The sequence below is a fragment of the Trichocoleus sp. DQ-A1 genome (assembly GCF_039961955.1).
In the GTDB taxonomy this organism is placed as follows: Bacteria; Cyanobacteriota; Cyanobacteriia; order Cyanobacteriales; family FACHB-T130; genus FACHB-T130.
Genome location: NZ_JAMPKE010000033.1, coordinates 1 through 57,671 on the forward strand (window position 1 = coordinate 1; position 57,671 = coordinate 57,671).

A 57,671-nucleotide genomic window follows, 5' to 3' on the forward strand; every position below is an offset into this window, starting at 1 on the left:
CAATCTCTACTCGACTTGAGACTAACATGCTCAGGCTCAATTAATTAGTTTTTTTTGATGTAGCTCTATCAGCCCCTATGCCACTACCTATAGCGTACCTGCGTAAGTCCTGATTTAATAGCACTTAGGCATTCTCGGACGGTTGTAGAAGGGGTTCCACGGTGTCCCGTATCATTTAATAGCACTTAGGCATTCTCGGACGGTTGTAGAAGGGGTTCCACAGTGTCCCACAACTTTCGAGGCGTCAACTTCTCGCCACACAGATAGCGATTGATACGAGCGAGCCTAATACCCTCAAGATGATCGACCAATTTCGTGACCGTGTTGTTGACAGGACTGCTCAGTAGATATTGGCAGTAGTCGAGTTTGGTGAAGCTGATCTCCTCAGTTTAAATTGCTGCTGCGTAAGCCCTGTTTAAGCTTTTTGAGCAGTCTTCTTTAATAAGATTTTTGAGCAGTCTTCTTTAATAAGAAGCTCAGGCCTAAGACACAAAGACCTGCCATCGCACTGGGTTCCGGAACAGGATTGGGAGATGGAGCTTGACGAAGCGTCACAGTTAGCAGTTCTGGAGGAATATCTGTACGGAGAGAGCCAATAGTATCTTCTCTTCCGTAACCAATGCGTAATGCATAGTCGTTGGGGTCACTAGAGAGTTGATTGACTAAAGAAAAATTATCAAACCAGAGAACAAAGAAATAAGAGGTAGGAATGGGGACTGGATCCGGTAAATTTAAATCAAAACCTCTGAAAAAGAAGCTCAAACTAGAAAACTCTCCTGGCCCAATTCCACCGCCAAACCCCGCAGAAGTAGTCGCTCTAGTATTCACATTTGCCGTATCAGAATATGGAACTGGCGAACCGTCTATTTTAAGGTCTGATATCGCGTTTGGGAAGAAACCAGCGGTTGGAGAAGAATCCTGATCTGTCACCGAGGTATCTAAAGTAAAAGAAATTTCTTTTCTAAAACTTCTTAAAGAAAAGTCCAACAAAGCAGCTTCAGAGGGAGCTGAATTTATACCCATTGTGAGCAACGCTGCTCCCCCGACAATTCCTGTAACTTTTCTCATTAAACTCATAAAGTGTTCCTCTCATGCAGAATTAAGTTGAAGCCGAGAATGTAGACAGACCCAGCAGTTAGAATTCCTTGCCTACTAAGTTGCAATTAAAGGTGCCCTAGCCAGGTATTGAATACAACTCAGCCGTAAAAGGAAGCCTACTATTCTCCTCTGTGAATTTCTAGTAATTCCACGTAGACTTTACTGAAAAAATAAAAAGTATCCATATATAAACAGCTTATATATGTAAAGACTTATTAAATGTAATTTTATTAGAGTGACCTACCAACGGCTTGTCTAGCCATGAAAGTTAGTAAAAATGGGAGACTTGATGAAAAAAATAAATCATAAATGGACAATTTTTCTAAAGCTTGCCTAAGTATAAATACGTAAATTCATTTAATTCATAATTAAAACTTATAACTTGTCCGGAAATCAGTGGAGAGTTGAGCTTTATTCCAGCTTCATAAAGATTCAGTAGTTACGCAGTTGAGAAAAAAGGGGAGGTGAGGTAGAACTACTTAGGAATGAAGCCAGCGAAAGTCAACCAACCCGATTACATTAACTTCCTGATTGCAACGCAGGATTGTGCGAGATGCTGTTCGTCACTACTTGGCGGCTCCTCGTTTCATTCTTAAGCCAACTGTGTAACTCCTGAGGGAGCTAGAAGCGATACAGTTCGGTTGTTATTTCCACTCGCCTTGCAGTACGAAAGCTGCCCAGTAATAGGGTGCTTTCCATTCCGTTTTTTGCCACATGTCTATCTGTGCTGCTCTCAATGCCGCCGCTGGCTGTAGATTTTTTTCCAGCATTCCTTTGTAAAATTTGGTCATCAATTCGGATGTTGCGCGATCGCTAACACTCCACAAACTCACTACCACTCGCGGCGTACCCGCATACATAAAGCCGCGTGTCAAGCCTACTAATCCTTCGCCTTTGACTTCTTCACCTAATCCCGTTTCGCAAGCACTCAGTACCACCAGTTCAGCTGGCAAGTTGAGATTGAAAACATCGTGCAGTCGCAAGAAACCATTCTGCGATTCCCCTTTTTCATCTAGCAGAGACAGCACCACCCCTGATAATTCTGGATGCACGCTGTTGAGGATGCCATGAGTGGCAAAATGCACGATCCGGTACTGGCTGAGTTCTGGGTTGGTTGCAAAGGCGCGATTGGCAGCAAAATCGAAGGCTTGCTTGCGTTCTGCGGCTGGTACCAGGGATAGAATCTCCTCCGCTTCTTGCCGGGTAAAGGGTAGACGCTTAAAAGTGACATCCGATTCTCTAGCGGATCTTGCTAAAGCACTGAGTGCAAGGTTTTCTCCGATACTCTGCGGCTTCTCTGTCTGCCCTTTTGCTTGATTGACTCGCTCATCGTCACTGCCGAAGACGGGATCGGCTAGCACCGCCACAGCTTTAGCAGCCGGTTTGCGCCCAGCTTGTTCTTGTCTTAAAACGGCTAGCGTGGAGGCTGAGGGCAGATTGACGATTTCGTAATTGACTAACAGTGGAGTGGGTGAGGTGGAAGGATTGGCATTGTTTTCTGTGCTTGGCTGCGTTGGTACTGGTAGCGCGGCAAAGGGGACATACTGCAATGCACCCTCGCTGACAATGAGTAATCGTTTCTTATCTAGTTTCCCAGCCACTTGCCCCAAGAGCATCTGGCTGAGTTTGGTTACGACTTCGGTGTTAGCAGGAGCGAGTTCAACCGCAATGCCTCTTTGGTTATCGATAGGCTTTCGGGTTTCCAAGCGATAGCCAGGGGTATTCAAAAGATCATAGAAACCCCGTGCCGCTAACTCAATTTCGGCGCGTTTGGGGAGTTGGTAGCTGGTGATGCCTGTCTTGGTGACAGCCCAAAGATAGCTGCGTTCTTCGCCTAGCGAGTATTCCAAAAGCAGCGTATCGTCATCCAGAACCTGCTGCTGAATCTCTGCCAAGGTGAGGGGTTTTGGCTGAGTGAGGGCGGCATAGCGGGGACTTTTAGCGCGGATGTCAGCTTGGGCTTGTCGATACTCTTCTAAGAGATTTTCGCGTTCTCGTTCAATTTTCTCTAGCTGTCCTTTAGTGGGGTTGCTACTGTGTAACTCAACTCGGCGTTTTTCAACAGCATCAAGTTTTTGCTGCAAGGTGCGCTCTTGTTCCAGCTGTTTTGGCTCGACTCCTTGCCGAATATTAGCGTTAGCCTCTGTTAGGAGTTCCAAAAGACTCCGGGCACGAGCGCGTTCCGAGGCGTGCAGTGCCAGAGCATCGTACCCAATATAAGGCTCTTTTTTGTGCAACTGCATCAGCACGTCGATGTAGAACTGGTAGTAATTCTGCACGGAGGCAAAGTAGGAAGTACGCAGTTCTGGGCTGGTGACTCTGGTGCGTATGTCCTCAACAATTTTGATGGCGGCTTCGATTTGGGTACGGGCTGCGTTGAGATTGCCCTTGTCGCGTTGTGTAATCGCAACCTCATAGAGTGTATATGCTTCCTCCGTGCGATCGCCAAACATCCGCCGCAGTGCTAGAACCCGATCGTAGGTTGATAGCGCTTTTTCGTACTGCTTCAATGCATTGTAAACCTTACCCAGATCGCGCAGGTGGGTGGCTTCTCCTTGGTGATCCTCTACCTTCCGATCCGCAGCCACTGCCTTTTCCAGGGCTTCCAGTGCTTTTTGGTAATCCGCCGATTTCAGATAAGCAACACCGCTCATCCCAAATGCATAGGCTTCCCAAGAGGGGTTATTCTGTTCGCGTGACAGTGCAAGGATTTGGTTAGCTGCATCAAGCGCCTTAGGATAATCCTTTAATGATAGGTAAACTGAAGCAATACCTACAAGTGTGGTAACTTGCTGCGGGAAATCATTATTTTGTTTTGCCAGAGCCAGCGATTGATTGTGAAATTCCAACGCTTTTTCATAATTTTTTGCTCCTTGGTAGACACCACCAATGTTGGTAAGAGTTAGAGCTTGGTTAGTGAGATTGCCAATGCTTTTAAATATCTCTAGAGCTTGGTTGTGTGTATCAATACTCAGCTGATAATCGCCCAATGAACTGTAGACTTTAGCGATACTGTTGAGGGTGGCGGCTTGTTGAGGGCGATCGTTCACCCGACGCTGGATTTCGAGGGCTTGGTTGTAAAAGTCCAGTGCCTGCTGCGGCTCATCCATTGACTCATAGATACCAGCGATGTCACGGAGGGCAACAGCTTCCTTAGTGGGACTGGAAATGGCACGGCACAGCATGAGCGCTTGATTTAAGGCATCGAGGGCTTTCTGCATTTCCCCCAATTGTTTGTAGGTATTGCTGATGTAGGAGAGAAGGGTCGCTTCCCCGTATCGATATCCCGCCTTTTGGTAAAGCGATCGCGCTTGGTTAAAAAAGTCCAGCGCTTTAGCAAGATCGCCAAATCCTCCTAAGGAATAGGTGAGGCCGATATTCCTGAGAATCTCAGCTTGTTGAGTAAAGTTGAAGGCTAAATCAGTTCCAGATAGATTTCCCTGTGCTGCTTGCCAGAGTTTCAGCGCTTGGTTATGGAAATCCAGCGCCTTCTGATAGTGACCCCATTTGAAGTAGACCCAGCCAATATCCCCAAGGATATCCGCTTGCCCAGCAAAATCCTTCCTTTCTCGCTGGAGTTCGAGTGCTTGCTTATAAATGGCAAGCGCCTGTTGCAATTCGCCCAATTGGATGTAAATTATGCCGATAGTGCCGAGCGTTCGGGCTTGTGCGGCGATATCCTTCTCGGCACGTTGAATCTCCAGTGCTTGATTGTAGAAGTTGAGGCTTGATTGAGTCTCGCCTGACTGAAAGTAGACATTAGCGATGAAGCTCAGTGTATCAGCTTCACGAGAGGGTTTTTTCTCAGCTCGAAGCAGCGACAGCGCTTGTCTGTAATATTCCAGTGCTTCTTGCTTTTTGCCTAACTCGAAGTAAACACCACCGAGGGAATTGAGTAGGGAAGCTTCCTCAACGTTGGTGAATGCAAGTGCTTGCTTGTAAGTGTCGAGCAGTTTTTGTTTGTCGTTTGAGTTGGAGCCAGCATTATCCATTGAGGCACGAGCGATCGCGTCCTGAAGGCGGTTTTTCAACTCGCGCCTGACAGCTAACCCCCGCTCGAAATAGTCCAGCGCCTTCTGAGGCTCGTCTTGGTCACCATCGTAGATGGTACCGATGAGAGAAAGAGTCAGTGCTTCCCAACTGCGAGCCTCATACGGCGGAGCTTCGTTAACCGCCAATTGCTGCCAAATAGAGAGTGCTTCTTCGTATTTGGCAAGCGCTTGTTGCTGAGATTCTACCGTTCCTTGTTTCTCTAGTTGTTGTCCTTGCTTTATCAGTTGCAGTCCCTGTTCGTAAGTTTGTTGCTCATCAGTAGTCGTTGCATTTGGCGAGGAAGTCGCTGGCTGTTGGGCAATTGAAACGCTTGTTGCTTGTGCCTCCACTGATGACAACAATAGAACAGCTACAAATAAAGCCAAACTACGATAGACAGAAGCTGAAAACGATATACGAAGTAAAAATGAGAGCGATCGCCACCCAATCAACTGCCGTTTGCTGCGCTTAGCCATGCCTACACCCTCACGCTCAAAATCGCCACTACTCTAACCGATGGTGCGCTGTCAAAATCTACACGTAGAGACGCGATAAATCGTATCTTTACAAGTCCGCTCTCATCAGGCTTTGTTTGTCTAGTGTCATTTAGTCTGAGTGCGATAAGAGCGATCGCGAAAGCTCACTCATTCTCTGTTAGCTTGAAGTCATGCTGCTAACTGTTAATATGTTGCGGCACTACCAACGTTGTAGTCGCCGGTCTTTTCTCGATTTATATGGAGATCCTACCCAGCAGGATTTTCAAAGTGATTTTCGCGCCAAATTGCAACAGGATCGGTATGCTCTCCAGCAAACCGTTCTGGCGGGACAGACTTATCACAAACCCAATTACGCTTGGGGAGATTGGCACGCTGGTGCGAATGCCACCATTGCCTTGATGCAAGAAGGCGTTGAGCTAATTTACCGAGGCGTGCTTCTGAAAGAGGAAGGAGTAGGGATAAAGGATGAATCCTTCTTGCACCTTCCGAAGACAGTGACCCTCGTGAGTTGTCCTGATTTCTTGGTTAAACAACCCGGACAATCAAACTTTGGCGATTGGATTTACGTTCCCAGTGACATTCATTTAGGTCGGCGTCCTAAGCTGGAATATCAAACGGTTGCAGCTTTTCACGCCCATCTGCTGGCATCTGTTCAGGGCGTTATGCCGGATACGGTTTGGCTGCAATTACGGGAAAAAAAGGCTTATGCAGTCAATTTGAGTAAATGGGTGCCGATGATGCAGGCACTTGTAGAGGAGTGTATCGAAATGCTCCTGTCTCGGCAAGAGCCAGAGGTGTTCATTACCCGTCAGCGGTGCAATCTTTGCCCTTGGTTAAATCACTGCTATGCGATCGCTCAAGAACAGCAACATCTCTCTTTGATTCCGGGTGTAACACCAAGTCGCTATCAGCATTTGCAGACGCTTGAACTGACGAGTCGGGAGTCTTTGGCGAGTGTCAGTCCGGCTTTTTTGGAGCCAGCTTTGGGAGAGGAGGTAGCGCAACAGCTAGTACAGCAAGCGCAATCGGTGGTACAGAATCGGGCGATGCTTCTGGAGAAACCCTTTGCGATCGCTAAAACCACTAAAACAGCAGAATGGGTGATGGACAATCCATCTTCTCTCCTTTCACCTATCGAACTTTACTTTGATATTGAAGCAGAACCGTCGCTAGAACTGGATTATCTGCTGGGAGTTTTAGTGGTAGACCGTCAAGCTAATACAGAAACGTTTTATCCTTTCTTAGCAGAACAACCCAGCGACGAAGAATTGGTTTGGCAGCAATTTTTAGATTTGGTTTGGACTTATCCTCAGGCTCCCATTTTCCATTTCTGCGACTACGAAATCCTGACGATGAAGCGGCTGGCTAAATGCTACAACACCCCGCTGGAGAGGCTACGTCCGGTGCTATCGCGCTTTGTGGATATCCACGAGTGGGTAACAGGGATGGTGACACTGCCCGTCGAAAGTTATGCTTTAAAAGCGATCGCGCATTGGTTGGGTTTTGAGTGGCGCGATGCGGGGGCGAATGGACAAGTGTGTATCTATTGGTACGACCAATGGTTAAAAACACGCGATCGCACTTTCCTCGACGCCATTCTGCGCTACAACGAGGACGATTGCCGCGCTACCCGTCACCTGAAAGACTGGCTGGTAGACTTTATGCAGGATGCGTCTCATTTGGATGCACGGGAGTAACCGTTCCAGCACCAAATTTTTCCAATTCGACTCTCTTATAACCTTCTCTTAAAAAAATCTTATTTTTATGATGATACGGTGCTGGTGTAAATGGCTTAATTTAACACTGGCAATCATGAGCAAGATCGATAAATTTTTTACATCTTTCTGTTTTATTGGTGGATTAACCGCTGCAATTCTGACAGCACATCCCGCTCAGGCATTCAAAATAACCGGCGTTGATTACTTAGGACAATCCACTTTTTCGACTGGTTTTTCATTTCAGGGAACTGAATTGGGAGGGCTATCAGGAATTACTTACGATGCCAGTAAAAACGTTTATTACAGCATTTCTGATGACCGAAGTGAAAAGGCACCATCTCGGTTTTATACCCTCAAAATTGATATCTCTCAGGGTTCTTTAAAGCAGGGTGGGGTGACGCCTGTAGATGTAACGACCTTGTTGAATATAAACAATCAACCTTTTGCTCCTTTAAGTCTTGACTCCGAAGGGATTGCCTTAAGTAGCAAGGGAAGTCTATTTATCTCTTCTGAAGGAGATGCGAACCAATTAATTAATCCTTTCGTCAATGAATTTTCTTTGGCAGGTCAGCAACTTCAAACCCTGCCAATTCCTCAGAAGTTTTTACCAACAGCGGCTAAAGATAGCGGAATTCGCAATAATTTAGCCTTTGAAAGCTTGACGCTTACCCCTGACCAAAAGTATTTGTTTACAGCTACAGAAAATGCCTTGGTTCAGGATGGTGCTGTCGCTGACATCAAGGTGGCAAGTCCTTCGCGAATCTTAAAATATAACCTCGTAACTGGGAAGCCGGAACAGGAATTTTTATACGTTACCGAGCCAGTTGCCGCAGCACCCAATCCTGTTAATAGTTTCAAGACCAATGGTTTAGTAGATTTGTTAGCAGTGAATGAAGATACGTTTCTTAGCTTAGAACGGTCTTTTTCTACTGGAGTGGGGAACACAATCAAGCTGTTTGAGGTGTCTTTAGAAAAGGCAACCGATATTAGCAGTATTAACAGCCTCAGTGCAATCAACCTCAACACTATCAAACCAGCTCAGAAAAAACTGCTGCTTGATTTTGAGAAGTTAGGTGTGACGCTCGATAATATTGAAGGTTTGACTTTTGGCCCTGATTTGGCGGATGGGCGAAAGTCGCTGATTGTAGTTAGCGATAACAACTTTAGCCCGATTCAGTTTACCCAGGTACTCGCCTTTGGCATTGCCACCAAATCAGCGGCGCATCGTTCTGTCCCGGAACCTTCGGCACTCGCAGGCTTGGTATTTGCAGCACTTGTGAGCATTAAAGTCAAGCGCCACATTCATAGTTAATCCGGACAATATCGCGCTAAGATGCAAAGACGCCAAATGAAGCAACGTTTTAGCGTCTTTGCGCCTTGGCACGAGACCAAAAAAGCCGTGTCTACCCCACCATTCGAAAGGGAATGAAAAAAAGGGGTTGACAAATCCAACGAGACTCGACATAATCGTTAATGGCTCGGAAAACAAGGGACTGTAGTTCAATTGGTTAGAGCACCGCCCTGTCACGGCGGAAGTTGCGGGTTCGAGCCCCGTCAGTCCCGTAAAAAGTAGTAGAAAAGTTAGTAGGGGTTAGGTGTTGAAACCTGCCCCTACAATTATTAGCAGCTACAACTAGCAGCTACAACAAATATAGAAACCTTTTGAGAGAATCTGCTGTGACCGTTAGAGTTCGGATTGCACCAAGTCCTACTGGGAACTTACATATTGGGACGGCGAGAACCGCTGTATTTAACTGGCTGTTTGCTCGCCATCATGGCGGCGAGTTCATCCTGCGAATAGAAGACACCGATGAAGCGCGATCGCGCCCCGAATATACTCAAAACATCCTTGATGGTCTGAAATGGATGGGAATGACCTGGGATGAGGGGCCATTTTTTCAATCCAAGCGCCTCGACCTGTACCGCAAAGCCATTCAAACTCTCGTAGATAAGGGCTATGCTTATCGCTGCTACACCAGCGAAGCCGAACTAGACGAATTGCGGACAGCGCAAGCGGCAAGAAAAGAGGCTCCCCGTTATGACAACCGCCATCGGAACTTGACGCCAGAACAACAAGCGGCTTTTGAAGCCGAAGGGCGTCGTCCGGTGCTTCGCTTCAAAATTGATGATGACCGGGAGATCTCCTGGAACGATCTGGTACGCGGCAAAGTTAGCTGGAAAGCCAGCGACCTCGGCGGCGATATGGTGATTGCTCGTGCCTCAGACGATTCAGTGGGTCAGCCGCTGTACAATTTGGCAGTGGTGGTGGATGACATTGATATGCGGATCACCCATGTCATCCGGGGAGAAGACCATATTGCTAATACAGCTAAGCAAATTTTGCTCTATGAAGCGCTGGGAAGCGCGATCCCGGAATTTGCCCATACGCCATTGATTTTGAACAAGGAAGGCAAAAAGCTCTCGAAGCGGGATGGCGTCACTTCCATTTCCGACTTCCAGCAAATGGGCTACACGCCTGAAGCCTTGGCGAATTACATGACATTGTTGGGATGGACGCCCCCAGATTCCACCAAGGAAATCTTTACTCTGCCAGAAGCAGCTCAACAGTTCGGCTTTGAGAGAGTCAATAAGGCAGGGGCAAAATTTGACTGGGATAAGCTGAATTGGCTTAACAGTCAGTATCTGCACAAGATGCCGATAGATGAGCTATTAAATCAGCTGATTCCCTACTGGCAGGCGGCTGGATACGAATTTGACCCGATAAGCGATCGCCCTTGGTTAGAGCAGTTAACCAGCCTGCTGAGTGCCAGCCTGACGCGCTTGCAGGATGCAGTCGAGATGAGCCGGATATTCTTTAGCCAGACCGTAGCCTACAGCGAAGAGGGACTGACTCAGTTGCAGCAGGACGGCACCGAAACCGCTTTGCAGGCGATTTTGGACGCCCTGGAAAATCATCAAACCTTGACAGCAGAGGGTGCCCAAGACATCATCAAACAGCTGACCAAGGAGAAGAATCTGAAGAAAGGATTAGTGATGCGAAGTTTCCGCGCAGCTCTAACCGGCGATTTGCATGGTCCTGATTTGATTCAATCTTGGTTGATCCTGAATCAGCGGGGTCTGGACAAGCTACGTTTACAGCAAGCCCTAGAAAAGTAAACTGAAAATCTTCTTTCTTTTTCTTTTGCAAGCCTTCTCAAGCTCAGCCTGAGAAGGCTTTTGGCTTCTTCTTTGGAACTTCTTATGGGATACTATCGTCACTGCTACAACTAGAGCCGTTACATAATCGGTAACAAGGTGCCGTTTTTGGAAGTGAGGATGTACAAACCCGTACCCAATTTAGGGGAAAAATCGGTAGGAAAGTCCCTCTGGGCAGGCATCACAACCATAGCCCTGATGGCGGTAGGAGTGTTGAGCCTTTCGAGGGTGCAAGCCCAATCCGTACAATCCCCGCCCATATTCGAGAATGTCACCCTCGGTCCCCGGTTTTCGCCCGATCCGTTGACGATTCGGGGTATCAGTGGCGGCGAAATAGCAGCCCAAAAAATTGCAGGTCGCAGCGAAACCGCTACCGGGCCATGTGTTGGGTTTACGGACGATAAGCCCGATCACACTGTAGTTTTAACTTCGTTTTTCAACTTTCTATCCATCCAAGTGCAAAGCCCAGAAGACACTACCCTCGTGATCAAGGGACCTGGTGGCAGCTGGTGCAATGATGAGTATGAAGGCAAAAACCCTGGCATTGCTGGTCAGTGGCAACCAGGAACTTACGGAATTTGGGTGGGATCTTACGATAAAAGCAAATTCAACCCCTACATTATCAAAATTACTGAAGTCAACTTACTCAATCCTGGCCCCTTCCGGCGTTAATTAGCGCATTTTTTACTTGCGTCCAATGCACTTTTCGCGGATGAAGGGCGACTCTAGTTGCGGTTCTTACTGTGTTGGAATACACACTTGGAACCTCACCCCCAACCCCCTCTTTGCAGGCGGCGCGGGGGAAATACAGTTGAATCCTTCCCGGAAAAGCGGGGTGCGATCGCTACCAGCCCCTACCAGTCCTTACCAGTCGCTACCGCCACCGCCACCGCCACTGCTCCCGCCGCCAAAATCACTGCTACTGTAGCTACTATCAGTGCTGGAGCTACTACCGCTGTCAGAACTCCAGCTATTGCTGCTATTGTCGCAACTGCTACTGTTGCTAGTGTTGTCGCTACTACTGTCATAGTTGCCGGTGCTATAGCTACTGGTATTGGTATCTGAACTAAAGTTGCTATAGCTGTCGTTACTTACGGTATAGAGATTGCTAGAACTCCTGACGCTAATGTTAGGCGTGGTGGGACGTGGGGGAGTCAAAGAGGGAATGATTTCCTCTGTTTCCCGACAATCAAAACAGCAGTGACATTTATGGGTAATCTGGCGAATACCTTCGCTGTAGATTGTCGGAGATTGCAGAATCCGATCGGTGCGTTCGACAGTCAGTTCTTGGCAGATGGGACAGTTACTAAATTTGTTGATTGTGGCAACGTAGGCGCGAATATGGATTCCCATTCCGGTTAGATGAGGATGACATTTGGGACATTGCCAGCCTTCAAATTCGACGCTACCGAGATTTTGTGCCACTTGTTCTGCTGGGGTGAGATGGGGCAGCACTAAAACGGGGTCTAGTTTTTGCATGGGTTGCTGGCAATGAGCGCAGTGTAATTGCTTTTCGCCTCCCCAAAGTTTGTAGCTACGCGATCGCCCTTCTGGTTCAATTAGGACGGGACGATTTAACCAATTCACGAAACTCCGAATCATCAAAACGAGAACACCGCCACAGATGGCGGCAACTACCACGACTCCGCCAATCGCAAATACTTCCCAAGGAATCCCCATGTTGGAATTTTGTTGATTTGCGGCAGCATTGGTTGGCAGTTCACCCGCTCTCAACTCTACAATCAGTGCTTGCGTTCCCGCCAGGGTGCCACCGTTAAAGTCGCCCTGCTTAAATCGCGGCGTGATTTCTTGTTGGATAATTTTGCTAACACGCGCATCGGAGAGAATCGACTCGATACTGTAACCCGTTTCGATTTCTACGCGACGTTCCCGCTGAGAAATCAGCAGCAGCACCCCGTTGTCCCGCCCTTGCTTGCCAATGCCCCAATAATTAAATAGCGCCGTAGCGAACGCCTTGGGAGTAGCAGAAGGTGCAGTCTCTGGTACCGTTACTACCGCGATTTCACTGCTATTTTTTGCCTCTAAATCTGAGATGATCTGGTTGAGTTGTGCTTCCGTCGCCGGACTGAGCATATCCGCCATGTCTGTCACCCAGCCACCATTGACTTGCCGGGGATTGGGAACTTCCTGAACGGTTAAAGCCTTGCTGACGACTGGGAAGGCAGCAACAGTGAAACTCGCAAAACCAGCAAGAGCAATTTGTTTGAGCATAAGCGATCGCAACTCAACAACTGTAATGGGTGCCATCACCTCTAGAATGTCTCAGGTGGATCGGCAATTCGGTTCACTCTTTTGCTCAGTTTTTGGCTCACTGTTCGGGGCGATGATGGGAAGGGTGTTGGTAGCATCCCCTGTGTTAGCATTGCCAACGCGATGGAGGCAGAGCCGAAAAGCTAAATTACAAGTAAATTACAAGCGCTGTAGAGTTAAAATTCAGGATAACGGTTGTGGCTTTTAAAATTGGATTACTGGGACTGGGGACAGTCGGCACGGGTACGGCACAAATTTTGCTAGATCCGCAAAGGCGTCATCCGCTGCTGCAAGAAATAGAAGTTTATCGGGTGGGAGTGCGATCGCTAGATAAGCCCCGACTCGTAGAAATGTCAGAAAGCTTGCTGACGACCGATTTGGAATCGATTGTCACCGACCCTCATGTAGACATTGTGGTGGAGGTGATGGGAGGCTTAGAACCCGCGCGATCGCTTATCCTCAAAGCGATCGCCAATGGTAAGCACGTTGTCACGGCAAACAAGGCGGTGATTTCTCGCTACGGCGATGAAATTTTTACGGCGGCGAATCAAGCAGGCGTCTATGTGATGCTAGAGGCAGCCGTTGGGGGCGGCATCCCGGTGATTCAACCCCTGAAGCAGGCGCTAAGTGTCAACCGGATTCATTCGGTGACTGGCATTGTCAATGGCACCACGAACTACATCCTCAGTCGGATGCAAACCGAGGGGGGTGAATTTAACGAGATTCTGGCAGATGCCCAGCAGTTGGGCTATGCAGAAGCCGATCCAACGGCTGATGTAGACGGTTTAGATGCTGCTGACAAGATGGCGATTTTGGCTTCCTTAGCGTTTGGGGGACGCATCAAGCTGCCAGAAATATACTGTGAGGGGATTTCTAAGGTCAGCGCCGCCGATATTGCCTATGCGGAAAAACTCGGCTTTACGATCAAATTATTAGCGATCGCTAAACAAGATGTACCGGCACCGGAGAAAGAAACTCTAGACAGAGAAACGGGAAATTTGGCGTCTCTACAAGTCAGAGTTCATCCAACTCTCGTACCCAAAACTCACCCGCTTGCCAGTATCAGCGGCGTCTATAACGCAATTCTCGTAGAAGGCGAACCGATTGGGCAGGTGATGTTTTACGGACGTGGGGCGGGTTCCGGTCCCACTGCCAGCGCCGTTGTCTCGGATATTTTAAATATTGCTGCCATTTTGAAAAGTGGTGGAGATGCTGCCAAACTGCATCCACTATTAAGCTGTTCCCATCAAGATTACTGCGCGATCGCCCCGATGGAGGAGCTAGTTACGCGGTTTTACGCTCGTTTCTTGACACGGGATCGTCCGGGCGTTATTGGTAAGTTGGGCACCAGTTTCGGCAATTACCAGGTGAGTCTTGAATCTGTGGTGCAAACTGGTATCCACGGCGAACTTGCCGAAATTGTCGTCGTGACTCACGATGTCCGGGAAGGCAACTTTCGACAAGCCCTGGATGAAATTCGCACGTTAGATACGATAGACAGTATTCCCAGCATTTTGCGAGTTTTATGAGGAGACAAGTGGCGAAAGATGTAGAGAGGCGAATGAATACAGCTTCCCTAAAATACAGCGATCGCTCCTGTTTTATCCGCTTTGGTTTAAGCGCAGCGGTGCGTCAGCGCGGGGGTTGGGGGAATCTCAAATATGGCATCAAAAAAGCGAATGGATATTGCGATCGCATCTTAGAAATGTTAGGAAAAAAGCAAAAATTCAGTTTTTTCTTCCTCCTTCCGGTTTCTTTTTGCCTTTTTTCAGCGGTATTTTCAAAATCCTCTGTAGCTGAAGACATTCTCGCTGTACCTACCCTTTTATCGCCTCCTGCAACTGAGGGGAAGGGTGACAAACAAATGTGCCCACCGCCAGTTTTAGAACGCTTGATTCGCCACAAAGTTGCCGCTGGTGAAACTTTAGAAAGTATTGCCAGCCAATACAATCTCATTCCTACTACTTTGATCGGCATCAATCCGTCTTTGCGACAAGGCAAAGCACCCGTAGGGGCAGAAATTTTGATTCCGCCTTACAATGGCATTCGCGTCGAAGTTCCGGCTAGGAAAACTTGGCAAGATGTAGCCAAAACCTACCGAATTCGTGCCGATGTACTCTATGAGGCGAACGGTTGCCAGAAAAATCCTAGAGTTGTATTCATCCCTGGGGTAAATTGGTCGCCTGCAAGTCTGGCTGGACGTAACAACCGAAAACTAGCCCAATATCCCTTACCCGCAACGACAGCGATCGCACTGGGTTATGGTTGGCAGCTAAATCCTCGAAGCAATCAAGTTGCTTTTCACAGCGGTATTGATTTGTTGGCAGAAGTCGGGACACCCGTGCTAGCAGTGGATAAGGGAACTGTAGCCTTTATTGGCGATCGCGGAGACTCTGGCAATTTAGTCGTCATTAATCATCCGGGAGGACGCCAAACCCGTTATGCTCACCTTGCAACCATTGATGCTAGTCGTGGTAAACAAGTTAACCAGGGGGATGTCCTGGGAACGGTTGGTACCACAGGACTCCCTGACGTAGACAAACCCCATCTGCATTTTGAGTTGCGCTACAACTCGAATTTAGGCTGGGTGGCACAAGATCCACAACCCTATCTTCAGCAAGTAACTGTTAATAGATAATCGGGAATCTGTGCTTGCAGCTAGTTTGACTCATCCCATTTCTGTTTTGATGCACTACATACAGCTCACCCTTTTTTGAGGGTAGGGGATATTTAATGTAGAGCATCATCCAGAAAGATTTGTCTTAATTCGTCAGTAGGATTTTTTTATGCACAGAAGGCTAGGGAAAAGACTTAGTAATTGCAAAAACTTGTAGTTCCTCTGCGTAACTTTGCCCTTTCCCAGATTGCCCTTTGCGTTAAAAAATCATTACTCTTCTACTTGAAATATTCGTAAGCCCCAATGTCATGCTTTAGCCCTAGCGGGCGGCTCGATCCTGCATAATCATTCGTGACTTGAGTAAGCGTAGTACCTCTTTCAATGGCTAGGGAACCAGGCTGAAGCTTGTAGTCAGTTGCCACTGTAGTTCCCGGATTTACCAGCAACGGGTTGGCAGTGATATCGCCGGTACCCACAGCAATACCAGCACTGCCACCATACCAAGAGTTATTCTGAAATGCCAATCCCGTTTTGGCTGGAATTTCTGTCATCGCGACACTGCCAGTTTGGGAGAAAATGTTGTTGGCAATCAGATTGTTTGTATGACCTGGATCGCTATGGATCAGGAGCATGGCTCGCGTCGCTTTGTAAAAGGTATTGTTGGCGATAACAAAGTTCTTCAACCCTCCGCCTCTGCCGTAATTTGAAAAATAGGCAAAGCCTGTAAGTCCCCCAATGACGATATTGTTGCGGATTTTAATGTTATTCACTGGGTTGGAAAAATCGTAGTATTCATTGGATGCCTGAATCCCACTCGCTGGTTTACCGTCTCGGTAAAAGTTTGTGTTGTTGGTGGTGTAAATGTGGTTGCGCTCTACCGTGATGTCAGTAGCGTTGTCCAGGTATAGATTCACGCTGTAGTTGTCATACACCTTATTACCAGAAGCTACACCGCCCTTAGTCAAAATAAAGTCGATCCCCTCACCGTAGTTCTGATACACGTGGTTGTTGCTGATGGTGACATTGCTTGCTCTGCCACTAGCGATCCCCTGATCCCAACCATCAGCAAGGGTACGGCTTTTATTCGCAAGGCAATTCATATAAACGGTGTTGCCGTCGATTCGGATGTTTGAGGCTGTGGTCATATCTTTGTCGTAACCAACAAAGATACCGTTCTTGTAGGAGTTGTAAACGGTGTTGTTGAGGATCTGGAGGTTGTTGCCGCCCCAGGACACAATGCCTGTAAATTTGGAGTTCTTTACTTCAAAGCCCTTGAAGATGTTGTATGCGCCAGCTAGATTCACGATGTTGGTGTTGCTTGGCGTTTTAGTGCCATCTAAAATTGCTTTCTCGCCTGGATAGGATTGGTAGCTAATCGGACTGCTGGCGGTGCCGATGCTGCCAATGTATTGTTCTTTCGTAAAGCTGTAGGTGCCTCCCCGTACATATACCGTGTCGCCAGCCTTTGCCTTATAAGCTGCGTGACTGATAGTGGCAAATGGGCTGTTTTGGCTTCCAGAATTACTATCACTACCATTCGTCGCAACGTAGTAGGTGGTAATAGCGAGTGCTGGTTTTGTTACTAGTCCGACGCTAACCGTCGAGGCACTAAAAATCAACAGCAGGCTCAATCCAGAAGAGTGTACTTTAGACATTTTTTACTTCGTTGGTAAACGACAAGAACGCTAGAGATGACCCTGCTGTGCAGTTTTAGGAAGCTTCATCAAAACTTCATAAAACTGGTCTGCTAAATCCTAGCCGTCGTTAATACCGATTGAGATCCGCGATATTACTGACATCTTTCGGAGAAAAGGCTGAAATGCAGTAAAAACTTGCTTTATTTGTAGGCTTGTCTTGTGGTCGCTAGTTGCGTTTGCAAAAAAGTTACAAAGAATTTATCAGTAGTACGGAAACTGTACTTTATATAAAAAATATATATAACCGATCGCAAGCTAGCTAGAACAAGGTCTAACCCCGAGGATTATGGTGCTTGTAGCGTTTTTATTGTCCGTAATTAAAGGATTATTGCCAATAACCTTAACTTATGCCTGGATTTTAGGGCGAGTACCTTACGCTGACAATGAGCGCATCCTATGCACTCACAAGGTTTTGAAACTTTGCCACCAAGTTTGACAGCGTTAGCGATCGCTAACGCACCCTAGCTAACAAAAAGCCCCCTGCAAGCAGGGGGCTTTTAACCGAAGTGCGTTTTATGACTAAGTGTTTACTAACTCTGACTGCATCTCAGGCTGGGCTGGTTCTTCCTCAGTGATGCCGTAAATGGAGTTGTACAGTTTGACATACTCCTTCGCGGATGTGTCCCAACTGAAGTCCATCTGCATACCCCGCTTCTGCAACTCCTGCCATTGCGGTTTGAAGCGGAAAGCTTCCCATGCCCGAACCATACAGGTGTAAAGGTCTAGGGGTTCATAACGGTCGAAGGAGTACCCCGTACCAGCGTGGTTCACTGGATCGTGGAAAGAAACGGTATCGACTAAGCCACCCGTGCGACGGACAATCGGCACGCAGCCGTAACGCATCGCCAGCATTTGGCTAATGCCGCAAGGTTCAAAGCGGCTAGGCATGAGGAAAGCATCGCTACCCGCATAGATGCGTCTGGAGAGAGCATCGTTATAGAGTAAGTAGTTTGCCATGCGACCTGGGTAGCGGGAAGCCATTTGCCACATCTGGGTTTCGTAATAGCGATCGCCTGTACCCAGCAGGACAAACTGAGCATCGGTATACGCCATAAAGCGATCGAGCATTTGAATCACAAGATCGATGCCTTTCTGCTCCACCAGTCGCGTTACCATGCCAATCACAAAGGCATTTTTGTTAACTTCTAAGCCGACTTCTTCTTGCAGTGCAATTTTGTTGGCTTGACGTTTCTCAAGAGTATCAATTGTGAAGGTCTGAGTAATGTATTTGTCAGTGGCGGGGTCGTAAACCTCCGTATCGATGCCGTTAACAATACCGGATAACTTTCCGCTAATGAAAGACAGCAAACCTTCCAACGTTTCGCCATAAGCGGGGGTTTGAATTTGCTGGGCGTAGGTGGGGGAAACGGTGTTCACCTTGTTTGCAAACTGCACCGCTGCTGCCATTGTGTTGTGTCCTTGCATATACCAAGGACACCAAGTAATTTTCTCTAAATACCAACGCCAAGGCCCTTGATAAGCCAGATTATGAATCGTGAAGACGGTGGTAATATCGGGATCTTGGTTCATCCACACCGGAATCATCCCGGTGTGCCAGTCGTGGCAATGGATAATTTGCGGCTTCCAGTAATTCCAGCAAAACTCTGCTGCACCGTTAGCAAACAGCGTGAACCGCCAGTCTTCATCGTCCCCAGAATAGATGCGACGTGGCATGAAAGCCGGATGACCAAATAGGTACAGTGGCACATCGGTTCCAGGTAGAACGGTTTCATAAACTGAGAACGACTGGAACATGGCAGAACCCGACCAAACAGGGTCTTTGGGAATCTCCATTTTGTCGGGCAGCATACCGTAGTAGGGCATGAAGATTCGTACATCATGCCCCATTTTTCGCAGAATTTTTGGTAAGGCACCAACGACATCACCCATCCCACCCACTTTGGCGATGGGCGCTGCTTCAGCTGCAACAAACAGAATTCGCATTATTGCTGGCGTTTCCTGAAATATTTTGGTTACATCATACCGAGTCAGGGGATCGCCTACCCGATTTTGGAGTTTGATTTTGGATTAATGACCGCGTCCGACTTCGGTAAAAATCTCTTCTAAAATTGCCGAAGCTCCCTGTTCCCGTAACCGATGGGCAAGCTGAATTCCGATTTGTTCGGCATCGCTGGCAGCACCGCTAACGGTATCTTTAATCATCCGCTTGCCATCTAAACTGGCAACCATGCCCGTTAAGGTGAGTGTATCGCCGTCAATCTGAGTATTCACCCCGATTGGCACCTGGCAGCCACCTTCTAGGTTCCGTAAAAAGGCTCTTTCGGCGTAGCAGCGTTGAGCAGTGGGTTGATGCTCTAGTACCTTGAGTAATTCCAAAATTTCGGTGTCACCAGCACGGCACTCGATGCCTAAAGCACCTTGTCCGACGGCATGGAGGGATACTTCAGGGGCAATCACTTGATGAATGCGATCGCTCATTCCCAGGCGGTGCAATCCTGCTACTGCCAAAATAATTCCGTCGTATTCACCTGTATCTAGTTTTGCGAGTCGGGTGTTTAGGTTACCCCGAATATCTTTAAAAGATAGGTGAGGATAGTGGTGGCGCAGCTGTGCCAGTCGCCGCAGGGAAGAGGTTCCAATTACAGCCCCTTCTGGCAGGGTTTCCAGTTGCTTATCTTTGTGCTTTTCATGCACGACAAGCGCGTCTGCCGGATTTTCCCGTTCGCTAACGCATCCTAAAACCAATCCTTCTGGCAAGTTGGTGGGCAAATCCTTCAGGGAATGCACGGCAAAGTCTGTCTCTTGGTTGAGCATTCCCAGTTCGAGTTCTTTCGTAAAGAGTCCCTTATCGCCAATCTTGGCTAAGGCAACATCTAGAATTTTGTCCCCTTGAGTCGCCATCGTGTGGACTTCAAAGGTACATTCGGGAAAGTGTTTCTGGAGTTGTTCTTGCACCCAGTAAGTCTGAACGAGTGCGAGTTGGCTTTTGCGAGAACCGATGCGGATAGTACGAGCCGGACTAGAAACTGTAGGAGACATAAAGCGATCGCCTGAACACAGCAAATAAAGTCACCTGTTCTAGACTACCGCAGCCGTGGCTGTAATAAGCCTGGAGTTTGATGCCAACGCTCTCAAGATAGGTTAAGTAATATAAATTCTCCCGTGTGCTGGAAGTAAGCCAGTCATCGTTGATTGATGTCTAGCAGCGACAGCATCATTGATAGAGCGATCGCGTTCTTCAAGAGTCATCGAATTTACAGGCTACAAGCCATTGCCAATCAAGATGAACGGTGCCCAATAATAAGGGTGGCTCAGGCGAGCGATCGCATCTGGTGATGAAGTATTGCCAATACGTTCGATGACAATGCCCCCGCGCTTTTGATCCAAAGCTGTATAGTCGCTACTAATCAGAGCAGTTTGTGCCTGACGCAGGGCTTCAGCTTTTGTAGTGTTGCCCTTTTTGAGAGTTGCATAGAAGGCATTCATTAAGGCTTGAGTCCCGCCATCATCAACTGTCCACAAAGACGCGATCGCAGCCCTTGCCCCTGCTCTCTGCATCTGGTAGCCTAAGCCGAGAATCTCTTCACCATTCCCCAGTTTTCCGCCCAATCCGGTTTCACAGGCAGAAAGGACGACTAAATCCACGTTCTTGAGGCTCCACTTTTGGATGTCTCGCAGGGTAATACGTTCTCCATTTCCAAAGAGAATAAAAGAATCATCCGGTTTCCCTACGACAAACGCGGCATGAGTCGCTAGATGCACGACGGTGTAGTCGTCCATTTTGGGAACGGTGACTTGGGGAGTGAAAGCTTTATCGATGAATTGGGTTGTAGCCGGAACAGTCTTGGCTAAATTCTCCACCTCAACTCCAGCAAAGGGCAATCCCGAAAAGTCAAAGAATTCTCCGCCAACAGTAAAGCTGTAACGTCCCGTGGCAAAGGCCCCTGCTAAGACTTGCATTTGCCGTTGCGGTTGGGTGTTGAGTTCAGTGAGGGAAGCGGCGGTAATATTATTGATGCGGTAGCGTTGGACTAACCATTGATTGCCGTCGTACAAAGCGGCTAGGGGAACGTAACGCAGCTGAGCATCGGGGGCGTAGATAATCGTTTTGGCGTCTGCGGCTTTGAGTTCTGCTTCTAGGGGTTGAATCAGCCAGTTGTAGAGTTGTTGTGCGGGGGTTTTGGCGTCGGATGTGGGGTTTTGCAAAGCACTGCGAAATGCTGCAATTGTCTCGTTGAGTTGTTTTTTGGGAACAGAGACCATGCGGCGAATGGGGGGAGAGTCGGGCGTGGTGAGGATGAGTTCGATGCGATCGTCGAGAATTAAGGGGTAGAGGAGGACTGCTTTCTGTTGCAGATTCTTGAGGTTATCTTGTAAGGCGTTAAAGTCTCCCATCCGCAACAGCAAATCCTGAGATAAAGTTGCGGGACTTCGCTGTGTTACCAGTGCTAGGACTTCGGGACTCTTGGTGAAGTTGTTGAAATCTTCGACAATTGTTTCTTGAGCTTTCACCAGTTGGGCGATACGCTCCTCTTGTGCAGGAGTGAGCGTGCCGTTTTTTTGTTTGAGCTGTCGCAGTTGGGTGAGTTCTTTGCCAATTTCCACCGCTTTGCTGAGAATCGTCTGATAACTTGTCCATGTCTGTTGTTCAGGTGGGAGATTTGGCAATCCTTGAGCAGTATTGTTAGTGCCGCGAATGTTACGAAGGTAATCTTCAAGTTCTTGGACTTTGAGCAGGTCGAGAACTCGTTGCGCTTCGAGGACTCGGTCTTGTTTGAGGAGGAGGTCAGCGAGAGTGCGGTAGGTGCGTGCAACAGTTTCTGTATACGATTGCTGTTGCTCTTTTGGCAGTACTCGTAAATCTTGACGAACTGCCTCAGTAACATTAACGGATTGCTTGTAAAAGACAATCGCTAACTCTGGCTGGTTCTGTTTCTCTAGCGAGTAACCAATATTGCTGAGGGCTGTTCCTTCCCCTGCCTTGTCGCCGACTTGTTTGGCAATGGTTAAAGCTTGCTGGTAGAACTCCAAGGCTTTGGGGTACTGTTCTAAACTTTGATAAACAAAGCCAATATTGCTGAAAGTTCTCCCTTCCCCCGCCTTGTTGCTGACTTCTTTGGCAATGGCTAAAGCTTGCTGATAGAATTCCAGCGCTTTGGCATACTTTCCCAGGCTTTGATAAACTTTTCCAATGTCGTTGAGAGTCTCCCCTTTCGCTACTTTGTTGCGAACTTGTTGATGAAGGATTACAGCTTTTTGATAGCACTCTAGAGCTTTGGCATACTGTCCTAGGCTTTGATAAACTTGCCCAATATTGCCGAGAGTTACCCCTTGCGCTGCTTTATTACGAACTTGTTGGTGAATGGTTACAGCTTGCTGATAGAACTCTAGAGCTTTGGCATACTGTCCTAAATTCTGATAAAATTCTCCAATATTGCCCAGAGCATACCCAATCTCCCCATTATCACCAACTTCTTTAGCTATTGATAAGGTTTGCTGAAAGAACTCCAGCGCTTTAGCATACTCTCCCAAACTTTGGTAAACAAACCCAATATTACCAAGAGTTATCCCTTGCGCCATCTCGTTACCAACTTGTTGGTGAATAGCTAAAGCTTGCTGATAGAAATCCAGCGCTTTGTCATACTGTCCCAGAAATTTGTAAACTAACCCCATATAGTTGAGAGTTGCCCCTTCGAGTGAAAGCCTCTCGTTTGCTCTCACGATAGTTAAAACCTGTTGAAACGTCTCTAGCGCTTCTAAAAACTGACTTTTATTGAACTGCCGAACACCTTCTTGGTACAGTCGCAGGGCTTCAGCTTTTCTGTCTTGGGTCGTTTGCGCCTGAACTACTAGGGGTTCAAACTTCAAGGTAAGCGGAAAAAGGAGAGATGTCAGCGAAAGCAGTAGAGTAGCAGTGGCAAGGCTGATAGATTTGAGGCGGTAGTGCATTGGCAAGTCCTCCAGCTACTGGTTGGTAGATTCGGTCGCTCCTTCATCTATATCTTTATCTAAACCGGAGTTATGCAAAAATCTAATTGGTCGCTAGGGGCGTTGCAGAATAGAGTTAAGATACCGCGATCGCATTCTTCACCGATTTCATTTCAGTAGTGCGATCGCATTCTCGCTTTACTTATCGGCGTTGCTTAGATATTGCTCTAATTGTGCTGTACGTTGTTGTGTTACCGCTGCAAGGCAATTACTGTAAACCATCGGTTCCATTGTTCCGCCTGCAAATTCAGTTCTTTCATAAGTACAACTAGCATCTCTAAACTTGATCCAAGCTTGCTGCGCTGAAATTAATTTCTGTCGCCGCGAGCTTTGCAATCTTGGTAGGAGTTGTTTGTATACCTGGTTCAACTTTTTATCTGCATTTTGGTAATCTATTCCAGCACAAGCGTTCATTTCTCCTTGAGTCTGAGGATTATTGCAGTTAGGTCGTTGAGCTACGCGGATTCGTGATACATCTGGTGTTGCATTTGCATTTGTCACTGCCGCAGTACCTAAACTGAGCAAAGCTGCCACACCTACAATTGCGGGTAATAATTTGTTCATCGTTAAATCTTGAATTGCGTGCAGCCAATAACATAGCAAAAAGGTCATAGCAAAAAAGTGAAATGCGATCGCTCTTGATGAGCATTGGCTAGCATTGGCAAATGACGACTCCTGTTAGACCTATCAATCTATTTGAGTACGAAAGGCTAGCCAACGAGCATCTATCTCAGATGGCGTTGGATTACTACGCTAGCGGTGCTTGGGACGAAATCACGCTGCGGGATAATCGAGCAGCCTTTGAACGCTACAAACTCCGTCCTCGGATGCTGGTAGATGTCAGCCAGCGGGATTTAAGTACCACGATCCTCGGTCAATCTCTACAACTGCCAATTCTCATCGCACCAATGGCGTTTCAGTGTTTGGCGCATCCAGACGGTGAAATTGCTACTGCCAAAGCTGCGGCAAAAATGGGGATCGCGATGGTATTGAGTACCTTAGCAACCAAAAGTATAGAAGAAGTTGCCAGCGTCGCGAATCAGACACCGCAGTGGTTTCAGTTGTACGTGCATCGCGATCGCGCCCTTACCCGTGCTTTGGTAGAACGCGCCTATGCTGCCGGTTTCCAAGCGCTGTGTCTGACAGTTGATGCGCCTCTGCTGGGTAAGCGAGAGCGAGATACGCGAAATCAGTTTGTTTTGCCATCGGGGATGGAACTGGCTAATTTAGCCACGTTGACAGATTTAGAGATTTCCTATAAACCCGGCGAATCGGGTTTATTTGCCTATTTTTTAGAGCAGCTAAACCCAGCGCTAACTTGGAAGGATTTGGAATGGGTGCAATCTCTGTCGCCTTTGCCCTTGGTGGTAAAAGGGATTTTGCGGGGAGACGATGCGCTTCGGGCGGTGGAACATGGAGCCAAAGCGGTGATTGTTTCTAATCACGGGGGCAGACAATTGGATGGAGCGATCGCTACGATTGATGCTCTGAGTGAGGTGGTTGCGGCTGTGGGGGACACCGCAGAAGTTCTGGTGGATGGCGGTATCCGTCGCGGCACTGATGTCCTCAAAGCCCTGGCATTAGGGGCGAAAGCAGTATTATTGGGACGCCCCGTGTTGTGGGGATTAGCGGTAGGGGGAGAGGCGGGTGTCGGGCACGTACTGGAGCTTTTGCGAGATGAACTTGATTTAGCGATCGCTTTGAGTGGCTGCGCCAAGTTACAAGATATTGACTCCAGTTTGGTGCTGCGATTGTAGGAATGCTTGGTGTTGCGCTTGCCGATGAGAAGATGCGATCGCGCCTTTAAGACGGTAAATTCGCTGTATGTGACTAGGATCACCCAGTCCTGGAAATACGATCACATTTTCTCCGGCATGTCAATCACCTAATGTTAGATAAAAACTATTCATATTAGTAGTATCAGAATCTTATGCGCTAATTTATCTGCTGTGGGGGGGAGTTTGAGATGCTGGAAAAACTAATGGTAGCCGCGACTCTAACATTCTCTCTCAATGTATTTTTGGGACATAGCTGGTCAACTGCCCCTCAAATGGCATCAGAACTCAACTTGCAAGAAACCGCATCGCAAATTATCAGCCTCTTACCTCGCCCAAATACTCACACTCCAGAGAATGGCAGCGGTTCTAATTCTGTACGATAAAGCTTGATGTTTTCCCGAATGGTTTATGCTGGGGAAAATAGAGAGCTACCGCTGCACAACTCGATATGAAACCCCAAATCGCCGCAACAGCAGCACTGCTGACGACACTTTCCCTTGCTGCTCCTGCAAAAGCTGAAAACGTCGAACATACTAGACAGTTATTAGCGACTAAACAGTGTTCGCAGTGCAACCTCAGTGGTGCGGGTCTAGCTTTAGCTGACTTATCAGGAGCTAATCTTACTGGCGCTGATTTGAGCCGTGCTAATCTTAGTCGTGCCAACTTGAGTGGAGCCGACCTCAGAGGTGCAAATCTGAGCGGGACTTCTCTATTTGGCGTCAATCTAAGCGGTGCAAACTTGACAGGTGCGAACCTGGCAGGCGCTGACCTGAGAGAAACTTTTCTTGTTAATGCAAATTTGGCGGGTGCTAACATCAATGGTGCTAACTTGCAGGCTGCTATTGGCATCCCTAGCTACGCAGCCACGCCTGAAGATTTCTACGCATGGGGTGTAGCAGAGGGTCAAAAAGGAGACCAACAAGGGGCAATCGATCATTTCAACCAATCGCTGGCTCTTAAGCCCAACTTTGCCCCCGCATATCTAGCCAGAGGAGTGGCGCGTTATCAAATGGGCGATCGCTCCGGAGCCGTTCTGGATTCTCAGAAAGCTTCCGAACTCTTTACCATCCAGGGAAATATTCAAGGCTATCAGACTAGCCAAGTTTTCATTAAAGAGCTGACAACACCTTTGCAGGAAGCGGGTAGCAGCGGCGGAAATTTGGCGAATTTCCTAGGAGGTATTGGGAGCTTACTCCTCCGATTGCTTTTTTAATTCTGCTAGGGTGGGTTCAAATCCCTGCCCAGTATTTACGAGTCAGTTTATGACGATATCCAGCGATTTGTGGCAGGAAAATCAAGATTTAGCACAAGCCTGCCTCAAGCATCCTTTTGTCCAAGGCATTGCCGACGGCACGCTACACCAGCAGCGATTTGCTTACTATGTGGGACAAGATGCCTTTTTCTTAGAAGCTTTCGCTCGTGCCTACAGCATTGCTGCTGCTAAAGCTCCCGACGCGGAGGGATTTAATACGTTTCATTCCCTAGCTGGGGGCGTTTTAGATGAACTTTCCCTTCATCAAGGCTATGCAGATGAGTGGGGAGTCAACCTGCAAGCAGTAGAACCGGGAGCCGCTACACGCCGCTACACGGACTTTTTATTAGCAACAGCTTGGAGTTCGGAGGTTGGTCTAATTGCTGTGGCAATGGCACCCTGTATGCGTCTGTATACTTTCTTAGGTCAGCAGATAGCTCAGAGTGGAATAAAAGACCATCAATACACTAACTGGATTCGCACTTATAGCAGTGAGGAATTTGAGCAACTAGCTCAGAAATTAGAAAAGCTGGCTGATCGTTATGCCTCTACCACAGCATCTTTGAAATCAACTTACCGCTATGCGATGTTGTGCGAACGAGACTTTTTTCAAGCTGCCTGGGAGGCTATTGATTTAAAAATCTAGATTTCAATTGATAGCAATTCTCGATTGGATGCAGTACAGTTTCACCCTATCTCTGTGTCTTCCCGCTCACCCAGAAGGCTTTAATATTCTCTCCCCTCTCCGTGAAGGTCGAGGGGTTGGGGGCGAGGTTCTGAGTTGAAAAGCAGTGCGGGTTAAGAAGATGTTTCTAAATATTATTGCAGAATTCTATTTTTATCCCTTGATTTTATCTTTGATTTGCTGCCACAAGCTTTTTTTCTTCTGAGTGAATGCTACTTGAGCTGGTTTAGGTTCATTCAGATAACGATAGTGTTCCCAAATATCCCAATACGAACCACCTGGCTCTAAACGGACGCCCGCCCAGTGTACAAACTTCAGAGGTTGGTTAACTTTTGGATCGACTAATTTATAGCCTTCCTGCTTAAAATGCGGGCTTCCTGCCCAATTTCCAGGCCCCTTCCCGTTTTCTCGAACAATATTAAATCGTCGAGACATTCGCTTTAATACGAGATAATTAAGAATCGTTTGGTCGGAGTTCAAAACATAAAAATATTCAGGATGAGATGCACAGAACTCAAAAGTATCTTGCAAGTCTTGTTGAGTAATTAGGTTTTTCTTAGAACCCCAGAAACCACTATTGAAAACATCTTTCAATTCGTCTTCAGTGAAAATTTCTGTAATTTTGGGTGTAAAAACTTGTTTGATGCCTCCTGTGTATTGATAATCGCAGCAGATAAAATCATTATTTGCAAGATAATTAAGATTTTCTATGATTTTTTCAAATACAACGATATCAGTATCAATATATAGAAATTCATCGAAAGGACCAAACCAACAGGCTAACTTGCGAAGCAAATTGGGTCTATCTAAAAGGTTGTCACCACAGGTCTGCTTGACTAAATCATCTATCTTTTCTAATAACTGTAAATCTTCGTATATTTTTACCCCATAAGAATTCGTAATAATATCAGCGATCGCTTGATACTGATTGTTATAGGGAATCATCACAATCGGACTATCAGCATCATAAGCACGAATGCTATTCAATAGCGCGATCGCATTATCAATTACGCGATCGTTAGCAAGAATATAGATACCACGACTCATTCAAATATCCTCAACTGGTGAATCCAATTTTCTTTAAAACTCTTTTGGCTAAACTTGGAGCCTGATTGTAAGGTGTCGGTTTGGTTGTAAACTTGGGGCGCTTCTCTGGTTCGTGAAGATAGCGATAATACAAGAAAATATCCCGATAGGGAAAATCAATATTTTCTCCCTCACTAATCCGAGAAAACAATTTTGATGACAGCCCAATATAGTGTAGATAGGTTAGTCGTTTGCCTCGATCGTACAGAATATTATCCCTAGCTTCAAAATGGGGAGAAGTAACCGCGTTTCCAGTCTTTTTGTCGTCAGGTAAATGCAGCGCCAAGTTATAAACTGGAATCTCGCCTCTCATCGTCATATAGTTAAGAACTGATTGGTTAGGCGCTGGCATAAATAAAATTTCTGCCTCGCCTTCCTCAAGCTTGGATACTAACCAATCTCTTTGTTCCTGGGGAAATAACCCTCGCTTCCCGGCGTACATTCCGGCACAAAATATCTCTGTGCTAAGCCGGTTTTTATCAACAACTTCTAATAATTTTGGTGACTGGAGATTAAAGATATGATTGGGGGATTTATACTGAAAATCATAAACTACAAAATCATTCTCATTTAATTTATCAAATATAATTTTTAAGGAATCCATGACTACGATATCGGCATCTAAGTAGATAAACCTTTCAAAAGGGCTATCCGCATCAAAGGCGCAGTATCGCCGATTCATGCCTATACGATTAACACCGGGTATTCCTTGTTCTTGCCAAGTCTTTAAAGCAGTTGGATGAGCTGCCCATACCCGTTTAGAAAAATCTTCCCAACGAGCAAACAAGTTAACATCATCCAGCAAGGTTACATTTTCCCGATTAGCGATTTCCGCGCGAACTCGATCTACTCGATTATCATAGGCAATAACGCAGACTGGGATTTCTTTACCGACATTGGCTTCTATGCTATTTAATAGAGCAACGAGTTGGTCGTAGACTACATCATTCGCTAGTGTATAGATGCCGTCTGTCATATAAAAATCCTCAGCAGGTTAATTTGAATAATACATTAAAATCTTTTTAGGAGCTTCCTGATGTCTAAAACACAAAGGCAGAATTAATGTCAATTGCTAGCTGTTCACTGTGGATTTTGGTAGCGCGAACCGATCTGCCGTTCATGATGCACACCATTCCTCATCTAGTGAAGATGAGTAAATTCAAGTTTAGCGAACGGGTGTTGGCTGTAGATACGGCACCGCTAACGGGGGACAAAGTCGGGCGTCCAGGCATCGGTACTCTAGAACAGTTACGGGAGCGCTGCGATCGCTTACTGCGCGATGGTGTGGTAGATAAAGTAGTCGATATTGACTACTCCGGAGCCTATCACGACCGAGTATATCGCAAACATTTTGGCAGCCGCATCCGGTATACACATAACTATAAGGGCTATCCCATTTTGGGCACGATTTTTCACATTGAAGAAGCCCAAGGTGACTATATGCTTCACTATGACAGCGATATGCTGCTCCATCAGCAACCCGATTATAGCTGGGTAGAAGAGGGGATGAAGTTGATGCAACAACACCCGGAAGTGATGGCAATCAGACCGCTGACTGGGCCACCGACAGAGGATGGTAATATGTATCAACGGGTGCCCTATGAGCGGAACCCGCATGGTTTCTACACATTTAAGTTTTTCAGCAGTCGCATTTACTTAATTGACAAGAAGCGTTTCGACAAGTTACTTCCATTACCAGTGCTGTGGCGTCCTTATCGGCAAAAGATTGCCAATCGGTTGCCAGTGAGGTTACAAACGATATTGAACAATATCGCTGGTAAAGGGGCTTTGGATTCTTGGGAAGTGATGGTATCGAACCAACTGGAGGCGACGCAGTATGTCCGAGGGGTTCTCGATTCTCCGAAAGCCTGGACGGTTCATCCAAAAGACCGGGGTTCAGAATTTATTGAAGCTTTACCTAAAATAATCGAGAAGGTTGAAACAGGGTGGTATCCTCCGGAACAAGCCGGTCATTATGACCTTCAGTTGAAACATTGGCTTTGACAGAGCGTTTGAAGATTTCTTGTATTGCTTGATTTTCAAGATTTACCGTAGTTATCCATGCTTATCTCCATCCCTCATGGCTGAACAGCTTCCAACGATTTATTTTTATCTTCCCGAATCGGACTGGCCTGATAGCAACATTCCGGTGAATCCTGAAACTTATCAAGAAGTTTATAAAAGTGGTAAATGCACTGGCACGTACAACTGGATATTACAAACCTATCTTCGGCTGAAAGCTGATGGTTTTCCCTGCGAAATTGCCGGGAAACTACCTGCTGAGGGTATTGTTGTTGCGTGGACAAGTACTGTACCAAACGATCTGCGACCGGGGCCAAAACTAATATTAGTGGTTGTTTGTGGAGATAAAGGGAAACACCGTTACGCACAGCTTCATGTTGTCCAAAATCGCCAGGAAATGCTTTATCCACACGTACATGTTGGGGATAAATATCTGTTTCCCGGAGAAAAATATTACATTCCGCATTGGCCTCAACCAGGGTTGATCCCGCGAGATCCAGCACGAGGCGATCGCTTTGAGAATGTTGCCTATCTGGGTCGTAAAGAAAATTTGGTGGTTGAGCTGAGGCAACCGTCATGGCAGGAGCAGATGAATGCCTTAGGTTTGCACTTTCAGGTGGTCAGAAACCCGATTCAATGGAACGACTACAGTGAGATTGATGCAATCGTGGCTGTCCGCAGCTTTAATCGTAAAAATGATTACTACTGGAAACCGGCTTCAAAGCTTTACAACGCCTGGATTGCTGGTGTACCTGCAATTCTAGGACGATGCGAGTCTGGGTACCGATTGGAGCGCAAAAGCGAACTCGACTATCTAGAAGCGGGTTCTGTTGATGAAGTGATGTTGGCACTGAAACGTCTTCGCGATGACAAAGAGTTGCGTCGTGCAATGGTTGAAAATAGTAAGCTCCGTGCGGAGGAACTACAACCCGATCAGCTCGTCAGACAGTGGCGCACCTTTTTAACAGACATAGCAATTCCAGCTTACGACCGCTGGTGTACGGCTTCAAATTCGACCAGGAAAGTATTTTTAACACGCCGTGACTTAGCGATTCAAACACAGGGAGTTCGCATTCGCCTAAGCAACCTCTCACACAAAATCAGAACGATTTAAGATTTGCCTGCCGATTCCCTGAATAACGGATGGTTTTCTATACACTCTTATGACTGATAAGCTACTACCGATTTATTTTTACATTCCCCAAAGCGATTGGCCCGGCGACATACCGGAAACGATTGATACTTACTGGCAATGGTTGGATGCAAAACGCGGAATGTACAACTGGACATTGCAAACTTATCTGCGCCTCAAAGCTGATAATTTTCCGTGCGAATTGGTAGGAACCCTGCCGACAGAGGGAATTGTCGTGGCGCATTGGGACTTTCTTCCACAAAGCCTACAACCAGGATCGAAGGTGCTGATTGTTTGCATTCAGGCAGACCGAGCGCAACATCCCTATGCACAGATTCATATTGTGCAAAATCCGCAAGAGGAAATGGTAGTACGTTCGGTGAAGCTTTGGGAAAGCTACTTTATGCCGTACTGGCCTCAGCCAGGGTTAATTCCCCGCAATCCCTGGAGGGGCGATCGCTTTGAGAATGTTGCCTATGTGGGTCGTGAGGAAAATTTAGCACGAGAATTGCGAGAGCCGGAATGGCAGGAACAACTCAAGGATCTAGGTTTGCGATGGGAAATCGTCAATAGTCGCGATCGCTGGAGCGATTACAGTGAAATCGACGCAATACTAGCCGTTCGCAACTTTAACCGTCATGGCGATTACAGTTGGAAACCAGCAACGAAGCTATATAACGCATGGCACGCTGGTGTACCCGCAATTATGGGTACTGATTCGGCATTCCGCGCCGAGCGCAAGAGCAAACTAGACTATTTGGAAGTAGCTTCTCTTGAGGATGCGATCGCTGCTCTCAAACGCCTGCGCGATGACAAAGAATTGCGTCATGCCATGATTGAAAATGGTCGAGTCCGTGCTGAGGAAACAAAGGCAGAAAGATTGGTAGAACGGTGGCGCAGCTTTTTAACAGAGATAGCTGTCCCAGCCTACGAACGCTGGTGTACGGCATCGAGTTTGACCCGGCAAACATTTCTGAAGCGCCGCTACCTAGCTGTCGAAACGAAAGATTTACGGCATCGTATCCGAATTGCGCGATCGCAGGTGTCTCGTCCCGTAAAATCCCTCGTGTTGCGGGTTAGAGGAGCTTGGAATTCCCGTTAAATTGAGAATAACGACAACACTCAGTAACACTTAGTGGTGCAAAGCAGCACTATTTACTGTCAATTTAACAAACTTCTAGGCAAGGCAACAAAAGCAGCTTTTTGATTGCAGATTTTATATGCCTAAATTGCCTACTAACGCCTGCTCCTGTTCATACCGTTATGGCTGATAAATTACCGCCAATATATTTTTACCTTCCCCAATCTGACTGGGTTGAGGATATGCCAAAGAGTGCCGATACTTACTGGCAAGGTTTTGGACAAGGTATATACTGTTGGACGCTACAAACTTACCTTCGCCTCAAAGCAGATGGCTTTCCGTGTGAACTAACAGGAACCATGCCTACTGAGGGAATCGTATTAGCACATCGGCGATCTTTCCCCTTTGCTTTACAGCCACAAGCAAAATTGCTGATGGTTTGTCTGAAGGCAGACTACGAGCGACATCCCTATGCACAGCTTCATGTTGTGCAAAACCCTCAAGAAGAATCGACCTTCAAAGATAGTTCCTACATTCCACTTTGGTCGCAACCAGGGTTAATTCCTCGCGATCCTGCACGAGGAGATCGATTTGAGAATGCTGCCTACTTTGGTATTACGTATAACTTAGCATCTGAACTAAAGAAGCCATCCTGGCAGGAGCATCTGAAGGCTTTAGGTTTGAGTTGGCAGATAGTGAAGTCTGAGCGCTGGAACGACTACAGTGATGTCGATGTAGTCGTAGCTGTGCGTAGCTTTGATCGCCAAGATTACACCTGGAAACCTGCCACGAAGTTGATTAACGCCTGGTGTGCTGGTGTACCGGCAATTCTAGGGACAGATTTTGCATTCCGAGCAGAGCGCCAAAGCGAACTAGACTATTTGGAAGTACCTTCCCTTGAGGATGCGATCGCTGCTCTCCAGCGCCTTCGTGACGACAAAGAGTTGCGGCGTGCCATGATGGAAAACGGTCGAGTCCGTGCTGAGAAAACACAACCGGTGAGGCTAGTTATACAATGGCGCAACTTCCTCACAGATGTAGCCGTTCCAGCCTATGAACGCTGGTGTACGGCATCAACTTGGAGCCGACAAACATTTTTGCAGCGCCGTTCCTTATCTATCAAAATAAACAGCGTGCAACATCGCATACAACTACTTGCATCAGGAAGTAAAAAAAACTAAAAACTTAAAAACTTATTTATTTAAATCAATCGAAATTACAACAAAACTCAGGGGTTTATCAATTTAAGCAGCATCGTCTGAGCGCTACAAATCGTTTACATAGACATATTCTTTGTGTTCATTTAACATTCTTCATATCTTTTTAGGGAACACATACATATCACAAGAATGAATTATTTTACCAAACTTGGACTTATCAAATCCCCTATTGTAAATTTGGAAAAGACGCTTTTAAAATCAAAGATAAAGTACAAGAACTTTTAGATTCTTGCAAAAGTTGAAAAGCGTAAGTGCATTAATGTTTTGAAGAATAACAATAGATAATTTTTATTTCATCTTAGAGCTATCTTCGAGAAATTCTAAAGTTCTGAGCAGGCGAATTGCTGACTCGTAAGCTTCTTCGGTTAATTCGCGTGACTCTTCTGTACTGTCTACCAAGTCATCAACCACTAGCTTCAGAAAACCAATCATGGGGTTCAGACGAGACCGAACTTCGTAAGAAGTTTTGACTAAAGCTTCATTAACGGCGGCTTTAATGACATTTTGAGTTGTTTCAGAGAACTGCATTGAGTACAGACGGGTATAGTAGCCGTTTTTCTTTAAAAGTTCCGCATGAGTACCGAGTTCCACAACACGACCTTTTTCCATTACAGCAATTTGATCGGCTTTTTGCACGGTGGAAAGGCGGTGAGCAATGACAACTGTTGTGCGATCGCGGCAAAGTTCATCAATCGCCTGTTGTACCAAACGCTCTGAAACCGTATCCAAAGCACTGGTGGCTTCATCTAAAATCAAGATTTCTGGGTTGCGTAACAGTGCGCGAGCGATCGCAATCCGTTGTCGTTGTCCTCCCGATAGGAGAACTCCTCGATCCCCAATGGTTGTATCAAAGCCTTGAGGTAAGTTCACAATGAATTCGTAGGCGTTGGCTCGTTTAGCCGCTGCAATTACCTCTTCCTCACTCAATTTCTCCCATGCATAGGCGATATTATTGCGGACGGAATCGTTAAATAGGAACGTATCTTGGCTGACAATGCCCATCGCTTTTCTCAGTGAGTGCATGTCAAATTCCTTCATATCTCTTCCATCTATCGTGATCCGACCCTCTGTCGGATCGTAAAATCTGGGTAGCAAATCGACCAGCGTTGACTTGCCTGCCCCGGATGCTCCTACTAAAGCAAGAGTTTTTCCTTTAGGAATCCCTAAATCTATCTTGTTTAGAATTAAATCCTCATTCCCCGGATAGGCAAAAGACACGCCCTCAAAACGAATTTCCTCTTTAAATCCGGTGTAAGGAACGCCACCATTTACCATTAATGGCTTGTTATCCCGGCGCAAGAAATCTGTCACCACTTCAACGCTGGGGGCAGAGTTGGCAAATTCGCCCCTCGCACTGTTTAACTGACCCACGAAAGGCAGTAATCGGAACAGGACAACTAGATAAGTCAGCAGTACTGCCGAGAGCGACTCCAACTGCTGTAAAAATAAAGCACGACCTAACAATACAATTGCTAATACAACAATAATTCCCGATACTTCGTTGATAGGCGCAATCGCTGCCGAGTTCGCTTGCGATTGTAATTCCGCTTGTTCGCGTTCCTTGATCAGTTCGTTTAGTCGCTGGAATTCCCGCTCTTCATTGCTAACACTTTTGATAAGCCGAATCCCAGTCAAAACTTCAAGTTGGGCACTAGAATAAGCTTTTGATGCTCTTGATACTGCCTTCCCAAATTTTTTAGAGCGCTGGATATAAAATTGATTTGGCAGTGTTACTAAAATCAATAAAACTGTAGATGCTAAGGTCAGTTGCCAAGAAATTAGTAACAATATCCAAACAAATACTAAAATTGTGACTGCTGTGATAAATAGCCGTATTAAAACGCGAATTGAACCAGCAGTACGACTAACTTCTTGTCCTAACCGATTGATGATATCTCCAACTTTCGTCTTTCCAAAATATTCAAGATCGACATCTAATAATAGCTGAATTCCTTCTTTACGAATATCGTTGACCAAGGATTTAGATAAGTAGCTACCGACTAGAGAGCTTATATAGCTAGTCACATTTTTTAGAATAATGGCTAGTAATACTGCCGCAGTCATTGCGATGAGACGGTTTTCTCCAGTAAAACCGTCAAACACGGATAGCATTCTCCGAATCAGGGGGGGGCCTCCGGTTAAATTCAGCTGATTCTGCCCTAAAAAGTCCAGCACTACCGGCACAATTAAGGTTGTACTGACTCCATTAAATAGAGCGCCGGAGAAGCCCAGAATAACCGTCGCTATGACTAAGACGGGATACCGTAACGCAAATTGTAGAAGTAACTTATTAGAGTTTGAAAACATACTTTCTCTTCTGCTACGAAGCGAGCTTCACTTGATTGATAGTCTAAACTTTTCCAGCTAGTTGCAAATCTTTAATCACATCAGATAGTATAGATGCCATTGTCTCGGTACTATAGTGGGATATACATCTTTCTCTTGCTTTTATACCCTGCTGATTTGCTTCATCTAAATGCTCGAATATCCATTGGATTTTTTCAGCAATTTCTTCTGGAGATTCAGGAGCAACCAGATAACCTGTGCCGCCTAGAATTTCTGGAATATCGCCAACGTAAGTAGACAGAATTGGCTTTGCCATTGCCATTCCATCTGTTAATTTGAGCGGGAACTGAGCCTGTGCGGCAGGGGTATCTCGTTGGGGAACAACCACAATATGGGCAGCGGCTACCACAGCAGGCATTTCTGAAACTGGATATTTTGGTAGTTTGATAATCCAACGCTCCCACTGTTGCATTAATTGATTATCGTAGGCATCGTAGGGACTTCCCCCAACAATTACGAGTCTAAGGTCTGGCTGATTCAGCCGGTCTAGTGCTGCTAAGACATCTTCAAGACCTTTGTACGGTCGTGGCGCTCCTGGAAACATTAAAATACGGTAGCCTGTGAGACCATAACGGATTCTACTTGCTTCAGAATCGAATTGGCTAGGATCGAAAAGAGTAGTATCTTTACCATTCGGTAAATATACACCTCCAAAGCGAGCTTTCAAGAATTGAGTGTGTAATGTAATCGTATCGGCATAGGATACCAAGCTTTCCATCCACTTCAAATAAAGAGGGTGATCTGGATATCTTAATGCCCCATCAGGCTTCAAAGTATCTCTATAAAATTGCTTTAAACTGGGACGATATTTCCATTGCTCGCCTCCATGCCAACTGAGTTCCCAGTCATCTATATCTAAAATAACAGGACAACGAGCTGTTATTTTCTTAATGATAGATAATCCGAAACTTGTAGGTTTCAGTTTTACGGCGTATATAATATCTCCATCAATTTGTTTTATGAGTTTTTGAGCGGCTTTTATAAAACCTGAATGATAAGCGCAAGGAATAGCAACAATTGGTATGTTCGATTGAGCGACTTCTAGTGATTCTTCACCAAAAACAAAACCAAAAATTTTTACTTCATGGTTAAGTTTCTTTAAGGCTTCATATAGCAAAAACGTACGAACAGCCCCTCCCCATCTTCCTGCACCACTAGCGGATAGATCGCTTACAATCAATGAAATTTTTATTTTTTTGTTTTGCTGTAAATCCACAAATTTCTAGTTAAATTTAGATAGTTGAACATAGAATAAGCGAGTAATAGTACACTCTAGCTGAAATAACCAATTTAATCCTTTCTAGAGACTGACTTCATTCTTTATCAGTATAATGGGTGAAGTTAAAATATCAAGAGACTGGAATAAATGTATGTAAGATAAAACAATGGTAAGTAAATCAGCTAGTAGGGTTCGGTGTCTGTTCGGCATTCCCATCTGCTAAAAAAGAATTGAAGAAGGTCTAGTCAACAAACTTTAGATGACTCGTTTGGATATTGTCAAAGATGCGATTAAGCTGACGACGTTCTTCGTCTGTCACTAGGTAATCAGAAAGAATAGCCGTTGTCAGATGCAGATACTCGCTTCGGGTCAACTGACCGGCTGACAGGATACGGTCTACCATTTGTTGAATCTGTAAGTTTGACTGGCGTTCTCGTGTCCATGCCATAGGTGGTTAGTGACTCCTCAATTTTCGCCGATTATTTGGTGGTGTCTACTGTCTATTTAAGATTATCTGTTTGCCGTTCGTTGGCATTTGTCTAAAGTTTCTGTAAGAATAATGTTAAGAAATGATAAAGTCTTGTCCCATTGGGACACTCCCTTACAGAGGCAGTGGTAAATGCAGGTTGACCGAATTCCGGTACTTTCTGACAACTACATCTTTTTGCTGCATGACCCGACTCAGAAGATAGCAGCGGTTGTAGACCCCGCTGAAGCTCAGCCGGTACTGCAACGCTTGCAAGAAATTGACGTGCAGTTGGTAGCAATTTTCAATACTCACCATCATAGCGATCATGTGGGCGGAAATCGGCAGCTGATGCAACGCTTTCCGGATGTCTGCGTGTATGGGGGGGCTGAGGATAAAGGGAGAATTCCTGGGCAACAGGTGTTTTTGCAGGAGGGCGATCGCGTCGAGTTTGCCGGTAGAAGTGGCGAAGTTTTCTTTGTTCCCGGACATACCCGCGCCCACATTGCTTACTACTTCCCGCCAGCAACTGCTGAGGAAACGGGCGATTTATTTTGTGGTGACACCTTGTTTGCCGGTGGCTGTGGCAGGCTGTTTGAAGGTTCACCCACTCAGATGGTCTCAAGCTTGAGCAAGCTCAGGGCTTTACCGGATACTACCCGCGTTTGGTGCGCTCATGAATACACCCTGAAAAACCTCCAATTTGCTCTCACCGTCGATGGGGAAAATCCAGATTTACAATCCCGCTATGCTGAGGTCAAAGACGCCCGCAGTCGTTTGGAGGCAACGGTGCCATCGAAGCTAGGAGTAGAAAAGCGCACGAATCCATTTTTACGCTGGGACACTCCGACGCTGCAATCAGCAGCGAACAGCCAAGATCCAGTGCAGGCTTTTGCTCGGCTGCGGGGGATGAAAGATCGGTTTTAGGATTCTGTACCCCGGCAAACAGATAGGCATTCGCTGAATTCAGATTTTATATTGCGATCGCTCAACATATTTTCGTAGTATGGAGTGTTCTACCCCACGATTAATTTTCTTTTGTCTGTAGCAGAAAAAAAACTATGGCGAAGCGCGTGCAATTAGTTTTGAATCAAGATGTCAGCAAGCTAGGAAAAAGCGGTGACTTGGTTGAAGTCGCTCCCGGCTATGCTCGCAATTATCTAATTCCCCAAAAACTGGGAATCCCTGCCACTGCTGGCTTGCTCAAGCAAGTCGAACGGCGCAAAGAAAAAGAGCGGGTGCGCCTGTTGGAAGAAAAACAGCAGAGCCTTGAGCTGAAGACTGCCATAGAAGCTGTGGGCAGCTACACCATCGCCAAGCAGGTGGGTGAAGAAAATGCCATTTTCGGTACCGTCACGAGTGCAGAAGTGGTGACAGCCATTCTCCAAGCCACTGGGAAGGAAATCGATCGCCGGACGATCAGTCTTCCCGATATTGGTGAGACGGGCACCTACAAGGCAGAGATCAAGCTACACCCTGAAGTTAGTGCAGTTGTGCAAATTCAGGTTGTGCCCAGCTAATCGGAGTGCCTGCCTGAAAAATTGAGTCGCCGCTACAACGGTTTGACCGATATTTTCCTGCCAAGGAAGGGGGTTGAGTGAAGCAGGAGTGCGATCGCTTAACCCCCGTTATCATAGTCATGGTCTGAATCTTTCTGAGAACGGCCTTGTTATGGCTAACGAACTAAATTTCCAAGGCAAAAACGGTAACGAAGCGATGTCGTCCTTGGCGAATCGCTTACCCCCCCAAAACATTGAGGCCGAAGAAAGTATTTTGGGAGGTATTTTACTAGATCCGGAAGCCATCGGTCGGGTTGCCGATATCCTCCTGCCAGACGCATTTTCAATTAACGCTCACAAGGCAATCTATCGCGCCGCCCTTGCCTTAAGCAGTCAAGGCAAACCCACAGATTTGATGAGTGTCACTACTTGGCTGTATGACAGGAGCGAACTTGACAAAGTGGGCGGACAGAGTAAGTTAGCCCAACTGGTAGATCGCACCGTGTCCGCCGTCAACATCGACCAGTATGCGGCACTGGTGATGGATAAGTACCTGCGCCGCAAGCTAATTCAGGCAGGCGGCGAGATTTCTCAGTTGGGTTATGAGACAGCTACGGAGCTGGCAACGATTCTCGACCAGGCGGAACAGAAAGTTTTCAGCCTCACCCAGGATCGCCCTCAGCAAGGTTTGGTACCGATTTCCGACACCTTAATCAATACGTTTCAGGATATTGAAATCCGCCATCAGGATCTCGCCCTCCCCGGTCTTCCCTGTGGCTTCTATGACCTGGACGCGATGACTGGTGGTTTTCAGCGTTCTGACTTGATTATCGTGGCGGGAAGGCCGTCTATGGGGAAAACGGCTATCTGTTTGAATATTGCTCGAAATATCGCTGAATTTCATAAATTGCCAGTCGCTGTTTTTAGTCTGGAAATGTCCAAAGAACAGCTGGTGCAGCGAATGCTGGCTAGCGAGGCAGGAATTGAAAGTAACCGCCTGCGGGCTGGGCGAATTAGTCAAAATGAGTGGGAACCACTCTCGCACGCCCTCGGCACCCTCTCGGAGATGCCAATCTACATTGACGACACGCCCAATATGACGGTGATGCAGATGCGATCGCAAGCTCGTCGTCTCCAGGCAGAACAGCATGGAGAATTGGGATTAATTCTCTTAGATTACTTGCAATTAATGGAAGGAGCCAGTGACAATCGGGTGCAAGAATTGTCGAAAATGACGCGAAGTCTCAAAGGTTTAGCCCGCGAACTCAACGTCCCGATTATTGCCTTATCCCAGCTCAGTCGCGGCGTCGAAGCCCGTAACAATAAGCGCCCGATGATGTCAGATTTACGTGAAAGTGGAAGTATTGAGCAAGATGCTGACTTAATCATCATGCTTTATCGGGATGAATACTATAACAATGACACGCCTGACCGAGGCATTGCAGAGATTATTATTGCAAAACATCGCAATGGCCCAGTAGGGACTGTAAGGCTATTATTCGATCCGCAATTTACACGCTTTCGTAATCTGGCTTCTTCCAATCGCTGAGGATGGAACTCACGATAGGGGTTCTCAGTTGAGCGTGATGTATACACTCGCCACGTCACCTAAAAGCCGTCTCCGCTTTTAGGTGAGGCAAGGTGATTTCAATCAGTCTAGTTCACCTTGTTTCATAACAAGTTAAGAGTAGTGGGTAAAGATTACTCACTACTCTTGAGCCATGATCGAATTGGAAAGAAAGTTAATCGCTTTTAAAGAGACAGGACTTTAGCAACGGTTTGCACATCCTTATCCCCGCGTCCAGAGCAGTTGATGACAATGCGGGGATTGCCAGTCAGCTGAGGGCAGAGAATATCCAGGTAAGCGATCGCGTGAGACGTTTCCAACGCTGGAATAATTCCCTCTAGCTGCGACAACTGCCGAAACGCTACCAAAGCCTCTTGGTCAGTCACGCTGTAGTATTCAGCCCGACCTTCATCCTTGAGATAACTATGCTCCGGGCCAACGCCGGGATAATCTAGACCAGCACTGATAGAATGCGCCTCCACCACTTGACCATCCTCATCTTGCAGCAAATAGCTCATCGCCCCGTGCAAAACTCCCACCCGTCCCTTAGTAAGCGTGGCAGCGTGTTTCTCGGTATCAACACCCTCACCAGCCGCCTCAATTCCAATCAGCCGGACTGATGGGTCTTTCACAAACTCGTAGAAGAGTCCCATCGCATTTGAGCCACCACCGACGCAAGCTAGGAGAATATCCGGCAAACCGCCCCATTTCTCCATCGCTTGAGCGCGAGTTTCCTGACCAATTACTGCATGGAAGTCGCGCACCAACATGGGATAAGGGTGAGGGCCTGCAACCGAACCTAAGATGTAGTGAGTCGTTTCTACATTCGTTACCCAATCCCGAATGGCTTCCGACGTGGCATCTTTAAGCGTTCCGGTTCCCGCCGCCACAGGGCGCACCTCTGCCCCCATCAGCCGCATCCGGAACACATTCAGGGATTGCCGTTCCATATCCTGGACGCCCATATAAATGACGCAATCCAGACCAAATCGAGCGCAAACCGTAGCTGTAGCGACGCCATGCTGTCCGGCACCCGTTTCTGCAATAATCCGCTGCTTGCCCATTCGCTTTGCCAACAATACCTGAGCCAAAGCATTGTTGATTTTGTGGGCACCCGTATGGTTCAAATCTTCCCGCTTCAGATAAATTTGTGGCCCCGTACCATCTGGCTTTGCATAGTGAGCTGTCAAACGTTCGGCAAAATAAAGGGGGCTGGGGCGACCTACATAATCCCGCAGCAATCCTTGAAGTTCTTGCTGGAAAGCGGGTTCAGCTCGGTATTTCTGAAAAGCCGCTTCCAACTCACTCAGCGCTGGCATCAACGTTTCCGGCACGTACTTGCCGCCAAATCGTCCAAATCGCCCTAATGCGTCGGGTTGTTGTGCAGAAGCGTTAGCAGTTTCTTGGGAATCCGGAGAAATGGGAGTACGTGTCACAGCAAATTGTGGGAATTACAACACAAACTTCATTATAGTTTCGATGAGTTTATCCAAAACAAAATTACTGGGCTGGAAGGTTCTGGTGTCTCGGAGATAGAGTAGGACTGGGAGGAGCAGCCGTTGAGATAGGAACTGGAGTGGCATTTGAAGACGGCGGCGACTGGTTTGATTTTGGCGGCGAGATTTAGCAAATTCGCTAAAGTTGCCCTACAGGGTAGACAGGTGCGCTCTTACAGATGTATCTCACACTTTCATTGAGAACTGCTACATCTGAATAAATCGCGGACAAAACTCGCGCCCAAATTTTGAAGAGATTTCCGGCTCCTCCTCGATCTAATCTGTTCTTGAATAACTTATACCCGACTCACTGTTATGTCTTCTTCCAAGGGCAAAGCATCCAGTTCTAAAACACCCGCTCAAAATCGCGTTATTTACTCGGAATTCGGAAACACCGATAATTCAGATGCCTTAGAACGACCCGTGCCAGAACTACCGCCCAATCAGCAAAACCTCAAGGTTCAGGCATCTCGGAAAGGAAGAAAGGGCAAAACTGTAACTGTAATTAGTGGCTTTCAGGTAAAACCAGAAACACTGGAAGCCCTAGCGAAACAGTTGAAAGCTCAGTGCGGCACGGGGGGCACAGTGAAGGAAAATGCGATTGAAATTCAGGGCGATCATACTCAGAAACTCGTCCAAGTTCTCGCAACTTTGGGCTACAAAGCGAAAATCAGTGGCGGCTGACTTTAGTTGGAAACAGGATGAAATGCTAGAAATCAAAGTACGGATCTAGGATTATCAATTGCTCTCTCGATAGGAGTGGAAAAACACCGATAATCGCCGGTTTAGTCAGCTTGAGTAAGGCACATTTCTCAGGAAGGTTGCGCTTCAGTAACAGTCGAAGGCTTCAGCGGCAACGACACTGTAAAGCAAGTGTAATTGGCAGCACTTTCTAGATGAATCGTGCCTCCTAAATTGGCAACCAATTTCTGGACCAGCGCCAGTCCCAAGCCAGTCCCGCCTTGCTTCCAGGGATCGGAGTTGGGAATCCGGTAAAACTTTTCAAATACTCGTTCGCGCTCGCTGGCTGGAATTTCCACGCCAGTATTTATTACGCTCACTTCCATCTTATCTGCGACGCTACGTGCTTTTACTGCAATCCGTTCGGCTGATGGCGTGTACTTGCAGGCATTGTTGAGTAACTCGCTGAATATGCGTCCTAAACTGGTGCGATCGCAAATTAACGGAGGCAGTTCGGACTCAAGGTGAATTTCTAAGTGGCGATCGCGTTCTTGGGCTGGCTTTTGAAAAGTTTCTACAATTGTGGGAAGCCAATCTTCTAGCTGAATGCTTGTCAGTACCAAAGGCTGAATCTCTGCATTGATTCGCTGCCACTCTAGTAGATCGTTGATCAAGTTGGTTTCTCGCTCGCATTCGTTATGCAAAATATGGAAGTAGCGAGCCACTTTGTTTCTTTCTGCGGGCGGCTTCGAGAGTTCTGCAAACAGTCCGTGGTCTTTATTCAAGGCAATCCCCAACATCTGAATCGCCATTTTCATGTTGGCAACTGGCGATCGCAATTCATGGGGAACGGTACTGAGAAAGTCATCTTTGAGGCGATTCAGCTTTTCCAGTTCTGCGACTTGCGTTTGTGCTGCTTGGTAGAGTCGAGCTTGCCGAATTGCGATCGCGCATTGAGACGCCACTTGCTGCACAAGCTGGATTTCTAGCTCGTTGAAAGCTTCCTCCTGCCGCTTAAATAACCAGAGATCCCCAAATACTGCTTGGCTATCAAAAATCGGACAAGCTAGGATAGCCACCGATCCTCGAATCTCAGGGATTAGGTAACAAAACTGGAAATACTGACCTTTCAGTAATTGAGCATCGTCTTGAAAAAGGTCAGAAATTGTGACGACTTTTCCTAGTGCCGATGGCAATCCTTGGGTGTATTCGTGAGCGATTGTTGCCGTGGTTTGATTGGCATCGTATAAAGCTGTATCGCAGCCTTCAATCCCCAACACTAACGTTAATTCTTCGACAGCAGTTTGCAAAATATGGTTTTCGTCGAGGCTATCACGAACTTTGTCAGTAATGCGTTTAAGCATTGCTTCAAAGTCAAGGATCTGTTGCAAGTGGATTGTGCGATCGCGATTGAGCTGGTCGTGGGGTTGCTCGTGCAGCGTTTTTTGCAACCTCGTATCCCTTACCCCGCTATCATTTTGGGCAATTTTTCCCTCAACCTGATTTTCTATATCTCTCTCGGCGCACTCCCAATTTGTCCCCGAAAAATCTACTACCCGCTCGGCTTGACACGGAAGCATTTGTTGCAGCAGCCAGCGCAAACCTACGACTTGCAGATGTTGCGGCTCTTGCACTGGCTCGACAGTGACGATAGCCTTAAATGTCCTACCCTGCCTTGTTTGCAGGCAGATTTCCCAGTTATTGACAACAAATCCCTGTTGTAGGGCGCTGAGCTGAGTCTGAAAGTCGTCGCGAGCATCCGTGACCACGAACTCCACCAGCGCCTTACCGACTAAGCTTTCTTGAACGCTTTCGAGCCACTCACCGCTAGTCCGGTTGGCTGATAAAATTACGGCTTCTGGATTTGTCACCAAAAAGCCAATCCCCTTTCCCTGGGAAACCACCTCTGAGTTGCTATAAGCAGGCTCGATTGCTTGTAAAGCTTTTTGGTGAGTGGAAAGGAAAATAAACTCACCTTCGGTTGGGGAACGCTGCTGTTCTTTGAGTCCTGCGTGATTTTTGTTAGCGAATTCTTGCTGAATTTGTTGGCGCAGTTGCTCAATGACGGCCTGCATTTCTTGCAGCTGGGTCGATAGTTTTTTCAGAGCATCCACGAGCGGCTCCTGGTGAGACATCGGTAACTTTCCAGCACATTGCCACAGATGCTCAAGCCGCTGTAGGGAATCTTCAATCTGCTGGTCTAGATCATTTACCATTGCACCCTTTAGCCGCCTAGACAACGCTTCTGTATCAGCAGTAATACCCATATCAGCAATGCTCAGATTTTGCCGGATTTGTTGCAATAATAGCTCTGCTTATTTGTGCCTTTATTTTCTTAATAGAATAACTTCATATTCTTTGGGGCAGCATCGCATCTTAGACTGATTTTCCCCAAAAAAGTTCCTGCCTTGTTGATAAATATGCAGCCCAGCTTGATGTTGTGAGGATTTCCGCGATAGTCTCACACAAACCATTGCTTCTCGGCGATCGCCCGCAATTCCCGTTCCCAAAATTCCTCTCTACTGACGACTGACTTAATATTTTTAAACATTAAAGATTTTTAGCATTTTAGTAGCAAAGATAACAGTAAAGTTGTTTTATCTACTCACCGATAGATTGACAGTTCTATCGGAATAGAGAGAAGAATTCCCCAAATCAATGAGATCCTAGAAAATATTCCCATTAATTCTCAAAAGGTGTTTTTATGGATTTCTTCCGTATCCTGATCGCTATTTTTGTGCCACCGCTGGGCGTTTTCTTGCAAGTTGGCTTTGGAAGAGACTTTTGGATCAATCTCGTCTTGACTTTTCTAGGTTATTTTCCCGGAATCATTCATGCGGTGTGGATTATTATTTCGAGAAAATAGCGATCGCTCCTCCATTCCCCACAACCTAACCATTCGGCTCCATCCAAAAGAAACAAGGAGCCATGAAGATGGCTCCTTAAATCAGCACGATTGATTTCTAAGGACAGTCGAGTCAATTACTCAGCTGCACTCAGCAAATTTCCAGCCGCAGTAGCGGGTAAAGTTGGTGCAACCAAACCGCGCGAGTAGAGAGGCGCTTTGGTTTGAGCGACTAGAGGCAGTGCATTGTGAACCTGGGCAGCGATCGCTACAGTCTTCACATCGTAGGTTTGAGTTGCCACCTTGGGATAGAAACCAATTCCGATAATCGGAATAATTAAGCAAGCGGCAATAAACACCTCGCGCGGCTGGGCATCCAGCAAGACTAAATCTGTTACCAACTCTTGATGTTGCTTACCGTAGAACACCTGCCGCAGCATAGAGAGCAAATAAACTGGCGTCAGAATTAATCCCACCGCAGCCAGCAATACTACCACTACTTTGAAAGTGGAACTGTAAGCATCGCTCATGGTGAAGCCTAAAAAGACTGTCAATTCCCCGACAAATCCACTCATCCCTGGTAAGGCGAGAGAAGCCATTGAACCGGCGGTGAACAAAGCAAAGACTTTAGGCATTTGTTTCGCCATGCCCCCCATTTTTTCCATCATCAGGGTGTGGGTGCGTTCGTAGGTAACGCCTGAGAGGAAGAACAGCGCCGCTGCAATCAACCCGTGGGAAACCATTTGCAGAACTGCACCGTTTAGCCCTAAGTCAGTGAACGAGGCAATTCCAATCAGTACAAAGCCCATGTGGGCAATCGAAGAACAAGCTAGCCGTCGTTTGAGATTGCCTTGAGCAAAAGCGTTTAAAGAACCATAGACAATGTTGACGACACCCAATATCACGAGTACTGGGGCGAAATAAACATGGGCGCTAGGCAGCATTTCGATATTCATGCGGATTAGCGCATAGCCGCCCATTTTCAGCAACACCCCAGCCAAAATCATCGAGACGGGGGCGGAAGCTTCGCCGTGAGCATCAGGTAGCCAAGTGTGCAGCGGGAAAATTGGCAGTTTGACGCCGAAGGCAATCAAGAACCCAGCATAGGCCAGGAGTTCCAATGCTAAGGGATAATGCTTGGCTGCCAGTTCCGCCATGTCAAAGGTGACGGTATCGCCATAGAAAGCCATCGCTAAACCGGCAACTAAAATGAACACCGAGCCTAAGGCAGTGTAAAGGATAAATTTGGTTGCAGCATACTGACGTTTTGGCCCTCCCCAAATGGAGATGAGCAGGTACACCGGCACTAACTCTAGTTCCCACATCAGGAAGAACAAAAGCATATCCTGAGCAGCAAAAACACCAATCTGGGCGCTGTACATTGCCAGCATCAGGAAGTAAAACAAACGTGGCTTATTTGTAACGTTCCAAGCCGCGAAGATAGCTAGGGTGGTGACTAAGCCGGTCAAAGCAATCAACGGCATAGACAGCCCATCCACCGCTACAGACCAATTTAGACCGAGTTGAGGCACCCAAGAATAGGTTTCAACTAACTGAAATGTTGGGTTTTTTAAATCGTAGTGACGCCAAAAGGTATAAACAATCAGAGCAAAATCTACTAACGCTACTCCCAATGCGTACCAGCGGACGGTCTTGCCGTCTTTATCCGGTAGTACGGGGATGGCGAAGGAAGCGAGTAACGGCAGCAGAATAATCGTGGTGAGCCACGGAAATTGAGTACTGATCATCAGAACCTACCCAAGGTTGAGGCGATATTGCGGCATTTAGGTGGCGTATTGCAGGCACTCAACAGAGCAACCTGTACTTCGCCAAAGTTTCCTGTATAGACTCAATCAGAAGTGATGTCTTAGGAATTTATACTTACCCTACGAATATAGCTCTAGTTGTTTAAATGTTGCAATATGTTAATTTAAAAATTTTTATGTTAAGCATCTAGGCAAAAAAAAGACGGCTGCGATCGCCATCTTCGAGTAAATATTTGATAAGAATGCCATAACTAATGCGCTCAAGAGCGCCCAAAGACCCTTGCTCAGTTAATGCAACGCCAATACAGGCTTCCCGAATAGAGTGACGCGATGACCGCGAGAAACCAATTCTTAGCCTAAAGTCGTCATCGGGTTGACATGACCGGAGGCGGTAGGACAGATGATGCCAAAGTGAATCATCGGAAAGCCCCTATAAACAGAGACGTTTGACGAAAACAGTTGGCTCAGTGTAGCTTTTTGCGCTTACAAATTACTGGTGAGTAACCATTTGTTGCAGCACCTGTCGTATTACATCTGACGGCACTTGGTCGGTTACAGTTACTGCCCCAATCTGGGTGGGAAGGACAAACCGCACCTTTCCATCTTTCACTTTCTTATCGGTTTGCAGCGTCTCAATAATTGCTTCGATGTCTAGCCCTGCTGGTAGCTGGGTGGGTAATCCGGCTTTTTGAATTAGGGCATCTTGACGTTGGGCGTCTGCCTTGTCCCACATCTGAAGGTTAACCGCAATCTGACCCGCCGCGACCATCCCAATCCCTACTGCTTCCCCGTGGTTCACGACACGGTAGCCGGTTAAGCTTTCTACAGCATGACCGATGGTGTGACCGTAGTTGAGAATGGCGCGGAGTCCGGCTTCTTTTTCATCTTTGCTGACGACATCGGCTTTGGCTTGGCAGGATCGTGCCAGGATTTCTTGTAATAAACCAGCGTCTAGAGAGGGGAGTGAGTCAAGATATGGCGATCGCTCCATCTGCTCAAATAAATCAGCATCCCAGATAATCCCATACTTAATCACCTCTGCCATCCCCGCACGAAACTCCTGCACTGGTAAGGTTTTCAGCACCTCTGGGTCAATTAAAACCAGTCGCGGCTGATGGAAGGCACCAATTAAATTTTTTCCTTGGGGATGATTAACGCCGGTTTTGCCGCCAATGGCAGCATCAACCATTGATAAGAGTGTTGTCGGAACTTGTACGAAGTTAATTCCCCGCAGCCAAGTAGCGGCAGCAAAGCCAGTCATATCACCAATTACGCCACCGCCTACCGCAACAAGCGTTGAAGAGCGTTCTAGGCGATTTTCTAAGGTAGCGTCGTAGATTTTTTGGACAGAGTCGAGGGTTTTGTAGCGTTCGCCAGCGGGAAGGGTTAGTTCGGTAACGTCAAAACCAGCTTCTTTCAGGGATGCGATCGCTTCTTGACCATAGTGCCGAAAAATTTCTGGGTTAGAAACAACCAACACTTTCTTCCCCAAGTTCAAACTGGTCATCTTAGCGCCTAGTTGCCCTAGACCAGAAGATGCGATCGCAATTTCGTAAGCCTGCTGCGGTAAATTAACCCGAATCACCGATTCCATAAACCATACCCCATCAACCAACAAGCGCCCGTGGGCTGTATTCTACTCCACTTGATGTTTCAATGGTGGATATTGCGTTCTATCGGAAAAATGGAAATCTCTGGAGCGATCGCTTACTTCTTACTTTTGGGTGGTGCTTTTGCTGTTGCTGTGGGGCTGTATTTCGGTCTCCGCGCCATCAAGCTGATCTAATCACCAGCCTGCTGGCGAAGGATGAACGATGAAGGAATTGTTCGTTCTGTACTTCTTTGTTACTTTATCCTTGCTAAACGCAGGTTACAGAAGGAGACAAGAAGACGAATCAACGAATCCTTTCATCTCTCATCCTTCTGTTAGACTTAACACCTTGACTGTAGATTGCTTTGGGGTACTCTCACAGGGCTTGCTAGTCACTCGACGCGCCATTTGGATTGTTTTTGGCAAAACTCCCACCAATTGAGCCAGAATCTCATCCGGCATTTGGGCAGTCGCTTCAAGACCAAAGTATTTTTCAAATACAACTAAAATGACACGGGCACGCTGCAACGGCACGCAATACTCCATTGCTTTTTGAGTAAAGCGAATCCATTGTTGCCGAATTTCATAAGCTTTTTGTCGCTCGGCGCGAGACTCAGGGCAAACCACTGACGGGTTGCCAATGGGAATCACCCGGCTACAATTAATATCAAACAGACTGCCAATCCCTGCACCAGGACCCGCCAATTCTGCATGGTGGCGATGACAGATAATTAAGGCGCTGCTGCGACAACCATTGACCCGGAGGAGCTGTCCGCTGTGCAACTGGCTTAAGATTTCTGTGGGTTGATTAATCGGTTTGGTGATGAGGGCTTTGTCGGGCATCGTAAGTCACAGAATCCTCTAAATTGAGTATCTTGCATTTACTTATACCCCTCGGTGATCGAATCTGTTTAGGGGGTGTGATACCCATTTGACTCATTAGTGATTCTTATCACTATAAATCCTGTGACTCACTAGAGATGGAGATGTTTACCCATCCAGGATTGGACTTGTAGCACAATGCTTGAGGACGTTTCCCTAGGCTAGCGTTGTGCTTTCCAGCCAATCGTCTGACGGCATCTTCAACTTTTCAAAGGAGTTAGAGTCGCCAGAGGTAATATCGCTGTTTTCGCTTTGTCGTTGAGTAGCAGTTTGCCAGATGCATCGACACTAAAATCTTTTCCTGGCATAAATCCTTTGCAAATCAAACGTTTGCCGACAGCTACTGAAGTAATGGTGCGAATTTCTTGCATTACATCGGCAGGAATGAGATTCTCTATCGTCCACAACACTGAATCGCTGTCAAACCAGATTAAACGTTCGATACTCACCAGCATCATGCCACCGATCTCTTCGAGGGTCATCTGACTTCTCAAATTCGCTATCAGGTCTTTCCCAATCTGGCTATTGCGGGTCATCATCGCCCTAGCCATCTTGGCAATTTCTTGTTCTAACTCTAAGTAGTTCATTCCTGACATTTAGGTTTCCTTCCTAACTGTGTTTGCGGTTCTGCCAAGTATACCTAAAGAAAGAGTAAAATATACCCCTAGGAGGATGAAGAAATAAATTATTTTAGAAAGTATAAGCAGAACCTTGTCAGTAGCGCCAGACAGTAGAATGACTGCGCGATCGCTGTTATGGCGATCGCAAGAGTATATAGATGCTCTACGAAGACAGCTTGATAAAAATTGGATAAAAAGTAGAAATTTGAGACATTTCTGAGCGATGTGAGTGCTGAGCGCATACCGGGAATCGTAACCAGAAAAAAAAACCCCTTAACAGGGGTCATTTAGTCTCTACTGAAGAATATTTATCGAGATTTAATCCGAAAGGGTGAGGGGATAGGTTTAACCTCGGTTTTTAATTAACATCACTTGCACAATCTGCACCGCCGTTTCCGTGGAAATCTCTAAAGCTTGATGCAAATCATTTAAAAAATTCTGTTCTTCTTCGGTAACGATGCCATCGGCTAAGACGAGATCGGTTGCCACTGCAAAAGCCGTTTCCTGTAAATCGTGAGGAAGAGATTCACGAGCCGCTTTAACCAACCCGCTAGGGCCTTGTCGTTTAAGAATACCGAGAAGTTTATCAAACATCCGTCTCATCACATCGTCTGGATAACTTCTGAAGAGTTTCATTCGAGACAGTGTAGAAGAAATGCCTCGTGCTTCTTCGTCGGAGAGGTATCCGTCAGAGGCACAAGCAGCTAAGGTAATAGCAGCAAATGCTTCCGTTGGACTAAGCGTTTCTTGAACTTTGTTCTGAGTACTGAATACTTTGTCAAACAAGCCCATCGCAGTCTACTCCTTAGGGGCATAGTAGGTAGGTATTTACTTGTCCTACACGATTGATGCTGATGATTCCAGAAGCCTGTCAACTTCAATTCGCAGCTTGGTTGAGTATGACGCGAGTCCTAGATGAGTATTTTTAACAGTCAAACTATTTGAGCGAGAACTTTTAGCGATCGCTGTTCAACGAGAACCGAGTTGCCGTGAGGGGGCGTTGTCGCTAGCTTTTTCAATCTTGTCGATTGCGATTAAACCCAGGTAAGAAGCCGCAAGGAGGAAGATAACTGAAGCTAAATAGGCGTTTTCAAGCATCCGTAGCGCGGTTTCAAAAGTAATGTAGGTCGTCATGGTTTAGCCTTCCCAGCTCTGGGCTGTTGTTGTTCTTCCCTTATTACTCCACACACTGGCTACTCATTTCCTCAGAAGAATCACTAGATTTAGCCTAAGAGCCACTAATGTCCCGGTAATTACACGGGTTTGACTCAACAGGCTGGTAAGTCTTATGAAACTATAAATACTAATCTCAACAGCAATAATACTGAGGCAATCGACGAATTGAGTCATTTAGCAAAGCTTCAGGTTTTTAGTTCTTGATTTTTTATACTTAAATGTTTTTTATAATGAGGTGCGCGATAGCGTACAGCCCCTTGGGCATGAAAACAGCGAAGCGAGGCGTTAGCCTCGCGCTGACTTGTCAGTTCGCCCACTTCAACGATTCCTGCGTTTTTGGGTTTGCTCTTGATACCGAGATTTGGTTCCAAGTTCCCTCTAAACTTGCAAGAAAAAACTTTTCCTAAGAAAGCGATCGCGTCCAAGTTTCTCGTAAACTTTAGTTTTTCTCAGCTTCCCGATCGTCTTAATTTTTCAAGAAAATCAACATTTTCCCAATTAAGGGAAGATGTTGAGGTTTTTATCTTTGGGAATTAATTGCTTCTTGTATACTCTTTCTCCGTTTCTAGCTACAGCAATTGCTAGTTAAATAATGTTTTTAAAATTTATTTATAAGCAGTTGATTTAGGAATTCATTCTTAGCCATAAATATTGGATCTCTTTTACCTTTAATATTATTATTTAATTTTGCTGTTTGTGCTTGCTATAGGCTTGAAGAAAGGATTAACGGAGAGAATCAGATAAATGATCCTTTCAATTTGTTAGACTGTCGGCAACTTGTAAAATTGGCAACTTTTGGTTCCACATTACAGCTTATCAAAAAAAATTAGTTTGTTTTAAAAAAACAAAAAAATTACAGAGTAATGTATTCAAAAGCACTTAATGACTTAATATGTGGGTATTTCTTTGGAACAGCTACTCCTTCCCTTTGATAGAAGCAAAGGTTGAAACCAGTAATTAGATTAGTAAAAGAATCACCGCAAAAGGATGGAAATCATGTTTGCCATAGGGGATGATGTTCTTAGCCAGAAAACTGGGCATTTTGGCAAAGTGGTTGGTTACGGACATGAAATGGTTAATGGGGTTTATTTACCAACCATCAAAGTGCTTATAGCTGAAAGTTTAAAGTCTGGGAAAAAGGCTTTTGTAGAGGAGGACTTGCATTCAGCATGGATTCAACAGCAGACCGCTACTACTCTCTCTGCCAAATAAGTTTTTGGTAATACATTAAAGAAGCACGACAAGTGAAAACAAAGCCGGAGAAGCAACTCTCCGGCTTTGTTTGTATCTAAACGATTTAAATTATTAGATTGCGCCCGATACCACCCAATGGATATCGTTTTAAGAATCACCATGCCCTTATCAAGCGCTCAGTCGGTTCTAGAACAAAGATAAAGTTCCTCAAGGGCTGGTAGTATCGTATTTACTTATCGCTGGTGAAGATTATCCTGGCGGGTTTTCCGGTTAGTCTGAGGCGTCGAGTAGAATCGAGGGAGCTTGTGTTTTCATCTAATTCTAGTCTGTGACCAGTGCTGCCCACTGTATTAATCCCGATTGTTCGCGTCCCTATCCCCAGCCTTGGGGAAACAAATTTTGCAACTGTTGTGGGGCACCGCTACATCTGAACAATCGCTATATTCCTCTCCAGACTTTAGGATCTGGGGGATTCGCTGCTATTTATACAGTCTGGGATTTGCAGTTGGCAAAAGACCGGGTGCTGAAGGTATTACTGGAATCTTCATCAAAGGCGCAGGAACTGTTTGAGCAAGAAGCATCTGTTTTAGCAAGTCTGCATCATCCGGGTGTCCCTAGCGTCGAGCCAGATAGCTATTTTGTAGTGAATTTGGGTCATCCCTCTTACCGGCGTCTGCCTTGTCTGGTAATGGAAAAAATCGACGGTCAGACATTGCAGGATATCCTGGAGCGCCACTATCCCCAAGGGTGTCCCGAGCCGCTGGTGGCGAATTGGCTGAAGCAAGCGCTCGATATTTTACAAGAGTTGCATCGGCGGCAGATTATTCACCGAGATATTAAACCCTCCAACTTGATGCTGCGCCAGGAAACCGGGCAACTGGTGGCAATTGATTTTGGCGGGGCAAAACAGATAGGCACTGTCCAAGTGGGACAAGAGGCAAGTTCAACGCGTTTGATTTCTCCCGGATACAGTCCGCCGGAGCAGATTTTTGGAGGTGCGGTGGGACCGGCGGCAGATTTCTATGCGCTGGGTCAAACGATGATTCACTTGCTCACGGGTCGATATCCCCCAGAGTTGGAAGACCCGGCGACAGGAGAGTTACGTTGGCGTCATTGCGCCCCGGTGAGTCCCGCCTTCGCCGATTTGCTGGATGATATGGTGCAGCCTGATGTGCGCCAGCGACCGGGGACGGCTGTGGAAATTCAGCAGCGTCTGGCTGGGGATTCTTCCATGAAGACGAAAACCAGTCAGGTTCCGCAGTCTTTCTCGGATGCGATCGCGACCATCGCTAGCAGAAGCCTAAAGCTTTTGTGGGTGGCGATCGCCTCTATTGTGACGCTAGCGGGTCAAACGGCTCTTTTCGTGGTTCGAGCGATCGCTAAAGTTGTGACAGCTTGCCTGGATACGCTTTGGGAGATGCTTGTTGGCGGAATTGCGGGGGGGGTGTTTGCTGTTACTGGTTTTTCTTTGGCTTATGTGTTCCCTTTAGGGACTCATTTCGCTGCTTTGCTGGCGCAGCTACCACCTGTTTTCCCCTATATTCCACCCCCAGTCGGACAAGCCATTCTGCTATTTGCATTCGCTGGATGGGGAACGGCTTGGGGTCTTACTGAAGCTGGTGGCTTTGGTCAACGCAAGCGCCGTTTAGTGGCTGGACTAATGGGTGTCTTTGGCTATGGGCTAGGGTGGCTGGTTTGCCATCTGATGCCTGCTGGAACGGTGCTGCAAATGGTCACGTTGATTGCAGTTGCTGTTGGCCCGTTAACGCTCGGTCTTGGTTTGCCCAGCCATCAACTGGTTCACGCCATTGTCGCCGCAGCTGGCACAGCCGGAATCTTTGGGGGTTTAGGGTTCTTTACTCTTAGTTCGTTCGATCTCCTTCCTAGCCTTGGTTTTTTCAGTCTCCTGGGTGTCACGATTGCCTTCTGGCTGGGCGTGAGTTACTACTTGGTTGTGCCTTTTCTGCGTTGGTTAGGTTGGCGTTAATGACGTGTCGCCTGAGCCGCGATCGCTTAATCCCCGGAATTTGCGATCGCGCCTTGGAAGCTCTACTTGAGCAGACAGATTTAATTAGCAGCTCATGATAAAAAAAATTTTCTTATTGGCAATGGTTCTGATGTTGGGTGCTTGTAACTCTACAACAAATTCCAACCAGTCCACATCAACAACATCGACAACTTCCCCAACTCCCTCAACAGTGGCTGAGTTACCCAATTTGCAGTGTCAAGGCGAAGTCCCGCAACCTGTGAAAGCAACCCTTGGCGAACATCGCCTCGCCAAGGAATCCGATTTTGTACCGTCGATTCGCAACTTTAAGTCTAGTGAAACTCCGGACAAGAAGTTTACTTGCAGCATCTTCTCGGCTGATTTTAATCAAGATGGGTTGAAAGACTATGCCATGTTGTTAGTGGCTGAAGAAACGGCTGATTTCCGATTTCAAATCGCCCTGAATCAAGGCAATGAAAAGTTTGAGCGATCGCTCGTGAAAGATTATAAGCGCGTTACGAAGCCAGAAGAAGGTGTAATTTACACTTCAATGGACTTCAAGCCTGCAAAAGAAAAAGGTTTGGCGAACCGCAAGTATAGTCCTTTGAAAGCGGAATCTCCAGAAGAAAAAACCTATATCAATACACCAGCGATTGAATTGTGGAAAGTTAGTAAAACCGATGAACCACCCAAACAACTAGATGTAGATTCTCTTGCTTACTGTTCTGAAGCTTTGTACTTCGTAGAGGGCAAACAAAGGAATTTTGCAGTCTGCGATTAAGTCTTTATTTAAGCGACAACTCTACCTGTTTTGGATAAAATTAGAGAAATCTGTTTTTTAGAAAACAGATTTCTCTAATTTTTTTTTTGTACCTACTTATTTATCATAGAGTTCAGTAGTCTTAGGGAAATTAGTCATGTTAGAGTACAAGCCACCGAAGTATTTTCCCTCTTCCGAGGAGCTACCCGACTCTGACGAAACGCCTGTGGATAATGAACTGCAAGATTTAATCCCCGGTTTGCTAAAAGCTATATTGGCTATGGCTTGGGCAGATCGCATGGATTGGTTTTTTGGCGTAGATATGGGAATTTACTACGATCCGGATCAACCAGCCATTGTACCCGATGGATTTCTTAGCTTAGGAGTTGAGCGGTTTTTTGATGAAGAACTGCGCTTAAGTTATGCGACTTGGGAAGAAGAAAGTGTGCCCACGATGGTGTTAGAGGTTGTATCCCAAACTTATCGGAAAGAATACAGCCAGAAAAAGCTAGATTATGCAAATTTAGGGGTTTTGTACTACATAATTTATTCATCACGCCGTCGCAGAAAGCCGCATTTGGAAGTGCATCGGTTGGTTGATGGCGAATATGTATTGCAGCCAGGAAATCCGGTTTGGCTACCTGAAATGGGATTGGCGATTGGTGCAGAACGAGGAATTTATCAAGGAATAACGCGGGAGTGGCTGTACTGGTACGACGAACAAGGACAAAGATTGCTGACACCGGAAGAACGCGCCCAACTTGCCGAACAACGCGCCCAACTTGCCGAACAACGCGCCCAGATTCTAGCAAAACAACTTCGTGCGATAGGGTTAGATCCAGACTCGCTAGCTTGATATCTCGTTAGTTCACCTAAGCTGGGTTTTGCAGGCTACCGATATGTCTAGACCTTAGCAACGGGCTAATATAAGCGATCGCTCAAGCAGATACATGACTACAAGCTTTCCATAATTAGCTGAAGGCGATCGCTACTTGTCAGCAGTGGGTAGCTTTTTTCTTTTTGATAAAGTAACTCTTCCGGCAATACTAAATTTAATTGATTTTTATAACCTCTGGAAATCGCCTAAAAACTGTTTTGAAATTGGCGATTCTCACCCGAATGATTATGAATACAGTATCGAAATCTGTAAATGCGACTATGTGGGTGGAAAGGTATTTAGATTTAGGAATGATTGTTAATAGTACGTTTTGAAATCAATCGATCCCAGTAGCGATCGCATCACGTCCAGCTAGCTCTTTATAGCCTCTGCCGTGTTTTTGTCAAGGCTTAGAATCACTACTTTTGTAACTATTCTGCAATTGCTTTCTATTTACCCATTATCCAGCAATCGCTCACAGTCCTTATAATTGAATGACTAAAGGGCAGTTGAGATTTTTAACCACTCTTATCATGAAATAAGCGTTCACTCAATTAATAAATCCGTGCTGACTCGTATTAAAGACATTGCCGAAAAACTAGCGCCTCGCCTGATTGAAATCCGACGACATATCCACGCTCACCCAGAACTAAGCGGTCAAGAATACCAAACTGCTGCCTATGTTGCTGGCGTGCTGTCTTCCTGTGGGCTTCATGTCCAAGAAGCGGTGGGTAAAACTGGCGTAATTGGAGAGTTAAAAGGACAAGGCATCGACGATCGACTGCTGGCAATTCGCACTGATATGGATGCTTTGCCCATTCTAGAACGCACCAGTTTAGAGTATGCCTCGCGTCTTCCAGGAATTATGCACGCCTGCGGTCACGATGTCCACACCACAGTCGGTTTAGGCACGGCGATGATACTATCTCAGCTCGGAGAGGCCTTGCCAGGAGATGTGCGCTTTCTGTTCCAGCCAGCCGAAGAAATTGCCCAAGGAGCTGGGTGGATGGTTGCAGATGGGGTGATGCAGAATGTCAGCGCGATTATGAGCGTTCACGTTTTCCCTTCTATTTCGGCGGGATCGGTGGGAATTCGTTACGGTGCTTTGACAGCAGCCGCAGACGATCTGGAGATTATTATTAAAGGCGAATCTGGGCATGGGGCGCGTCCTCATGAGGCAGTTGATGCAATTTGGATTGCGGCGCAAGCGATCGCTTCTCTTCAGCAAGCGATTAGCCGCACACAGAACCCGTTGCGCCCGGTCGTCCTAACGATTGGTAAAATCGAGGGCGGACGCGCCCCAAATGTGATTGCCGACCATGTGCGATTATTGGGAACTGTGCGATCGCTGCATCCGGAAACTCATGCCACCTTACCCCAGTGGATCGAGCAGATTGTCTGCAATATC

General features: G+C 46.5%; 47 protein-coding genes and 1 tRNA gene (1 of these 48 running past the window's edge). 27 read left to right on the forward strand and 21 right to left on the reverse strand.

Going from position 1 to position 57,671, the window contains the following annotated elements; genetic code table 11:
* Positions 1–438: 438 nt before the first annotated feature.
* Both NDI33_RS22365 and NDI33_RS22370 read right to left on the reverse strand, forming a co-directional pair.
* Entirely contained in the window at positions 439–1,077 is a 639-nt protein-coding gene (locus tag NDI33_RS22365) for a PEP-CTERM sorting domain-containing protein (RefSeq protein WP_190667723.1), read from the reverse strand.
* 665 nt (positions 1,078–1,742) lie between these two features.
* Positions 1,743–5,606: a CHAT domain-containing protein gene (locus NDI33_RS22370; RefSeq protein ID WP_190675422.1), complete on the reverse strand. Its 3,864-nt coding sequence runs from the start codon at positions 5,604–5,606 to the stop codon at positions 1,743–1,745.
* Positions 5,607–5,797: 191 nt separating this feature from the next.
* Between NDI33_RS22370 and NDI33_RS22375 the strand changes: the two genes are divergently transcribed.
* From NDI33_RS22375 to NDI33_RS22395, 5 genes are all read left to right on the forward strand, one after another.
* On the forward strand, positions 5,798–7,324 hold the full coding sequence (locus NDI33_RS22375; protein ID WP_190675424.1) for a TM0106 family RecB-like putative nuclease: 1,527 nt from the start codon (positions 5,798–5,800) through the stop codon (positions 7,322–7,324).
* Positions 7,325–7,439: 115 nt separating this feature from the next.
* Positions 7,440–8,657, forward strand: a complete 1,218-nt coding sequence (locus tag NDI33_RS22380; protein ID WP_190667717.1) for an esterase-like activity of phytase family protein — start codon at positions 7,440–7,442, stop codon at positions 8,655–8,657.
* A gap of 177 nt (positions 8,658–8,834) precedes the next feature.
* A tRNA-Asp gene (locus NDI33_RS22385) sits at positions 8,835–8,908 on the forward strand.
* 114 nt (positions 8,909–9,022) lie between these two features.
* Complete coding sequence (gene gltX, locus NDI33_RS22390; protein ID WP_190675426.1) at positions 9,023–10,462, forward strand: glutamate--tRNA ligase; 1,440 nt, start codon at positions 9,023–9,025, stop codon at positions 10,460–10,462.
* Positions 10,463–10,699: 237 nt separating this feature from the next.
* A complete protein-coding gene (locus NDI33_RS22395; RefSeq protein ID WP_242030517.1) occupies positions 10,700–11,173 on the forward strand; it encodes a hypothetical protein in 474 nt (157 codons plus the stop codon).
* A gap of 192 nt (positions 11,174–11,365) precedes the next feature.
* Here NDI33_RS22395 and NDI33_RS22400 read toward each other — a convergent pair whose 3' ends face one another.
* Complete coding sequence (locus NDI33_RS22400) at positions 11,366–12,769, reverse strand: TPM domain-containing protein (protein WP_199302412.1); 1,404 nt, start codon at positions 12,767–12,769, stop codon at positions 11,366–11,368.
* 200 nt (positions 12,770–12,969) lie between these two features.
* Here NDI33_RS22400 and NDI33_RS22405 point away from each other — a divergent pair, with 200 nt between their 5' ends.
* The gene (locus NDI33_RS22405) at positions 12,970–14,301 is read left to right on the forward strand and encodes a homoserine dehydrogenase (RefSeq protein WP_190675428.1); all 1,332 of its coding nucleotides are present in this window, start codon (positions 12,970–12,972) and stop codon (positions 14,299–14,301) included.
* A gap of 32 nt (positions 14,302–14,333) precedes the next feature.
* A complete protein-coding gene (locus NDI33_RS22410) occupies positions 14,334–15,410 on the forward strand; it encodes a M23 family metallopeptidase (protein WP_348245670.1) in 1,077 nt (358 codons plus the stop codon).
* 257 nt (positions 15,411–15,667) lie between these two features.
* Here the strand turns inward: NDI33_RS22410 and NDI33_RS22415 are convergent, their stop codons facing one another.
* The 5 genes from NDI33_RS22415 to NDI33_RS22435 form a co-directional block, all read right to left on the reverse strand.
* Positions 15,668–17,044 (reverse strand): right-handed parallel beta-helix repeat-containing protein, encoded by a 1,377-nt coding sequence (locus NDI33_RS22415; RefSeq protein WP_190527266.1) that lies wholly within the window; start codon positions 17,042–17,044, stop codon positions 15,668–15,670.
* A 561-nt stretch (positions 17,045–17,605) separates the two neighbouring features.
* Complete coding sequence (glgA, locus tag NDI33_RS22420; RefSeq protein ID WP_190411276.1) at positions 17,606–19,030, reverse strand: glycogen synthase GlgA; 1,425 nt, start codon at positions 19,028–19,030, stop codon at positions 17,606–17,608.
* A gap of 84 nt (positions 19,031–19,114) precedes the next feature.
* The gene (gene hemC, locus NDI33_RS22425; RefSeq protein ID WP_190411275.1) at positions 19,115–20,086 is read right to left on the reverse strand and encodes a hydroxymethylbilane synthase; all 972 of its coding nucleotides are present in this window, start codon (positions 20,084–20,086) and stop codon (positions 19,115–19,117) included.
* A 222-nt stretch (positions 20,087–20,308) separates the two neighbouring features.
* Positions 20,309–22,996: a tetratricopeptide repeat protein gene (locus NDI33_RS22430; protein WP_190675430.1), complete on the reverse strand. Its 2,688-nt coding sequence runs from the start codon at positions 22,994–22,996 to the stop codon at positions 20,309–20,311.
* Positions 22,997–23,173: 177 nt separating this feature from the next.
* On the reverse strand, positions 23,174–23,599 hold the full coding sequence (locus NDI33_RS22435) for a lysozyme inhibitor LprI family protein (protein ID WP_190675432.1): 426 nt from the start codon (positions 23,597–23,599) through the stop codon (positions 23,174–23,176).
* A gap of 101 nt (positions 23,600–23,700) precedes the next feature.
* Here NDI33_RS22435 and NDI33_RS22440 point away from each other — a divergent pair, with 101 nt between their 5' ends.
* The 4 genes from NDI33_RS22440 to NDI33_RS22455 all read left to right on the forward strand — a co-directional run bounded on the left by NDI33_RS22440 (position 23,701) and on the right by NDI33_RS22455 (position 26,711).
* A complete protein-coding gene (locus NDI33_RS22440) occupies positions 23,701–24,792 on the forward strand; it encodes an alpha-hydroxy acid oxidase (RefSeq protein WP_190675434.1) in 1,092 nt (363 codons plus the stop codon).
* A gap of 209 nt (positions 24,793–25,001) precedes the next feature.
* Positions 25,002–25,196, forward strand: coding sequence for a hypothetical protein (locus NDI33_RS22445; RefSeq protein ID WP_190411270.1), 195 nt, complete (start codon positions 25,002–25,004; stop codon positions 25,194–25,196).
* Between the two features lie 65 nt (positions 25,197–25,261).
* Positions 25,262–26,026: a pentapeptide repeat-containing protein gene (locus NDI33_RS22450; RefSeq protein ID WP_190675437.1), complete on the forward strand. Its 765-nt coding sequence runs from the start codon at positions 25,262–25,264 to the stop codon at positions 26,024–26,026.
* A 49-nt stretch (positions 26,027–26,075) separates the two neighbouring features.
* Positions 26,076–26,711, forward strand: a complete 636-nt coding sequence (locus tag NDI33_RS22455) for a TenA family protein (protein ID WP_190675439.1) — start codon at positions 26,076–26,078, stop codon at positions 26,709–26,711.
* Between the two features lie 192 nt (positions 26,712–26,903).
* Here the strand turns inward: NDI33_RS22455 and NDI33_RS22460 are convergent, their stop codons facing one another.
* Both NDI33_RS22460 and NDI33_RS22465 read right to left on the reverse strand, forming a co-directional pair.
* A complete protein-coding gene (locus NDI33_RS22460; RefSeq protein ID WP_190675441.1) occupies positions 26,904–27,797 on the reverse strand; it encodes an Npun_R2821/Npun_R2822 family protein in 894 nt (297 codons plus the stop codon).
* A 10-nt stretch (positions 27,798–27,807) separates the two neighbouring features.
* On the reverse strand, positions 27,808–28,812 hold the full coding sequence (locus NDI33_RS22465; RefSeq protein ID WP_190675443.1) for an Npun_R2821/Npun_R2822 family protein: 1,005 nt from the start codon (positions 28,810–28,812) through the stop codon (positions 27,808–27,810).
* Between the two features lie 86 nt (positions 28,813–28,898).
* Between NDI33_RS22465 and NDI33_RS22470 the strand changes: the two genes are divergently transcribed.
* The 4 genes from NDI33_RS22470 to NDI33_RS22485 all read left to right on the forward strand — a co-directional run bounded on the left by NDI33_RS22470 (position 28,899) and on the right by NDI33_RS22485 (position 33,252).
* The gene (locus tag NDI33_RS22470; protein ID WP_190411265.1) at positions 28,899–29,840 is read left to right on the forward strand and encodes a glycosyltransferase family A protein; all 942 of its coding nucleotides are present in this window, start codon (positions 28,899–28,901) and stop codon (positions 29,838–29,840) included.
* Positions 29,841–29,916: 76 nt separating this feature from the next.
* On the forward strand, positions 29,917–30,972 hold the full coding sequence (locus NDI33_RS22475) for a hypothetical protein (protein ID WP_190675445.1): 1,056 nt from the start codon (positions 29,917–29,919) through the stop codon (positions 30,970–30,972).
* 49 nt (positions 30,973–31,021) lie between these two features.
* Positions 31,022–32,092, forward strand: coding sequence for a hypothetical protein (locus NDI33_RS22480; protein WP_190675447.1), 1,071 nt, complete (start codon positions 31,022–31,024; stop codon positions 32,090–32,092).
* Between the two features lie 161 nt (positions 32,093–32,253).
* Entirely contained in the window at positions 32,254–33,252 is a 999-nt protein-coding gene (locus NDI33_RS22485) for a glycosyltransferase (RefSeq protein ID WP_190675449.1), read from the forward strand.
* Between the two features lie 327 nt (positions 33,253–33,579).
* Here NDI33_RS22485 and NDI33_RS22490 read toward each other — a convergent pair whose 3' ends face one another.
* The 3 genes from NDI33_RS22490 to NDI33_RS22500 form a co-directional block, all read right to left on the reverse strand.
* Positions 33,580–35,598, reverse strand: coding sequence for an ABC transporter ATP-binding protein (locus NDI33_RS22490; RefSeq protein WP_190675451.1), 2,019 nt, complete (start codon positions 35,596–35,598; stop codon positions 33,580–33,582).
* Between the two features lie 43 nt (positions 35,599–35,641).
* Positions 35,642–36,853, reverse strand: a complete 1,212-nt coding sequence (locus NDI33_RS22495; protein WP_347275890.1) for a glycosyltransferase — start codon at positions 36,851–36,853, stop codon at positions 35,642–35,644.
* Between the two features lie 244 nt (positions 36,854–37,097).
* The gene (locus tag NDI33_RS22500; protein WP_190675453.1) at positions 37,098–37,304 is read right to left on the reverse strand and encodes a hypothetical protein; all 207 of its coding nucleotides are present in this window, start codon (positions 37,302–37,304) and stop codon (positions 37,098–37,100) included.
* A 171-nt stretch (positions 37,305–37,475) separates the two neighbouring features.
* Between NDI33_RS22500 and gloB the strand changes: the two genes are divergently transcribed.
* The 3 genes from gloB (at position 37,476) to dnaB (ending at position 40,370) form a co-directional block, all read left to right on the forward strand.
* Positions 37,476–38,249: a hydroxyacylglutathione hydrolase gene (gloB, locus tag NDI33_RS22505; RefSeq protein ID WP_190527236.1), complete on the forward strand. Its 774-nt coding sequence runs from the start codon at positions 37,476–37,478 to the stop codon at positions 38,247–38,249.
* A gap of 134 nt (positions 38,250–38,383) precedes the next feature.
* On the forward strand, positions 38,384–38,842 hold the full coding sequence (rplI, locus tag NDI33_RS22510) for a 50S ribosomal protein L9 (RefSeq protein ID WP_190428532.1): 459 nt from the start codon (positions 38,384–38,386) through the stop codon (positions 38,840–38,842).
* 151 nt (positions 38,843–38,993) lie between these two features.
* Positions 38,994–40,370: a replicative DNA helicase gene (dnaB, locus tag NDI33_RS22515; RefSeq protein WP_190675487.1), complete on the forward strand. Its 1,377-nt coding sequence runs from the start codon at positions 38,994–38,996 to the stop codon at positions 40,368–40,370.
* Positions 40,371–40,573: 203 nt separating this feature from the next.
* On the opposite strand, the gene trpB is transcribed toward dnaB, so the two are convergent.
* A complete protein-coding gene (gene trpB, locus NDI33_RS22520; RefSeq protein ID WP_190675455.1) occupies positions 40,574–41,824 on the reverse strand; it encodes a tryptophan synthase subunit beta in 1,251 nt (416 codons plus the stop codon).
* 375 nt (positions 41,825–42,199) lie between these two features.
* Between trpB and NDI33_RS22525 the strand changes: the two genes are divergently transcribed.
* A complete protein-coding gene (locus NDI33_RS22525; RefSeq protein ID WP_190675457.1) occupies positions 42,200–42,568 on the forward strand; it encodes a translation initiation factor in 369 nt (122 codons plus the stop codon).
* 128 nt (positions 42,569–42,696) lie between these two features.
* Here the strand turns inward: NDI33_RS22525 and NDI33_RS22530 are convergent, their stop codons facing one another.
* Entirely contained in the window at positions 42,697–44,868 is a 2,172-nt protein-coding gene (locus NDI33_RS22530; RefSeq protein WP_190675459.1) for an ATP-binding protein, read from the reverse strand.
* Positions 44,869–45,269: 401 nt separating this feature from the next.
* Between NDI33_RS22530 and NDI33_RS22535 the strand changes: the two genes are divergently transcribed.
* On the forward strand, positions 45,270–45,431 hold the full coding sequence (locus tag NDI33_RS22535; RefSeq protein ID WP_190411249.1) for a YqaE/Pmp3 family membrane protein: 162 nt from the start codon (positions 45,270–45,272) through the stop codon (positions 45,429–45,431).
* Positions 45,400–45,525 (forward strand): hypothetical protein, encoded by a 126-nt coding sequence (locus NDI33_RS22540; protein ID WP_348245671.1) that lies wholly within the window; start codon positions 45,400–45,402, stop codon positions 45,523–45,525. The genes NDI33_RS22535 and NDI33_RS22540 overlap by 32 nt, the downstream gene beginning before the upstream one ends.
* Before the next feature lie 22 nt (positions 45,526–45,547).
* On the opposite strand, the gene NDI33_RS22545 is transcribed toward NDI33_RS22540, so the two are convergent.
* Positions 45,548–47,158, reverse strand: a complete 1,611-nt coding sequence (locus NDI33_RS22545) for an NAD(P)H-quinone oxidoreductase subunit 4 (protein WP_190675461.1) — start codon at positions 47,156–47,158, stop codon at positions 45,548–45,550.
* A 508-nt stretch (positions 47,159–47,666) separates the two neighbouring features.
* Positions 47,667–48,770, reverse strand: coding sequence for a 3-dehydroquinate synthase (gene aroB, locus NDI33_RS22550; protein WP_190428537.1), 1,104 nt, complete (start codon positions 48,768–48,770; stop codon positions 47,667–47,669).
* 96 nt (positions 48,771–48,866) lie between these two features.
* Between aroB and NDI33_RS22555 the strand changes: the two genes are divergently transcribed.
* Positions 48,867–48,962, forward strand: a complete 96-nt coding sequence (locus NDI33_RS22555) for a cytochrome b6-f complex subunit PetL (protein ID WP_190411348.1) — start codon at positions 48,867–48,869, stop codon at positions 48,960–48,962.
* Positions 48,963–49,091: 129 nt separating this feature from the next.
* Here the strand turns inward: NDI33_RS22555 and NDI33_RS22560 are convergent, their stop codons facing one another.
* The 4 genes from NDI33_RS22560 to NDI33_RS22575 form a co-directional block, all read right to left on the reverse strand.
* Entirely contained in the window at positions 49,092–49,610 is a 519-nt protein-coding gene (locus NDI33_RS22560) for a hypothetical protein (protein ID WP_190428538.1), read from the reverse strand.
* A 239-nt stretch (positions 49,611–49,849) separates the two neighbouring features.
* On the reverse strand, positions 49,850–50,236 hold the full coding sequence (locus tag NDI33_RS22565) for a hypothetical protein (RefSeq protein WP_190675489.1): 387 nt from the start codon (positions 50,234–50,236) through the stop codon (positions 49,850–49,852).
* A gap of 378 nt (positions 50,237–50,614) precedes the next feature.
* Positions 50,615–51,061 carry a tellurite resistance TerB family protein gene (locus NDI33_RS22570; protein WP_190428539.1) on the reverse strand — a complete coding sequence of 149 codons (447 nt, stop codon included), beginning with the start codon at positions 51,059–51,061 and terminating at the stop codon, positions 50,615–50,617.
* 177 nt (positions 51,062–51,238) lie between these two features.
* The gene (locus NDI33_RS22575) at positions 51,239–51,403 is read right to left on the reverse strand and encodes a hypothetical protein (RefSeq protein ID WP_190433212.1); all 165 of its coding nucleotides are present in this window, start codon (positions 51,401–51,403) and stop codon (positions 51,239–51,241) included.
* Positions 51,404–52,432: 1,029 nt separating this feature from the next.
* Here NDI33_RS22575 and NDI33_RS22580 point away from each other — a divergent pair.
* The 5 genes from NDI33_RS22580 to NDI33_RS22600 all read left to right on the forward strand — a co-directional run.
* Positions 52,433–52,657 carry a hypothetical protein gene (locus NDI33_RS22580; RefSeq protein ID WP_242028962.1) on the forward strand — a complete coding sequence of 75 codons (225 nt, stop codon included), beginning with the start codon at positions 52,433–52,435 and terminating at the stop codon, positions 52,655–52,657.
* 310 nt (positions 52,658–52,967) lie between these two features.
* Positions 52,968–54,626 carry a protein kinase gene (locus tag NDI33_RS22585; protein ID WP_190675463.1) on the forward strand — a complete coding sequence of 553 codons (1,659 nt, stop codon included), beginning with the start codon at positions 52,968–52,970 and terminating at the stop codon, positions 54,624–54,626.
* Between the two features lie 94 nt (positions 54,627–54,720).
* Positions 54,721–55,407 (forward strand): hypothetical protein, encoded by a 687-nt coding sequence (locus NDI33_RS22590; protein WP_190675465.1) that lies wholly within the window; start codon positions 54,721–54,723, stop codon positions 55,405–55,407.
* Between the two features lie 136 nt (positions 55,408–55,543).
* Positions 55,544–56,242 (forward strand): Uma2 family endonuclease, encoded by a 699-nt coding sequence (locus NDI33_RS22595; protein ID WP_190675467.1) that lies wholly within the window; start codon positions 55,544–55,546, stop codon positions 56,240–56,242.
* 586 nt (positions 56,243–56,828) lie between these two features.
* Positions 56,829–57,671, forward strand: partial view of an amidohydrolase gene (locus NDI33_RS22600; protein WP_190675469.1) — the 5' portion only. 336 nt of this gene lie beyond the right edge of the window; only the first 843 of its 1,179 coding nucleotides appear in the window; it begins with the start codon at positions 56,829–56,831; its stop codon lies off the right edge, out of view.

Bases quoted from the DNA above. Each gene is read 5' to 3' on its own strand.
- NDI33_RS22565 (WP_190675489.1), bottom strand. From the start codon at position 50,236: ATGAACTACTTAGAGTTAGAACAAGAAATTGCCAAGATGGCTAGGGCG.
- aroB (WP_190428537.1), bottom strand. From the start codon at position 48,770: ATGGAATCGGTGATTCGGGTTAATTTACCGCAGCAGGCTTACGAAATT.
- NDI33_RS22480 (WP_190675447.1), top strand. From the start codon at position 31,022: ATGACTGATAAGCTACTACCGATTTATTTTTACATTCCCCAAAGCGAT.
- NDI33_RS22395 (WP_242030517.1), top strand. From the start codon at position 10,700: ATGGCGGTAGGAGTGTTGAGCCTTTCGAGGGTGCAAGCCCAATCCGTA.
- NDI33_RS22475 (WP_190675445.1), top strand. From the start codon at position 29,917: ATGGCTGAACAGCTTCCAACGATTTATTTTTATCTTCCCGAATCGGAC.
- NDI33_RS22450 (WP_190675437.1), top strand. From the start codon at position 25,262: ATGAAACCCCAAATCGCCGCAACAGCAGCACTGCTGACGACACTTTCC.
- NDI33_RS22540 (WP_348245671.1), top strand. From the start codon at position 45,400: ATGCGGTGTGGATTATTATTTCGAGAAAATAGCGATCGCTCCTCCATT.
- rplI (WP_190428532.1), top strand. From the start codon at position 38,384: ATGGCGAAGCGCGTGCAATTAGTTTTGAATCAAGATGTCAGCAAGCTA.
- NDI33_RS22525 (WP_190675457.1), top strand. From the start codon at position 42,200: ATGTCTTCTTCCAAGGGCAAAGCATCCAGTTCTAAAACACCCGCTCAA.
- dnaB (WP_190675487.1), top strand. From the start codon at position 38,994: ATGGCTAACGAACTAAATTTCCAAGGCAAAAACGGTAACGAAGCGATG.
- NDI33_RS22580 (WP_242028962.1), top strand. From the start codon at position 52,433: ATGGAAATCATGTTTGCCATAGGGGATGATGTTCTTAGCCAGAAAACT.
- NDI33_RS22410 (WP_348245670.1), top strand. From the start codon at position 14,334: ATGAATACAGCTTCCCTAAAATACAGCGATCGCTCCTGTTTTATCCGC.
- NDI33_RS22435 (WP_190675432.1), bottom strand. From the start codon at position 23,599: ATGAACAAATTATTACCCGCAATTGTAGGTGTGGCAGCTTTGCTCAGT.
- NDI33_RS22535 (WP_190411249.1), top strand. From the start codon at position 45,270: ATGGATTTCTTCCGTATCCTGATCGCTATTTTTGTGCCACCGCTGGGC.
- NDI33_RS22365 (WP_190667723.1), bottom strand. From the start codon at position 1,077: ATGAGTTTAATGAGAAAAGTTACAGGAATTGTCGGGGGAGCAGCGTTG.
- NDI33_RS22560 (WP_190428538.1), bottom strand. From the start codon at position 49,610: ATGCCCGACAAAGCCCTCATCACCAAACCGATTAATCAACCCACAGAA.
- NDI33_RS22430 (WP_190675430.1), bottom strand. From the start codon at position 22,996: ATGCACTACCGCCTCAAATCTATCAGCCTTGCCACTGCTACTCTACTG.
- NDI33_RS22455 (WP_190675439.1), top strand. From the start codon at position 26,076: ATGACGATATCCAGCGATTTGTGGCAGGAAAATCAAGATTTAGCACAA.
- NDI33_RS22440 (WP_190675434.1), top strand. From the start codon at position 23,701: ATGACGACTCCTGTTAGACCTATCAATCTATTTGAGTACGAAAGGCTA.
- NDI33_RS22490 (WP_190675451.1), bottom strand. From the start codon at position 35,598: ATGTTTTCAAACTCTAATAAGTTACTTCTACAATTTGCGTTACGGTAT.
- NDI33_RS22465 (WP_190675443.1), bottom strand. From the start codon at position 28,812: ATGACAGACGGCATCTATACACTAGCGAATGATGTAGTCTACGACCAA.
- glgA (WP_190411276.1), bottom strand. From the start codon at position 19,030: ATGCGAATTCTGTTTGTTGCAGCTGAAGCAGCGCCCATCGCCAAAGTG.
- NDI33_RS22460 (WP_190675441.1), bottom strand. From the start codon at position 27,797: ATGAGTCGTGGTATCTATATTCTTGCTAACGATCGCGTAATTGATAAT.
- NDI33_RS22380 (WP_190667717.1), top strand. From the start codon at position 7,440: ATGAGCAAGATCGATAAATTTTTTACATCTTTCTGTTTTATTGGTGGA.
- NDI33_RS22445 (WP_190411270.1), top strand. From the start codon at position 25,002: ATGCTGGAAAAACTAATGGTAGCCGCGACTCTAACATTCTCTCTCAAT.
- hemC (WP_190411275.1), bottom strand. From the start codon at position 20,086: ATGTCTCCTACAGTTTCTAGTCCGGCTCGTACTATCCGCATCGGTTCT.
- NDI33_RS22485 (WP_190675449.1), top strand. From the start codon at position 32,254: ATGGCTGATAAATTACCGCCAATATATTTTTACCTTCCCCAATCTGAC.
- NDI33_RS22590 (WP_190675465.1), top strand. From the start codon at position 54,721: ATGATAAAAAAAATTTTCTTATTGGCAATGGTTCTGATGTTGGGTGCT.
- NDI33_RS22570 (WP_190428539.1), bottom strand. From the start codon at position 51,061: ATGGGCTTGTTTGACAAAGTATTCAGTACTCAGAACAAAGTTCAAGAA.
- NDI33_RS22415 (WP_190527266.1), bottom strand. From the start codon at position 17,044: ATGTCTAAAGTACACTCTTCTGGATTGAGCCTGCTGTTGATTTTTAGT.
- NDI33_RS22500 (WP_190675453.1), bottom strand. From the start codon at position 37,304: ATGGCATGGACACGAGAACGCCAGTCAAACTTACAGATTCAACAAATG.
- NDI33_RS22400 (WP_199302412.1), bottom strand. From the start codon at position 12,769: ATGGCACCCATTACAGTTGTTGAGTTGCGATCGCTTATGCTCAAACAA.
- NDI33_RS22375 (WP_190675424.1), top strand. From the start codon at position 5,798: ATGCTGCTAACTGTTAATATGTTGCGGCACTACCAACGTTGTAGTCGC.
- NDI33_RS22595 (WP_190675467.1), top strand. From the start codon at position 55,544: ATGTTAGAGTACAAGCCACCGAAGTATTTTCCCTCTTCCGAGGAGCTA.
- gloB (WP_190527236.1), top strand. From the start codon at position 37,476: ATGCAGGTTGACCGAATTCCGGTACTTTCTGACAACTACATCTTTTTG.
- NDI33_RS22545 (WP_190675461.1), bottom strand. From the start codon at position 47,158: ATGATCAGTACTCAATTTCCGTGGCTCACCACGATTATTCTGCTGCCG.
- NDI33_RS22470 (WP_190411265.1), top strand. From the start codon at position 28,899: ATGTCAATTGCTAGCTGTTCACTGTGGATTTTGGTAGCGCGAACCGAT.
- NDI33_RS22575 (WP_190433212.1), bottom strand. From the start codon at position 51,403: ATGACGACCTACATTACTTTTGAAACCGCGCTACGGATGCTTGAAAAC.
- NDI33_RS22370 (WP_190675422.1), bottom strand. From the start codon at position 5,606: ATGGCTAAGCGCAGCAAACGGCAGTTGATTGGGTGGCGATCGCTCTCA.